49 protein-coding genes and 3 tRNA genes (2 of these 52 cut by a window edge) are annotated in these 57069 nt (G+C 62.4%); 14 read left to right on the forward strand and 38 right to left on the reverse strand.

Annotated elements, in window-relative coordinates; translation table 11 throughout:
* Positions 1-325, reverse strand: partial view of a cysteine desulfurase family protein gene (locus B5G03_RS10750; protein WP_087181704.1) — the 5' end (the start) only. The gene continues 845 nt to the left of window position 1, outside the view; the window shows 325 of its 1170 coding nt (coding positions 1-325); it begins with the start codon at positions 323-325; the stop codon falls past the left edge of the window.
* 313 nt (positions 326-638) lie between these two features.
* Between B5G03_RS10750 and B5G03_RS10755 the strand changes: the two genes are divergently transcribed.
* A complete protein-coding gene (locus B5G03_RS10755; protein ID WP_087181705.1) occupies positions 639-2300 on the forward strand; it encodes a formate--tetrahydrofolate ligase in 1662 nt (553 codons plus the stop codon).
* Between the two features lie 495 nt (positions 2301-2795).
* On the opposite strand, the gene B5G03_RS10760 is transcribed toward B5G03_RS10755, so the two are convergent.
* Together B5G03_RS10760 and B5G03_RS10765 are read right to left on the reverse strand one after the other, a co-directional pair.
* The gene (locus tag B5G03_RS10760; RefSeq protein ID WP_087181706.1) at positions 2796-3809 is read right to left on the reverse strand and encodes a GDSL-type esterase/lipase family protein; all 1014 of its coding nucleotides are present in this window, start codon (positions 3807-3809) and stop codon (positions 2796-2798) included.
* A gap of 42 nt (positions 3810-3851) precedes the next feature.
* Entirely contained in the window at positions 3852-4895 is a 1044-nt protein-coding gene (locus tag B5G03_RS10765) for a GDSL-type esterase/lipase family protein (protein ID WP_087181707.1), read from the reverse strand.
* Between the two features lie 399 nt (positions 4896-5294).
* Between B5G03_RS10765 and B5G03_RS10770 the strand changes: the two genes are divergently transcribed.
* From B5G03_RS10770 to B5G03_RS10780, 3 genes are all read left to right on the forward strand, one after another.
* Positions 5295-6143 carry a helix-turn-helix transcriptional regulator gene (locus B5G03_RS10770; RefSeq protein WP_087181708.1) on the forward strand — a complete coding sequence of 283 codons (849 nt, stop codon included), beginning with the start codon at positions 5295-5297 and terminating at the stop codon, positions 6141-6143.
* Positions 6144-6310: 167 nt separating this feature from the next.
* Positions 6311-7330: a UDP-glucose 4-epimerase GalE gene (gene galE / locus B5G03_RS10775; protein WP_087181709.1), complete on the forward strand. Its 1020-nt coding sequence runs from the start codon at positions 6311-6313 to the stop codon at positions 7328-7330.
* A 75-nt stretch (positions 7331-7405) separates the two neighbouring features.
* Positions 7406-8302 carry a nucleotidyltransferase family protein gene (locus tag B5G03_RS10780; RefSeq protein WP_087181752.1) on the forward strand — a complete coding sequence of 299 codons (897 nt, stop codon included), beginning with the start codon at positions 7406-7408 and terminating at the stop codon, positions 8300-8302.
* Between the two features lie 58 nt (positions 8303-8360).
* On the opposite strand, the gene B5G03_RS10785 is transcribed toward B5G03_RS10780, so the two are convergent.
* The 17 genes from B5G03_RS10785 to B5G03_RS10865 all read right to left on the reverse strand — a co-directional run bounded on the left by B5G03_RS10785 (position 8361) and on the right by B5G03_RS10865 (position 26013).
* Positions 8361-9014: a YczE/YyaS/YitT family protein gene (locus tag B5G03_RS10785; protein WP_087181710.1), complete on the reverse strand. Its 654-nt coding sequence runs from the start codon at positions 9012-9014 to the stop codon at positions 8361-8363.
* 108 nt (positions 9015-9122) lie between these two features.
* Entirely contained in the window at positions 9123-11261 is a 2139-nt protein-coding gene (locus B5G03_RS10790; RefSeq protein WP_087181711.1) for a polyribonucleotide nucleotidyltransferase, read from the reverse strand.
* 197 nt (positions 11262-11458) lie between these two features.
* The gene (gene rpsO, locus B5G03_RS10795; RefSeq protein WP_058963852.1) at positions 11459-11716 is read right to left on the reverse strand and encodes a 30S ribosomal protein S15; all 258 of its coding nucleotides are present in this window, start codon (positions 11714-11716) and stop codon (positions 11459-11461) included.
* Between the two features lie 130 nt (positions 11717-11846).
* The gene (locus B5G03_RS10800) at positions 11847-13412 is read right to left on the reverse strand and encodes a glycosyltransferase family 39 protein (RefSeq protein ID WP_087181712.1); all 1566 of its coding nucleotides are present in this window, start codon (positions 13410-13412) and stop codon (positions 11847-11849) included.
* A 15-nt stretch (positions 13413-13427) separates the two neighbouring features.
* The gene (gene ribF / locus B5G03_RS10805) at positions 13428-14342 is read right to left on the reverse strand and encodes a riboflavin biosynthesis protein RibF (RefSeq protein WP_242962412.1); all 915 of its coding nucleotides are present in this window, start codon (positions 14340-14342) and stop codon (positions 13428-13430) included.
* 33 nt (positions 14343-14375) lie between these two features.
* Positions 14376-15251: a tRNA pseudouridine(55) synthase TruB gene (gene truB / locus B5G03_RS10810; protein ID WP_087181714.1), complete on the reverse strand. Its 876-nt coding sequence runs from the start codon at positions 15249-15251 to the stop codon at positions 14376-14378.
* 4 nt (positions 15252-15255) lie between these two features.
* On the reverse strand, positions 15256-16239 hold the full coding sequence (locus B5G03_RS10815) for a DHH family phosphoesterase (protein WP_087181715.1): 984 nt from the start codon (positions 16237-16239) through the stop codon (positions 15256-15258).
* 34 nt (positions 16240-16273) lie between these two features.
* Entirely contained in the window at positions 16274-16633 is a 360-nt protein-coding gene (gene rbfA, locus B5G03_RS10820; RefSeq protein ID WP_087181716.1) for a 30S ribosome-binding factor RbfA, read from the reverse strand.
* Between the two features lie 86 nt (positions 16634-16719).
* Positions 16720-19032 (reverse strand): translation initiation factor IF-2, encoded by a 2313-nt coding sequence (gene infB, locus B5G03_RS10825; RefSeq protein ID WP_087181717.1) that lies wholly within the window; start codon positions 19030-19032, stop codon positions 16720-16722.
* Positions 19029-19352, reverse strand: coding sequence for a L7Ae/L30e/S12e/Gadd45 family ribosomal protein (locus tag B5G03_RS10830; RefSeq protein ID WP_087181718.1), 324 nt, complete (start codon positions 19350-19352; stop codon positions 19029-19031). Before B5G03_RS10830 ends, infB begins: the two co-directional genes overlap by 4 nt.
* A complete protein-coding gene (rnpM, locus tag B5G03_RS10835; RefSeq protein ID WP_058963858.1) occupies positions 19342-19620 on the reverse strand; it encodes an RNase P modulator RnpM in 279 nt (92 codons plus the stop codon). Before rnpM ends, B5G03_RS10830 begins: the two co-directional genes overlap by 11 nt.
* 45 nt (positions 19621-19665) lie before the next feature.
* Positions 19666-20751, reverse strand: a complete 1086-nt coding sequence (nusA, locus tag B5G03_RS10840) for a transcription termination factor NusA (protein ID WP_087181719.1) — start codon at positions 20749-20751, stop codon at positions 19666-19668.
* Between the two features lie 45 nt (positions 20752-20796).
* On the reverse strand, positions 20797-21288 hold the full coding sequence (locus B5G03_RS10845) for a ribosome maturation factor RimP (RefSeq protein WP_087181720.1): 492 nt from the start codon (positions 21286-21288) through the stop codon (positions 20797-20799).
* A gap of 155 nt (positions 21289-21443) precedes the next feature.
* Positions 21444-22592, reverse strand: a complete 1149-nt coding sequence (locus B5G03_RS10850; protein ID WP_087181721.1) for an acyltransferase family protein — start codon at positions 22590-22592, stop codon at positions 21444-21446.
* A 62-nt stretch (positions 22593-22654) separates the two neighbouring features.
* Complete coding sequence (locus tag B5G03_RS10855; RefSeq protein WP_087181722.1) at positions 22655-23893, reverse strand: aminopeptidase; 1239 nt, start codon at positions 23891-23893, stop codon at positions 22655-22657.
* A 119-nt stretch (positions 23894-24012) separates the two neighbouring features.
* Entirely contained in the window at positions 24013-25428 is a 1416-nt protein-coding gene (locus B5G03_RS10860) for a glycine--tRNA ligase (protein WP_087181723.1), read from the reverse strand.
* Positions 25429-25647: 219 nt separating this feature from the next.
* The gene (locus B5G03_RS10865; RefSeq protein ID WP_087181724.1) at positions 25648-26013 is read right to left on the reverse strand and encodes a helix-turn-helix transcriptional regulator; all 366 of its coding nucleotides are present in this window, start codon (positions 26011-26013) and stop codon (positions 25648-25650) included.
* Positions 26014-26177: 164 nt separating this feature from the next.
* Here B5G03_RS10865 and B5G03_RS10870 point away from each other — a divergent pair, with 164 nt between their 5' ends.
* Positions 26178-27056, forward strand: coding sequence for a GGDEF domain-containing protein (locus B5G03_RS10870; protein ID WP_162613390.1), 879 nt, complete (start codon positions 26178-26180; stop codon positions 27054-27056).
* Between the two features lie 527 nt (positions 27057-27583).
* Here the strand turns inward: B5G03_RS10870 and B5G03_RS10875 are convergent.
* The 3 genes from B5G03_RS10875 to B5G03_RS10885 form a co-directional block, all read right to left on the reverse strand.
* Positions 27584-27659, reverse strand: a tRNA-Asn gene (locus B5G03_RS10875).
* A gap of 5 nt (positions 27660-27664) precedes the next feature.
* A tRNA-Lys gene (locus tag B5G03_RS10880) sits at positions 27665-27740 on the reverse strand.
* A 5-nt stretch (positions 27741-27745) separates the two neighbouring features.
* Positions 27746-27820: transfer RNA gene (locus tag B5G03_RS10885), tRNA-Glu, on the reverse strand.
* 1532 nt (positions 27821-29352) lie between these two features.
* Here B5G03_RS10885 and cuyB point away from each other — a divergent pair.
* From cuyB to B5G03_RS10915, 6 genes are all read left to right on the forward strand, one after another.
* Entirely contained in the window at positions 29353-30063 is a 711-nt protein-coding gene (gene cuyB / locus B5G03_RS10890) for a cysteate racemase (protein ID WP_087181726.1), read from the forward strand.
* Positions 30064-30099: 36 nt separating this feature from the next.
* Entirely contained in the window at positions 30100-30720 is a 621-nt protein-coding gene (locus B5G03_RS10895; RefSeq protein WP_242962416.1) for a sugar O-acetyltransferase, read from the forward strand.
* A gap of 132 nt (positions 30721-30852) precedes the next feature.
* Positions 30853-32850 carry a methionine--tRNA ligase gene (gene metG, locus B5G03_RS10900; protein WP_087181727.1) on the forward strand — a complete coding sequence of 666 codons (1998 nt, stop codon included), beginning with the start codon at positions 30853-30855 and terminating at the stop codon, positions 32848-32850.
* 10 nt (positions 32851-32860) lie between these two features.
* Positions 32861-33652, forward strand: coding sequence for a TatD family hydrolase (locus B5G03_RS10905; RefSeq protein WP_087181728.1), 792 nt, complete (start codon positions 32861-32863; stop codon positions 33650-33652).
* 28 nt (positions 33653-33680) lie between these two features.
* Positions 33681-33905: a hypothetical protein gene (locus B5G03_RS10910; protein WP_058963870.1), complete on the forward strand. Its 225-nt coding sequence runs from the start codon at positions 33681-33683 to the stop codon at positions 33903-33905.
* A gap of 212 nt (positions 33906-34117) precedes the next feature.
* Entirely contained in the window at positions 34118-34894 is a 777-nt protein-coding gene (locus B5G03_RS10915) for an HAD-IIA family hydrolase (protein WP_087181729.1), read from the forward strand.
* A gap of 87 nt (positions 34895-34981) precedes the next feature.
* Here B5G03_RS10915 and B5G03_RS10920 read toward each other — a convergent pair whose 3' ends face one another.
* Genes B5G03_RS10920 through proB form a run of 3 tightly spaced genes read right to left on the reverse strand, consistent with a single transcriptional unit; the run spans position 34982 to position 37921 of the window.
* Positions 34982-35857, reverse strand: a complete 876-nt coding sequence (locus tag B5G03_RS10920) for a hypothetical protein (RefSeq protein WP_087181730.1) — start codon at positions 35855-35857, stop codon at positions 34982-34984.
* Between the two features lie 30 nt (positions 35858-35887).
* Positions 35888-37144, reverse strand: coding sequence for a glutamate-5-semialdehyde dehydrogenase (locus B5G03_RS10925; RefSeq protein WP_087181731.1), 1257 nt, complete (start codon positions 37142-37144; stop codon positions 35888-35890).
* Positions 37145-37147: 3 nt separating this feature from the next.
* Positions 37148-37921, reverse strand: coding sequence for a glutamate 5-kinase (gene proB, locus B5G03_RS10930; protein WP_087181732.1), 774 nt, complete (start codon positions 37919-37921; stop codon positions 37148-37150).
* 187 nt (positions 37922-38108) lie between these two features.
* Between proB and B5G03_RS10935 the strand changes: the two genes are divergently transcribed.
* Together B5G03_RS10935 and B5G03_RS10940 are read left to right on the forward strand one after the other, a co-directional pair.
* A complete protein-coding gene (locus B5G03_RS10935) occupies positions 38109-39134 on the forward strand; it encodes a threonine aldolase family protein (RefSeq protein WP_087181733.1) in 1026 nt (341 codons plus the stop codon).
* A 5-nt stretch (positions 39135-39139) separates the two neighbouring features.
* Positions 39140-39430 (forward strand): chorismate mutase, encoded by a 291-nt coding sequence (locus tag B5G03_RS10940; RefSeq protein ID WP_087181734.1) that lies wholly within the window; start codon positions 39140-39142, stop codon positions 39428-39430.
* A gap of 89 nt (positions 39431-39519) precedes the next feature.
* Here the strand turns inward: B5G03_RS10940 and galT are convergent, their stop codons facing one another.
* The 11 genes from galT to B5G03_RS10995 form a co-directional block, all read right to left on the reverse strand.
* On the reverse strand, positions 39520-41016 hold the full coding sequence (gene galT, locus B5G03_RS10945) for a UDP-glucose--hexose-1-phosphate uridylyltransferase (RefSeq protein WP_087181735.1): 1497 nt from the start codon (positions 41014-41016) through the stop codon (positions 39520-39522).
* A gap of 7 nt (positions 41017-41023) precedes the next feature.
* Positions 41024-42337 (reverse strand): galactokinase, encoded by a 1314-nt coding sequence (locus tag B5G03_RS10950; protein WP_087181736.1) that lies wholly within the window; start codon positions 42335-42337, stop codon positions 41024-41026.
* A 30-nt stretch (positions 42338-42367) separates the two neighbouring features.
* Positions 42368-43378 (reverse strand): aldose epimerase family protein, encoded by a 1011-nt coding sequence (locus B5G03_RS10955; RefSeq protein WP_087181737.1) that lies wholly within the window; start codon positions 43376-43378, stop codon positions 42368-42370.
* Positions 43379-43508: 130 nt separating this feature from the next.
* Positions 43509-44582 carry a galactose ABC transporter substrate-binding protein gene (locus B5G03_RS10960; RefSeq protein WP_087181738.1) on the reverse strand — a complete coding sequence of 358 codons (1074 nt, stop codon included), beginning with the start codon at positions 44580-44582 and terminating at the stop codon, positions 43509-43511.
* Positions 44539-45465, reverse strand: coding sequence for a sugar ABC transporter substrate-binding protein (locus tag B5G03_RS10965; RefSeq protein ID WP_087181739.1), 927 nt, complete (start codon positions 45463-45465; stop codon positions 44539-44541). The genes B5G03_RS10960 and B5G03_RS10965 overlap by 44 nt, the downstream gene beginning before the upstream one ends.
* Positions 45462-47276, reverse strand: coding sequence for a sensor histidine kinase (locus tag B5G03_RS10970; RefSeq protein ID WP_087181740.1), 1815 nt, complete (start codon positions 47274-47276; stop codon positions 45462-45464). The genes B5G03_RS10965 and B5G03_RS10970 overlap by 4 nt, the downstream gene beginning before the upstream one ends.
* 24 nt (positions 47277-47300) lie before the next feature.
* Complete coding sequence (locus B5G03_RS10975; protein WP_087181741.1) at positions 47301-48899, reverse strand: response regulator; 1599 nt, start codon at positions 48897-48899, stop codon at positions 47301-47303.
* Positions 48900-49078: 179 nt separating this feature from the next.
* Entirely contained in the window at positions 49079-50137 is a 1059-nt protein-coding gene (locus tag B5G03_RS10980; protein ID WP_087181742.1) for a galactose/methyl galactoside ABC transporter permease MglC, read from the reverse strand.
* Between the two features lie 17 nt (positions 50138-50154).
* Positions 50155-51657 carry a sugar ABC transporter ATP-binding protein gene (locus B5G03_RS10985; protein WP_481808414.1) on the reverse strand — a complete coding sequence of 501 codons (1503 nt, stop codon included), beginning with the start codon at positions 51655-51657 and terminating at the stop codon, positions 50155-50157.
* Between the two features lie 152 nt (positions 51658-51809).
* The gene (locus B5G03_RS10990) at positions 51810-52967 is read right to left on the reverse strand and encodes a galactose ABC transporter substrate-binding protein (RefSeq protein WP_087181744.1); all 1158 of its coding nucleotides are present in this window, start codon (positions 52965-52967) and stop codon (positions 51810-51812) included.
* 320 nt (positions 52968-53287) lie between these two features.
* The gene (locus tag B5G03_RS10995; RefSeq protein ID WP_087181745.1) at positions 53288-56170 is read right to left on the reverse strand and encodes a YhgE/Pip domain-containing protein; all 2883 of its coding nucleotides are present in this window, start codon (positions 56168-56170) and stop codon (positions 53288-53290) included.
* Between the two features lie 214 nt (positions 56171-56384).
* Here B5G03_RS10995 and B5G03_RS11000 point away from each other — a divergent pair, with 214 nt between their 5' ends.
* Complete coding sequence (locus tag B5G03_RS11000) at positions 56385-56963, forward strand: TetR/AcrR family transcriptional regulator (protein WP_087181746.1); 579 nt, start codon at positions 56385-56387, stop codon at positions 56961-56963.
* Positions 56964-57015: 52 nt separating this feature from the next.
* On the opposite strand, the gene B5G03_RS11005 is transcribed toward B5G03_RS11000, so the two are convergent.
* A protein-coding gene (locus B5G03_RS11005; protein WP_140401679.1) for a hypothetical protein crosses the window boundary here: on the reverse strand, positions 57016-57069 show its final stretch. It continues 132 nt past the right edge of the window; only the last 54 of its 186 coding nucleotides appear in the window; its start codon lies beyond the right edge, outside the window — the gene reads right to left on this strand; the stop codon is at positions 57016-57018.

Here is a 57069-nt window from a genome sequence, read left to right on the forward strand (position 1 = left end):
TGGCCACACTGGGATGCTCGTAGCCGCTCACCACCACCCGTTTGCCCCAGCTTTTCCGGGCCAGGGCCGCGCCCAGAATGGCGATGTTGTTGCTCTCGGAGCCGCAGCCGGTGAAAAACACCTCCTCGGGGGACGCGCCCAGGGTCTTTGCCACCCCGGCGCGGGCCTTTTCCAGCAGGCGGCGGCTCTCGCAGCCGGGGCCGTACAGACTGGAGGGGTTGGCCCAGTGCTCGACCATGGCCTTGCGGACGGCGTCCGCCACCGATTCGTCCACAATGGTGGTGGCGGCGTTATCCAGATAATGGAGGGTTTCGTTGTGCAGCATTCCGGTCTCACCTTTTACAAAAAGTATTAAACGCTTTTATTTTTACAAAAATCCGGTAATTTCGTCAAAGAAAAAGCGCATAGGGATACAGAATATAGTATAGCATACCGGCGTGGGGTTTCACAACCAAAACCGCCGGGGAAAGCTGGCGTTGCATAAGAAGTGCGACTTCTTGTGTGATGCTTGTAAGATGGGGCGAATTTTGGTACCCTTATAGAAGAAAGAAAAGGACCACCGGCCCGTCTGCGCCCCGGCGCGGGCAGGCCGATGTTGTTTGATGGGTGTATGCCCGGAACAGGAAAGGATGAGCGCCATGAAATCGGATATTCAGATCGCACAGGAAGCCACCCTGCAGCCCATTGCCGAGGTTGCGAAAAAGCTGGGTCTCACAGAGGATGAGATCAGCCTGTATGGCAAATACAAGGCAAAGCTCGACCACAAGCTGGCAAAGCGGGAGGGCAAACAGGGCAAACTGATTCTTGTAACGGCCATCAGCCCCACCCCGGCCGGCGAGGGCAAGACCACCATCAGCACCGGTCTGGCGGACGGCCTGAACGCTCTGGGCAAGAAGACCATGCTCTGCCTGCGCGAGCCCAGCCTGGGACCCGTATTCGGCATCAAGGGCGGCGCGGCCGGCGGCGGCTACGCTCAGGTGGTGCCCATGGAGGACATCAACCTGCATTTCACCGGCGACCTGCACGCCATCGGCGCGGCCAACAACCTGCTGGCGGCCATGGTGGACAACAGCGTATACCAGGGCAACCCCCACAACATTGATCCCCGTCGCATCGTTTGGAAGCGCTGCGTGGACATGAACGACCGCCAGCTGCGCTTTGTGACCGACGGTCTGGGCGGCAAGGTGAACGGCGTGCCCCGTGAGGACGGTTTCGACATCACCGTGGCCAGCGAGGTCATGGCGATTTTCTGCCTGGCCACCGATCTGAAAGACTTGAAAGAGCGCCTGAGCCGCATTGTTGTGGCCTACAGCTACGACGGCCAGCCGGTGACCGCGGGTCAGATCGGCGCGGCAGGTGCCATGACCGCCCTGCTGAAGGACGCCTTCGACCCCAACCTGGTACAGACCCTGGAGAACAACCCGGCGATCATTCACGGCGGTCCCTTCGCGAACATTGCCCACGGCTGCAACAGCGTGATGGCCACCCGTCTGAGCCTGAGCCTGGCGGATTACGTGGTGACCGAGGCGGGCTTCGGCGCGGATCTGGGCGCCGAGAAGTTCCTGGACATCAAGTGCCGCAAGGCAGGTCTTTCCCCCAACGCGGTGGTGATCGTGGCCACCGTGCGTGCCCTGAAGCATCACGGCGGATGCCCCAAGGATCGGCTGGGTGTGGAGAACCTGGAGTACCTGACCGCCGGTGCGGACAACCTGCGCCGTCATGTGGAGAACATGCGCAATTTCGGTCTGCCGGTTTGTGTGGCGATCAACGCGTTCCCCACCGACACCGCCGCCGAGCACGACTGCGTGAAGAAGATCTGCGCCGAACTGGGCGTGCCCTGCGCGCTGGCTGAGGTATTTGCCAAGGGCGGCCAGGGCGGCACCGAGCTGGCCAAGACCGTACTGGACATCATGCAGGACGACACCGCTGTCAGCTTCACCTATCCGGACGAGATGTCCCTGAAAGAGAAAGTTCTGGCGGTTGCGAAGAAAATCTACCGGGCCAAGGATGTGACCTGGAGCGCGCCTGCTCTGAAGACCCTGGCGGAGATCGAGGCCATGGGCTACGGCAATCTGCCGGTCTGCATTGCCAAGACCCAGTATTCCTTCAGCGACGACGCGAAGCTGCTGGCTGCCCCCTCCGATTTCACCATGACTGTGCGTGACGTGCGGCTTTCCGCCGGTGCGGGATTCGTTGTGGTCATCATGGGCAGCATCATGACCATGCCCGGCCTGCCCAAAAAGCCCGCCGCCGAAAACATCGACGTGGACGAAAACGGCAAAATCACCGGACTTTTTTAACGACCCGACCGTTAACCGGGTGCGGTACGCCTGCCGTTTCGCACCCGGCTTTCCTCAGCGACGTACGCCAGCATCCTTTTTACGGACTCGACCGTTGACGGGATACGGGACGGTTACCGGTACGCACCGGATTTTCCTCAGCGACGTACGCCAGCACCCTTTTGACGGACTCGACCGTTGACGGGATACGGGACGGTTACTGGTACGCACCGGATTTTCCTCAGCGACGTATGCCAGCTGCCTTTTTTAACGAGCCGACCGGCAGCGGGAAACGGGACGTTTTCTGGTAAGTTCACACTGGATTTTTCCTTAGCAGTATACGCCGACTTCCCGATTCAGCAACCCGATCATCAGCCGGGTGCGGAACATCTTTTGTTCCGCACCCGGCTTTTTCGTACTGTGCCCTGTTCCCCTCTTCAATTTTTCCACGATGACAAAAAACAGCCGGTGGGAGAAACTCCCATCGGCTGCTTTTTGTTATCCCTTTTAATTTGCTCAGGTGTTGTCCGCCAGATAGTAGGTGCTGCCCATCACGTAGTCCAGGTCGCTGCTGTAGGCCACGTGCCGCAGCAGATAATCCATCCAGGCCCCGTAGCCCGCCGAGTTCAGATGCAGGCCCTCGGTGGTGTAGCTGGGATTCAGTCCGCCGCTGTCGTCCACCAGCGAGCTGTAGATATCCAGATAATGGCAGCCCTGTTCCAGCGCCATCTGCGCCAGCTGCTGGTTGATCCGCTGGATGCGTTCGTTGTTCAGGTTCGTGTTGGTGTAGTCGGTGGTCACCGGCGTCATCGACTGGATGTAGATCTCCACATCCTGCCCCGCCGCTTCCCGGACCGAGGTGATCATCTGCTCATAGTAGCCGAAATAACCCTTTTCCACCGCCTCGTCCGCACTGGTGGCCAGCGCGTTCGCACCGAACATCAAATACACCGCCTTCGGCTGCTTTTCGGCGATAATGTCCAGCGCCACCTCGGTGGCTACCACCGTTTCCGAGCGGTACCGGTTCATGCTCTTGCGGTTCACAATGTCGCTGGGCACCGCGCCTCGATAGCCCAGCACCGTGGCCACGCCCTTGGCCGGGTTCTCGTAAAGATCCAGACCCTCGGTCACACTGTCGCCCAGGAACACCGTGTTCGGCAGATATTTGGTGCTGTCCACCAGGCCGCATTCCGGCTGCACGATGTCCTCGTAGCCCAGCGTCTTGATGGTGTAGTCCCCGGTCTGCTGCACCGGGCCCATCCGCTCAAAGCCGGTCTCGTTGGTGTCCACCACCGGGTTCTGCATGGGCAGAGGCGCCAGCACGCTGCCGGAAATACCCGGCTGTATCGTCTCGCTGGAGGCAGGTTCCTCCGCGCCCCAGCCGGTCACCGCCTGGATGCCCACCGTGATTACCCCGGAAACGCCCAGGACCATCACCGCCAGCAGGGCCATGCTCAGCACCCGCCGCTGCGCGCGCCGCCGCTGGCGGCTGCGCACCTGATTGCTGAATTCTCGATAGCTGTTTGCCATGTTGTCTCCTGTTCGATTCCCGCCCCGTTCAAAAGGCGGCGGTTATTCGGCAGCCTTGTAATAGGGGCTGCCCTCCAGATAGGGGTTCTCCGGGTTATACACGGTATGAGTGGTCAGATAATCCCGCAGCAGCGGATAGGCATTCTCGTTCAGGTGTACCCCGTCCCTCGCGGCCAGGTCCTCCCGCAGGTCGCCGTTCTCATCCGCCAGCACGTCGTGCAGGTTGATGAAGTAGCAGCCCTTCTCCACTGCCATCTTGGCCAGCTCGTTGTTCACCCGCTGAATGCGCTCCCGGTACAGGCCCGGCTGGCTCACGCCCGGCCGCACCGGCGTGACCGACTGCACGTAAATGGCCACCTCGCTGCCCAGCGCTTCCCGGAATTTGTCCAGCATCTGGCTGTAGTAGGCCAGATACGACTGCTCGGCCGCGTCGTCGTTGCGCACCAGGGCGTTCGTGCCCAGCAGAATATACAGCCGCTTGGGATTGCTGTTGATGATGGTGTCGAAGATCGCTTCCGGCTCCCGGCCCGAACCGTCGCCCGGGTCCGCCACCTCGTTGTTCACCACCTGGCTGGGGCCGATGTTCTTATAGGCGCACACAAAGGCGTGCTCCTTCATATCGGAAGTTCCGAACACGTTCCAGCCCTGGCTCACACTGTCGCCCAGAATCGCGGTGCGGTCGAAGTATTTCATGTCCACCTGGCCGTTTTCCGGCACCGCCAGCAGCCGGAAGTCCGGCGAGTTCACCGTCTGATCCAGCGTTTTCTCCAGCGGCTGCATGGTATCCCACGCAGCGGTCTCGCCCTGCGCTGCCAGGCTGGCGGCAGGCTGGCTCTGGCTCGTGCTTTCGCTCTGAGGCGTACTTTCCGGTGTGCTCTGACTTTGTGCTGTGCTCTGGGCCACGCTTTCGCTCTGGGCTGTGCTCTGGCTCTTGTCCGTGCCGGGCAGCCCGCCCATCAGACGGATCGCACCGTAGGCTGCCGCCATCACGGCGGCCACCACCACCACAAAGATCAGCGCCCTGCGCGCTGCGCGTTTGCGCTTGCGCCGGCGGACCTGTTCTCTGAATTCCCGGTATGTAGGCATCCTTGTTCTTCCCCTTTCCCTGCTCCGGCTCTGCCTTCGGCCGCCGGGGCTTTCTCTATACCTTTAAAACGCGGATGAATGCCAAAACATTTCAGCTCCGCGCCGATTATTTTTCTGCGTATGTGTTTTATTATACCCCACCCGTGTTTAGGGTTCAATAAGACCGGGGGGATTTTCACCGCTTTTCTTGGCCTCCGGCCAGGCGAACGAAAAAGTTTTTCATTTTGTTAATATTTTATCCATCTTCCCCAAAATTTCCAGATTTTTTCATTTTTGGTCTTGACGAACACTTTATCACCCTGCATACTTAAGATAAACGGATGCCTTGTTCCCGTCTGCGGCCAGCCGGCTCGGCGGGGGCTGATCGGGCTTTCCGCGGGAAGGAGCGAGCCCTGGACCATGATCACCCATCACTTCGATATCGAGCCCAAGCAGCCCTGCCAGCTGCCCTCGGCCCAGCTGCTGCACGCCAGCATCTACCACGGCGCGCTTTCGCCCCGCTGCGATGTTCACAGTCACATCTTTACCGAGCTGCTGTATGTCCTTCAGGGCAGCGGCTGGATCGAAGCGGACGGCCAGCAGGTGGAATTGCAGACCGGCGATGTGCTGGTGCTGAATCCCCAGTGCCCGCACCACGGCATCCAGCCCGGGCGCGAACCCTTTTCCACCCTGAGCCTGAACCTGTGCTGCTCCTGCTGCGTGGGCGGTCAGGGTTCTGGCTGGCTGCGGCTGACCGGCCGTCAGGCGGCTCTCCTGGAGCCTTATCTGCGCCTGTTCCTTCAGGAGCTGCAGAACCGCCGGGATTACTTCGAGCCCGCCTGCCATCAGCTCACCACCCTGCTGATGCTGCAGCTCAACCGCATCTGCCCCCTCACCCAGAACAACACCTCCTCCAGCCGCAAAAGCGCCATGGAGTGTGCCCGGGTGCGCCAGTACATCGACGAGCATTACGCCGAGTCCATCACCCTGGACCAGCTGGCCCACTACGCCGGGCTGAACAAATACTATCTGGTGCATGTGTTTAATCGGGAAATGGGCTGCAGCCCCATCAGCTATCTGATCGAGCGGCGCATCAGCGAGAGCAAGCGCCTGCTGGCCGCCACCCGCACTCCGGTGCAGCAGATCAGCCGCCAGCTGGGCTTTTCCAGCCCCAGCTATTTTAGCCAGAGCTTCCGGCGGGCCACCGGGGTCTCCCCCGCGGAATTCCGCCGTCAGGCCATGGCCATGGGCACCCAAGCGACAGAATGATGCAATGATTCTTCATTGACGAACAACAATTTTTATCGTACACTTAAAACTAGTCAGCAAAGGTCTTTGCCCCCCGCGTGTTCCATGCGCTGGCAAAGGCCTTTTTGTTTCGCGCCCGCCGGGTGCGGAGCGATTGAATCTATGAGAATAGAATGGGAGTGTTTTCAATGGCAATTTTGGTATGCGGCGGCGCCGGCTACATCGGCAGCCATACCTGCGTGGAGCTTCTGGCCGCCGGCTACGATATCGTTGTGGCCGATAACTTCTACAATTCCTGCCCCAAGGCTGTGGAGCGCATCAAGCAGATCTCCGGCAAGGATTTCCGCTTTGTGGAAGTGGACCTGACCGACGTCGACGCGGTGGAGACCCTGTTCGCCCAGAATCCGGACATCGACTCCGTGATCCAGTTTGCCGCCTACAAGGCCGTGGGCGAGAGCGTTTCCAAGCCCATCGAATACTACACCAACAACCTGGAGACCACCCTGGTGGTGCTGGACGCCATGCGCCGCCACGGAGTGCACAACATCGTGTTCTCCTCCTCCGCCACCGTTTACGGCGACCCCGCCACTGTGCCCATCACCGAGGACTTCCCTGTGGGCGCCACCACCAACCCCTACGGCACCAGCAAGGTGTTCAACGAGCGCATGCTCACCGACTGCTGCACCGCTGACCCCGAGCTGAACGTGGCCCTGCTGCGCTACTTCAACCCCATCGGCGCTCACAAGAGCGGCCTGATCGGCGAGGACCCCAACGGCATCCCCAACAACCTGGTGCCTTACATCGCCAAGGTGGCCGTGGGCAAGCTGGAGAAGGTGCATGTGTTCGGCAACGACTACCCCACTCCGGACGGCACCGGCGTGCGTGACTACATCCACGTGGTGGACCTGGCCCGCGGTCATGTGGCCGCCATCAAGAAGCTGGAGCAGAAGCCCGGCCTGTTCATCTGCAACCTGGGCACCGGCCACGGCTACAGCGTGCTGGATGTGATCCATGCTTATGAGAAGGCCTGCGGCAAGGCCCTGCCCTATGTGATCGATCCCCGCCGCCCCGGCGACATTGCCGAGTGTTGGGCTGACCCCTCCAAGGCCAAGAACGAGCTGGGCTGGGTGGCCGAGTACGGCATCGAGGACATGTGCGCCGACAGCTGGAAGTGGCAGAGCATGAATCCCAACGGCTACAAAGATTGATATTTAGCCAATTTTCTACAAAAAGTATATTAAAAGGAGTTGTTTTCCTTGGCGAAGAAACCGATTCTGGTGGTCATGGCGGCCGGTATGGGCAGCCGGTACGGCGGTCTGAAGCAGATCGACCCGGTAGGCCGCTGCGGCGAAGCCATTCTGGACTACTCGGTGTTTGACGCGAAGCGGGCCGGGTTCGAGACCGTGGTCTTCATCATCAAGCACGAGATCGAGGAGGCCTTCAAGTCCACCATCGGCGCCCGTCTTGCCCCGCACATGGAGGTGCGCTACGCCTACCAGCAGCTGGAGAAGCTGCCCGCCGGCTATTCCGTTCCCGAGGGCCGTACCAAGCCCTGGGGCACCAGCCACGCCATTCTGAGCGCGGAGGATGTGATCGACGCGCCCTTTGCGGTGATCAACGCCGACGACTATTACGGTCCCGAGGCGTTCCAGGTGATCTACGACTACCTTTCCACCCATGAGGACGGCGGCGTGTACGAGTACAGTATGGTCGGCTACCTGCTGAAAAATACCGTGACCGAAAACGGCTACGTCTCCCGCGGTGTCTGCGTGACCAATGCGGAAGGCTATCTGGACAGTGTGACCGAGCGCACCCGCATCGAGACCTGCCCGGAGGGCATTCACTTCTCCGAGGACGGCGGCGAGAGCTGGACTCCCATTTCCGGCGAAAGCGTGGTCTCCATGAACCTGTGGGGCTTCGGGCCCAGCTTCGTGAAGGAGATCAGCGCCCGCTTCCCCGCCTTCCTGGACAAGGCGCTGGCTGAGAATCCGCTGAAGGCGGAGTTCTATCTGCCCAGCGTGGTGAGCGCCCTGATCGAAGAGGGCAAGGCCCGGGTCAAGGTGCTGCACAGCACCGACCGCTGGCACGGCGTGACCTACCAGGAAGACAAGCCCCTGGTTGTGGCCGCCATCGGCGAAAAGACCGACGCGGGGCTGTATCCCAGCCCGCTGTGGGGTTGAATTTTTCCCGAATAGCAAAAAACCGGAGAGCACACAGCTCTCCGGTTTTTTTGTTGTCTCAGCTCTCCAGAAAGCGCCGGGAAAAGCGCTGCATGGGCCGGTTCACCTGCTTTGCCACCATTCCCACCAGAATGGCGGCGGCTACGGTGCCCTCACGCACCCCCTCCAGCCGGTGCAGGAACAGCAGCGACAGCACGCTGGCGATGAGCACCAGCGTCACATCGAAGCCGACCTTGGTTTTGGGGAAGGGCGTGCCGAAGGCCCGGCATACCGCCAGCACCATGCCCTCGCCCGCCAGGGTGACCACGTTTGCGGTGACCTCAAAGCTCACCCCGACGCCCACCAGCAGAATCCCCACAGCGCACACCAGCCAGCGGGCGGCGTAGCCCTGCACCGAGATGCCCTGAATGGCCCAGACCGCTGCATCGGTGAGGGTGCCGAAAACCAGGGCCACCGGCAGCTGAATCAGCTGGATGGGGTCATAATTGCGGCGCAGCAGCAGAATCTGCAAAAGAATCAACGTCACATGCATGGCGATGGTGGCGGTGCCCACGGTGAGCGGCGTAAACAGACTGAGCACATAGGGCAGGCTGGAGATGGGCGAGGTGCCCAGCCCTCCCTTGATGGAAAAGGCCACCCCGAAGGCCATAATCACCAGCCCCACGCAAAGCAGCAGATACCGCTCCAGCAGGTGTTTTTGTGCCGTCTTCATAAAACTCTCTCCTCCCCCGTTTTCTTGGTTTCACAGTGGAAAAGCCCGCCCCGGCAGCTAGCCGGGACGGGCTTTTGTTTTGTTTCAGGTTTTGCCGGAGGCTAAGACTTAGCCCTTGGCCTTTTTGGCCTCGATGGCAGCCAGAGCGTCCTTGCGGCTCAGGTTGATGCGGCCCTGCTGGTCGATCTCGGTGACCATGACGATCAGCTCGTCGCCCACGGCCACAACGTCTTCCACGCGCTCTACACGCTTGGAGTCCAGCTTGGAGATGTGCACCAGGCCTTCCTTGCCGGGAGCGATCTCAACAAACGCGCCGAAGTTCATCAGACGAGTCACGCGGCCCTTGTAGATGGCGCCCACCTCGGGGTCCTCCACGATGGTCTTGATGGTGTGGATGGCGCGGTTGGCGTCGTCGATGTCGATGGCGGAGACGAACACATGGCCGTCCTCCTCCACGTCGATCTTGCAGTTGCAGTTGGCGCAGATGTCCTGGATGACCTTACCGCCCTTGCCGATCACGTCCTTGATCTTGTCCACGGGGATCACCATGCTCAGCATCTTGGGAGCGTACTTGCTCAGCTGGGCACGAGGCTCGGGGATGACGGGCAGCATGATCTCGTCCAGAATGAACAGACGGCCCTTGCGGCACTTCTCGAAGGCTTCCTCGATGATCTCGTAGGTCAGGCCGTCGATCTTGATGTCCATCTGGATGGCGGTGATGCCCTTGTGGGTACCGCCCACCTTGAAGTCCATATCGCCGTGGAAGTCCTCAACGCCCTGGATGTCCAGCATGGTCATCCAGCGCTCGCCCTCGGTAATCAGACCGCAGGAGATACCGGCAACGGGGGCCTTGATGGGCACACCGGCGTCCATCAGGGCCAGAGTGCTGCCGCAGATGGAAGCCTGGCTGGTGGAACCGTTGGAGGACAGGACCTCGCTCACCAGACGCAGGGTGTAGGGGAACTCCTCCATGCTGGGCAGCACGGGAACCAGAGCACGCTCCGCCAGAGCGCCGTGGCCGATCTCGCGGCGGCCGGGGCTGCGGGGTGCGCGAGCCTCGCCCACAGAGTAGGGCGGGAAGTTGTAGTGGTGCATGTAGCGCTTGTACTGCTCGGTGCCCAGGTCGTCCATCAGCTGGCTGTCCTTGGTGGAACCCAGAGTGGCGATGGTCAGAACCTGAGTCTGGCCGCGGGTGAACATACCGCTGCCGTGCACGCGGGGCAGCAGGCCGACTTCGGCGGCCAGAGGACGGATCTCGTTGATGCCACGGCCGTCCACGCGCTTGCCCTCATCCAGCAGCCAGCGGCGCACCACGAACTTCTGCATCTTGTACATCAGCTCTTCGATGATGCCGTCGCCCCACTGCTCGGCGTACTTGGCTTCCAGCTTCTCGCGGATGGGCAGCAGGCGAGCGTCGCGGATGTTCTTGTCGTCGGTGTCCATGGCGGCCTTGAAGTCGTCCAGGAACTCGGCCTTTACTTCCTCGAACAGGTCGTGGTCCAGATCCATGTCCTGGAATTCCTTCTTGGGCTTGCCGATCTGGGCAACGATGCCATTGATGAACTCGATGATCTTCTTGATCTCCACGTGAGCTTCCTTGATGGCGTTCAGCATGGTGACCTCGTCAACCTCGTTGGCGCCGGCCTCGATCATGACGATCTTCTTCTCGGTGGCGGCAACGGTCAGCTGCAGGTCGCTGACCTCACGCTGCTCCAGGGTGGGGTTGACCACCAGCTTGCCGTCCACCAGACCCATGAACACGCCGCCGATGGGGCCCGCCCAGGGAATGTCGGAGATGGACAGCGCGATGGAAGTACCGATCATGCCGGTGATCTCAGGGCTGCAGTCCTGATCCACGCTCATCACGGTCATGGTGACGCACACGTCGTTGCGCATGGTCTTGGGGAACAGAGGACGGATGGGACGGTCCACCACGCGGCTGGTCAGGATGGCCTTCTCACCGGGACGGCCCTCACGGCGCATAAAGCTGCCGGGGATGCGGCCCACAGCGTACAGCTTCTCCTCAAAGTCCACGCTCAGGGGGAAGAAGTCGATGCCGTCGCGGGGCTTCTCGCTCATGGTCACGTTGCACAGCACAACGGTCTCGCCGTAGCGCACCAGGCAGCTGCCGTTGGACAGACCGCACATCTTGCCGGTCTCAACGATCAGCGGACGGCCGGCCAGTTCCATCTCGAAGGTTTTGAAATTGGTGAATTCCTCATGCTTGGATGCAAATTCCAAAGCCATAGTGTTACCTCCTAATTGATGATATCGTTTTGAATATTCCATCAGAAAGGCCCTGTGGCTTTAGCAATAAATCCAGCGTTCTGCCCATCGTCAAAGCGCTCGATTTACCGCTAATGCACACACGGCATTTCTGTTTTGGCAAAAAAATACAGGGAAAGGCAGGCGGTTTGAAAACCGCCTGCCTTTTGGATGCGTGATTACTTACGCAGGCCCAGCTTGGTGATCAGGGCACGATAACGCTCGATGTCCTTCTTCTTCAGGTAGGCCAGCAGGTTACGGCGGCGGCCAACCATCTTCAGCAGGCCACGACGGCTGTGATGGTCGTGGGTGTTGTTCTTCAGGTGCTCATTCAGGTGATTGATGCGAGCGGTCAGCAGAGCAACCTGCACCTCGGGAGAACCGGTATCGGTCTCGTGAACGCGAGCGGACTCAATGATGGTCTTCTTAGCTTCCATTGTAAATACCTCGTTTTCTATATATTTGCCAATGACCAGGTGTGGGGCAATCGAGGCGCTCTGTTCCAGAGCATACACCCCATACTGGGCCATGGTAGCCTATTAACTATAACACAGACGGCGGCAAAAATCAAGCGCCGTTTTTCCTTGCGACAATTCTCTTTTTTACACGCGCCGCCAGCAGGCCGCAGCCTGCCTGCAGCGTTACGGCTCCCAGGGCCGCCACCGGCAGCAGCATGGGATAAAAGCTCACCGCGTACTGGCTTTTGCCCTCGGAAAGGGTGAGGTAAAACACCCCGCCGAAGAACACCAGCGCGGGCAGAATCGACGCAGGCGAGGGGCGCAGCATCAAGCGCACCGCGCCCACCAGCCCCAGCAGATAGACCGCCGTTTGCAAACAGCCCAAAAAGGGGTTCAGCCCTTCATTCCAGCTTTGGGCAAACAGCTGCTCCTGGTAGTCCTGCGCATGCACTGGCTCGGTGTTGCGCCGCAGGTACAGCCAGCTGCCGAAGCCCGGGTCCAGCCACTGGCTCACGGTCTTCTGCCGCAGGAAGGTCTTGGCCCGGGAGGGGTTGTTCACCCAGTACCGCAGCTGCTCCTTCAATTCCTGGGTCTGCTCCTGCTTCATGCGCTCGTAGTCAAAGCCCGCGTTTTCGTAGGCCTTTTCGCTGCGCTTGTCGGCGGTGTGCCAGCCCGGCGCGAACTCGTACTGCTCGGGGCGGCTGTCCAGCCCCATGACCAGCCACACCACCGTGGCGGTGCCGGGCTGCACCGGCACTCCGCTGCGCAGGCTGTACCAGTACTGAAAGCCCTTGCCGGGCAGGAAGGCGAACACCACTGCCGCCGCCACGGCCAGCAGCTGCCGCCAGCGGCCGGTGCGGATGCTGTCCAGCACCGCCACGATGGCGATGGCCGTCAGCATGATGAGCGCCGTGCTCTTGATGGTCATGGCCGCCGCCAGCAGGCCCGCCGAGATAAGGCCAAACCGGGCCTTTCTCGTGTCCAGCCAGCGCAGCGCCGTCCACACGGCGGCAAAGCCCAGCGCGGTGGACAGCAAATTGCCGTACAAAAAGAACACATAGCGGGCCACCGGCACGCTGCAGGCCAGCAGCACACTGGCCACCATCTGGGCCTTTGGCCCGAACAGATGGAAGGCGATGCGGCAGACCGAGACCGCCAGCAGCATCAGCGCCAGAAAGTTGATCCACCGCAGCCAGATGAGAGCCGCGTCCCAGCTGCCGGCCAGCCGCAGCACCGCTTCCTCCAGGGCCACCAGGCCGCTCTGGAAGGGATAGCGGTACATGTAGCCGCCCTGCTGAAAAGCGGACCAGTCCCCCTGCACGGCTCCCTGTGCCGCCTGTAAGCAGAACAGCGAGTCTGCAAAGGGCTCTGCCTTGGTACACCACAGCCAGAACAGCGCCTGCCCCGCGGTGAGGCAGACCCCCGCCGCCGTGACCGCCCGCATCACGCGCTCACCGCGGGCCAGCCAGCCCAGAACGGCCGCGGCCGCCGCAATGGCCGCCACGCCCCACAGCCGGTCGGTGAGGGCGATCTCATAAAAGCCCACCAGCTCGTCCTCCCCCATGAAGGAGATGTAGGACAGGCCCCACTTGGTCAGGCCCAGCAGTGCCACCGCGCACAAAAACATGGCCGCGCCGCAGCACAGCCGGCAGAACAGGTCCCGATATTTTTCCACTGCGCTCTCCCCTTTTTACTCGTCCATGGGATGCTCGGCGAAGTAGGCCTTCGCCTTTGCCGCCGCGCCGTTCACGCAGGCGGTGAGCTCTTCCAGGGTGTCGAACTTGCGGCTGGGGGCGATGTACTCATAGAATTCCAGCTCCGGCTCCTCGCCGTACAGCTGGCCGGAAAAATCCGGGATAAAGGTCTCGCAGGTGGCCCCCTCGCCGGTGGTGTTCACGGTGGGCCGGGTGCCGAAGCCAGTGGCTCCCACATACCATTCCCCGTTCACCTTCACCCGGGTGATGTAGATGCCGTATTTCGGCTGAGCAAAGCCCTCCGGGTAGATCTGGTTGATGGTGGGGAAGCCCAGGGTGCGGCCCAGGCCCTTGCCGTGGCGCACCGCAAAGTCGATGCGGTAGGGCCGCCCCAGCATGGCGTTCACCGCCGGGATGTCGCCCTCCGCCAGCGCCGCCCGAATACGGGTGGAGCTGACCAGCGCGCCCTGGTACTGGGTCATGGGCACCACCTGAACTCGGATGCCCAGCGGCGCGCACAGCTCGCGCAGCATGTCCACATTGCCTGCGGCCTTTTTGCCGAAGGTGAAGTTGTCGCCGCAGAACACCGCCCGGGCCTTGAAGCCCCGGTGCAGAATCTGGTCCACAAATTCCTCCGGGCTCAGGCCGCACACGTCCTCAAAGGGAGGCTCCATGTAGTGCTCCACGCCCAGGCTCTCCATGACCCGGTGCTTTTCCCGCTCGCTTTGCAGGCGGCCGCCCTTCATGGTGCTGTTCAGCGGCAGCTGGAAGGTGAACACCGCCGCAGAACGGCCGTTTTCTGCCGCGTCGTCAGCGGCAGCCTGAATCACCGCCTGATGACCCAGGTGAACGCCGTCAAAAAAGCCGAGGGCGACGCTGCACCCCCGGCTGACGGTCAGGTCCGCTTCCAACGCCTGTAATGTTGTATAAACCTTCAGGGCGGTTCACGTCCTTTCCACAAATAATTTTTCAGTTTTTAAGATGGAATCCTCCACCCGGCCCAGGCCCAGAAAGCCCTCGGGCCCCTGCAAACGGTAGACGCCGTTTTCCGCCTTGATCCGGTAACAGGGCGCGCCGTTCAGCAGGCGGGCGGTGTTGCCGGGCGAGACGGTGAGGCTGGGCAGATGGGCAAAGACGGTTTCCACCGGGAGCAGCAGATCCTCCAGCCGGTTCTCGTCCTTCGCCGCCTGGATCTGGTCCAGGGTGTGGCTGTGCTCCAGGCCGAACACACCGGCCTGGGTACGCCGCAGCCCCGCCAGAGTGGCGGGCACGCCCAGCGCCTCGCCCAGGTCCTCCACCAGGGTGCGCACATAGGTGCCCTTGCTGCAATCCACCTCCAGCACGAAGTCCTGTTCGCCCTCCTGGCCGGTCACCTCCAGCCGGTGGATGGTCACCGGGCGTGCCTTGCGCTCCACGGTCACGCCCTGACGGGCCAGCTTGTAGAGCGGCGAGCCGTTCACCTTCACCGCCGAGTACATGGGCGGGGTCTGCATGATGTCCCCGGTAAAGCGGGGCAGAACCGCCTTCAGCTGTTCTTCGGTGATGGCCGTCTGCTCACTGCGCAGCACGGTGCCGGTCACGTCGCCGGTGTCGGTGGCAAGGCCGAAGCGGACCAGGGCCCGATAGGCCTTGGTGTGGTCCGGCTGCATGTCCACCGCTTTGGACGCGCCCCCGGCAAACACCGGCAGCACGCCGGTGGCCATGGGGTCCAGCGTGCCGGAATGGCCCAGCTTGCGGGTGCCTAAAATGCCCCGCAGCTTTGCGATCACGTCGAAGCTGGTCCAGCCGGTGGGCTTGTCCACGATTAAAATGCCATTCATGGGGTTACTCCTGTTCCTGGGCGGCCGCATCCGCCCGTTTCAGCTCCCGCTCCACCTCGGCCAGAATGGCGGCCTTGGCGTTGTCCAGATTGCCCTCCAGCTCGCAGCCCGCGGCACGGGAATGGCCGCCGCCGCCCAGCCGCTTGGCAATGGCGCAGGCGTCCACCTCGGCGGTGGTGCGCACGCTGATCTTGTAGCTGCCCTGGGGCAGCTGCCGCAGGGTGATGCCCACCTGCACGCCCTCGATCTTGCGGGGCAGGCTGGTCAGGTCCTCCAGCTCGTTGGCGGCCACGCCGCTGGCAGCAATCTGCTCGCGGGTGAGCGACATCAACGCGCAGCGATCCTCGAAGTGATATTCCAGGTTCTCCAGCGCGGTGCGCTCGATGGCCATGCGGGCCTTGGATTTGCTTTCAAACAGAATCATGTTCAGCTCCGCCACGTCCACGCCGGCTTCCATCAGTTTGGCAGCCAGCAGGTGGCTCTTGGCGGTGGTGTTGGAAAACAAAAAGCAGCCGGTGTCGGTGGACAGGCCGGTGTACAGGCACCGGGCGATGCGGGGGGTGATCTCCACGTTCATGGCGCAGATGATGTCGTACATGATCTCACAGGTGGCGGCCGCCTCGGCGTCCAGCAGCAAAGCGTCCGCATAGCCGCTGTTGGAACCGTGGTGGTCGATGCACAGATCGATGCGGTCCAGATACTCCTGCAGCGCGTCGCCGAACAGCTGGATGCTGGCCACGTCCACGGCCACCACATAGCCCGGCTCAAACTGCCCCTGGAACAGCTCGATCTCCATATAGGAATAGCGGCTGGGGATGGGATCTGCACACAGCACCGCCGCTTCCTTGCCCAACCGCTTGAGGGCGTGCATCAGGGCAGCGGCGCTGCCGATGGTGTCGCCGTCCGGGTTTTTGTGGCACAGGATCAGCACGTTCTCCGCCCGAAGCAGGCGGCCGATGACGGCCAGCAGGTCTAAGATCTCACTCATGACGTTCTCCTCTTCTTGCGATATCCGGGCGGGATTACTCCTCCCGGTTCTTGTTCAGCCCCGCCAGCAGCTCGTTGATGTGAGCGGCATAGGCGGCGCCGTCATCCTGGGCGAACACAAGGCGGGGCGCCTTACGGATGTGCATGCGGCGGGAAAGCTCGGTGCGCACGTGGCCGCTGGCCTTGTTCAGGGCCTTGACCACCTCGGCAGTGCCCTCGGGCTTGCCCATCACGCTCACGTAGACCTTCGCCACGTCCAGATCGGGGGTCACGTCCAGCCGGGTGACGGTGAGCAAACCGCCCTCCAGCCGGGGGTCCTTCATCTGGCTGATGATCCCGATCACTTCCCGCTTCATATCCTGGGCCAGGCGGCCCTGATTTTTCGGGTTTGCCATAGCTCTTTCTCCTTGTTCTTATGGGCGGCTGCCGCCCGAAGCTCTTTGACTTCGGGCGGCGGCCGGTTGGTTATTGGGGCGTTCGATCAGTCCCGGTACTCTTCCAGGATGTAGGCCTCGAAGATGTCGCCTTCCTTGATGTCGGCAAACTTCTCCAGAGTAACGCCGCACTCGTAGCCCTGGGCCACTTCCTTCACGTCGTCCTTGAAGCGGCGCAGGCTGGCGATCTCGTCCTCGGTGATGACGATGCCGTCACGCACCACGCGGATCTTGCTGGAACGGGTGATCTTACCCTCCTGCACGTAGCTGCCGGCCACCAGGCCAACGCTGCTGATCTTGTAGACCTGACGAACCTCCAGGCGGCCCTGCTCCACTTCACGGATCTTGGGAGCCAGCATGCCCTTCATGGCGTCGGTCACGTCGTTGATGGCGTCGTAGATCACGCGGTACATGCGCATCTCCACTTCGCACTGAGCGGCCTCTTCCTTGGCCACGGGGTCGGGGCGCACGTTGAAGCCGATGATGATGGCGCCGCCGGCGTTGGCCAGCATGACGTCGGACTTGTTGATGGCGCCAACGCCCGCGTGGATGACCTTGACCCGGACCTCGTCGTTGGAGATCTTCTCCAGGCTCTGCTTCACGGCCTCGGCGCTGCCCTGTACGTCGGCCTTGACGATGATGTCCAGCTGCTTGCGCTCGCCCTCGGCGATCTGGCTGAACAGGTTATCCAGGGTGACCTTCTGGTAGCTGCTGAACTGGCGCTCCTTCTCCTCGGCGGCGCGCTTGTCGGCCAGCTCGCGGGCCAGCTTCTCGTCGGCCACGGCGTCGAACAGGTCGCCCGCGCTGGGAACCTCGGTCAGACCGGTGATCTCCACGGGAGTGGAGGGACCGGCTTCCTCGATGAACTGGCCCTTGTCGTTCTTCATGGTACGCACACGGCCCACGGCGGTGCCGGCGATCACGCAGTCGCCCTTATGCAGGGTGCCCTTCTGCACCAGGATGGTGGCAACGGGGCCCTGGCCCTTGTCCAGACGGGCCTCGATGACGGCGCCCTTGGCGCGGCGGTCGGGGTTGGCCTTCAGCTCCTTGACCTCGGCCACCAGGTTGATGTTCTCCAGCAGGTCGGAGATACCGGCGCCGGTCAGAGCGGACACGGGTACGCAGATCACGTCGCCGCCCCACTGCTCGGGAACCAGCTCGTACTGGGTGAGCTGCTCCATCACGCGGTCGGGGTTGGCGGTGGGCTTATCCATCTTGTTGATGGCCACGATGATGGAAACACCGGCGGCCTTGGCATGGTTGATGGACTCAACGGTCTGGGGCATGATGCCGTCGTCGGCGGCAACCACCAGAACCGCAATGTCGGTCAGGTTGGCGCCGCGGGCACGCATGCTGGTGAAGGCCTCGTGGCCGGGGGTGTCCAGGAAGGTGATGACCTTGCCGTCGGCGGTGACCTGATAGGCGCCGATGTGCTGGGTGATGCCGCCGGCCTCGCCCGCGGTCACATGGCTCTTGCGGATGGCGTCCAGGATGCTGGTCTTGCCGTGGTCAACGTGACCCATAACCACAACAACGGGGGGACGCTCCTGCAGGCTCTCGGCGGGATCTTCGTCCTGCTCGAACAGGCGCTCCTCGATGCTCACATGCACCTCTTTTTCCACCTTGGCGCCAAACTCGTCGGCGATCAGGCTGGCGGTATCGAAGTCGATGACCTCGCTCACGCTGGCCATAACGCCCAGGCCCATCAGCTTCTTGATCACGTTGGCGGCGGTCTGCTTCAGGCGGGTAGCCAGCTCGCCCACGGTGATCTCCTCGGGGATCTGCACCTTCAGCTGGGCCTTGCGGGCCTTCTCCAGCTGGATGCGCTGCAGGCGCTCGGCCTCGGTCTCGCGGCGCTTGGGGAAGTTCTGGCCCTTCTTGTTCCGGTTGTTGGTGAACTTCTGCTTGTTGCCGGCGGGCTGGGGCTTGCGGCGGTTCTCCACGTTCTTGGTGGAAGCCAGCTCGTCGAACTTCTCGTTGAAGCGGTCCAGGTTCACGTCCACGGTGCGGGTGTCCACAACCTTGGTCACGACCTCGCGCTTCACCGGCTCGGGCTTCGCCTCAGCCTTCTTCTTCTCGGTCTTCTTCTTGTTGTTCATCTCGACCACGGTGCCGTCGGCCTTCTTCAGCACCTCGCCAGCCTTGGGCTGGGGCTTCGGCGCGCTGTCCAGGTAGGCGTCCAGGCTGGACTCGGAGTTGGCCTGGGTGAAATGCTCGAACACCAGGTTCACTTCCTCCTCGGTCAGGTTGGCGCCGGTCTTCTTGACCTCGCCGCCCTTCTGGGCCAGCAGGTCCACGATCTGCTTGGCGGGCACGTTCAGGTCCTTCGCCACATCGCTCACTTTATATTTAATGGTCATTCGTTTTCCTCCTTTTCATCCGCCAGGTATTGGCTGCACAGATTGGCCAGGTTTTCGTCCAGCACGCTGTACACGCCCACTTTCTTGTAGCTTATGCCGCACAGCTCCAGCTGGGTCAGGGGCATCCGGCGGCACTCGGTGATGTCCTCGCAGGTGCGGGCCATCCGCTTCGCGGTGCCGTCGCTCACGTCGGCGGCCAGCAGCACCAGCCAGGCCTTGCCGCTCATCACGCTCTCGCGCACGGCGTCGAAGCCCATGACCAGCTTGCCGGCCTTGCGGCACAGGGAAACAGCCGACAACAGTTTTTGTTTATTCTCCACGCTCGGCTCCTTCTATTTCGCGCTCGATGCTTTCGTATACCTCGGGCGGAATTTGAGTATCCAGCGCGCGTTCCAGGCGCTTGGCCTTGCGGGCCTTGGCCAGGCATTGGGCGCTGGGGCAAAGGTAAGCGCCCCGGCCGGGCTTTTTGCCCACAAGATCCAGTGAGATCTCCCCTTCCGGGCTGCGCACGACGCGCACCAGCTCCTTTTTCGGTTTGGACTCGTTGCAGCCAAGGCAATGGCGCAGCGGGATCTTACGTTGTTGCATCGCGGTGGGACGCTCCTTTCTGTTGATGGTTTTCGGGCGAAGGGCTTACTCCTCGCTGGAAACAGCGGGCTGCTCCTCTTCCTCGCCGTAGTAGCCGCTCTCGGGGCGGATATCGATATTGTAGCCGGTCAGGCGGGCGCACAGACGGGCATTCTGGCCCTTGTTGCCGATGGCCAGGCTCAGCTGATGGTCGGGCACGGTGACGCGGCAGGCCTTCTTGTCGCCTTCCAGGATCTCCACCTTGACCACCTTGGCGGGGCTCAAAGCAGCGCTGATGAACTCGCTCACGTCCTCGCTCCAGCGCACCACGTCGATCTTCTCGCCGTGCAGCTCCTCCACGATCTTGCCCACGCGGGCGCCGTGTGCGCCGATGCAGGCGCCCACGGGGTCGATGTTCTCGTCCTTGCTCCAGACGGCCATCTTGGTGCGCACGCCGGCCTCACGGCTGATGGCGCGGATCTCCACGGTGCCGTCAAAGATCTCGGGAACTTCCATCTCGAACATGCGCTTGACCAGCTGCTCACTGGTGCGGCTGATGATAACGCGGGGACCGCGCTCGGTGACCACAACGTCCTTCACATAGACCTGCACGTGCTGGCCCTCGAAGAATTCCTCGCCGGGCACCTGCTCGGAGCGGGGCAGAATGGCCTCGCCCTTGCCCATGTCCAGAGCCACCAGGCCGCGGTCGGGGTCCACGCGGGTGACGCGGGCGGTGACGATCTCGTGGGCCTTGCCCTGCATGTCGTTGAACAGCTGGTTGCGCTCGGCCTCACGGATGCCCTGACGGATCACGTGCTTGGCGGTCTGAGCGGCGATGCGGCCGAAGTCCTTGGTCTTCAGGGGGGTCACCACGCGCTGGCCCATCTTGTAGGTCTTGCGGATGGCCTGAGCCTCCTCCAGGGTGAGCTGGGTGTGGGGGTTCTCCACCTCTTCCACGATGTCGCGCACCAGGGACACATTGAACTTGCCGTTTACGGTGTCGATCTCCACCAGCACGTTCTCGTCCTCCACCTCGTAATCCTTCTTCACAGCGATCACGATGGCAGCCTTGATCTTCTCGATCAGATACTCAGCGGTCAGGCCACGCTCTTTTTCCAGCATGGTCAGCGCTTCAAAAAATTCTGCGTTCATTTTTTTCGATCTCCTCCAATTTGTCTGGCTTCATCTATAAAAAGATTAGAACAGGTCCTCGTCGTCGCAGAGCTTCACGAAGCTGGCGGCGGCCAGCTCGAAGGCGGCCGGGCCGTTTTCGGTCTCCACGGTCACAGTCTGGCCATCAATGCCCTGCAGCAGGCCCGCGATCTCCCGGTTGCCGCTCTCGTCCGGCCGGATGAGGCGGGCAGCGATCTTCTGGCCTTGGTAACGGGCAAAATGCTCGGGCCGGGTGAGACGGCGGCCCAGGCCGGGGGAACCAACCTCCAGGAAGTAGGCCTGGTCGATGGGGTCGGCCGCGTCGATCACCGGGTCGATGGCCCGGCTGGCCGCCTCGCAGGTGTTCATGTCCAGCGGGCCCTCACCGGCGGGATCGATCAGCACCCGCAGGTACCAGTCCGGCCCTTCCTTTTCAAAGCGCACATCCCACAGAATCAGACCCATGCCCTCGATCACCGGGCGCACCAGGGCTTCCACCTGCTGCACCGTGTTCTGGCCGCCTTTTGCTTTTGCCATCTGCAAACCTCCTAACGTATATTTTGCCCAAACAAGCAAGAAGAGCGGGCCTTGCGGCCCACTCTCCATTCAAACGTTATTCTTACGGTATCCACTATACCATATTCCGCCGCCCTTTGCAAGCCCCGCCGGAAAAGTTTCCCAGCCGGACCCGCTTACAAGGCCGCCGCACCGGCGGTTTTACGGCTGCGCGCGCCCTTCAGCCGGGCCCGCAGCCAGCGGGCGGCAGGCTTTTCCAGACCGTAGGTAGCCAGCACCGCGGCCCCCAGGCCCACCGCCCAGACCAAAGCCAGGTAGGTGTGCATCCAGCCGGTATCCCCCAGCTGGTTGGGCGGGGTGTCGCCCTGCCAGGGCGGGATACGCAGATCGTACTTGACGCGCACCGCCAGCCACTGGTGCCAGATGTAAAAGTTGTAGCTCAGCCCGCCGAGAAAGGCCCAGAGCTTCGCGCCGGGCAGCTGCGGCCCCAAACACAGTCCCAACAGGCAGACCGCGAAGCAGAGCGTCAGCGGCAGCCGCCAGACCAGCTGGCCGTGGGGACCGTCCTGCCAATAGGCGATGCGGCGCAGCACCCACAAAGCGCCCCCAAGGCCCGCCAGCGCCGCCAGGGCGAAGAAAACCTCCCGGCGCTTTGTCTGCTTCGGAGCCAGCAGGGCCACCGCCTGCGCGGCGGCAAAGCCCAGCCCGATCACCCCGAAAAAGGCGGGCAGCTGGTTGAAGCGCATGCTGTAGTCCACCCCCTGCAAGGGCAGCACCCGGCAGCGGGCGTACAGCTCCTGGGCCGCACACAGCCCTGCCAGTACCGGCAGCGGCCAGGCGTAAAAGGCCCGGGCCAGCAGCGGAAAGAGCAGGTAGAACAGCACCAGCACCCCCACGGTCCACAGCGCGCCGTTGGTGCGGCAGTACACGTAGCCCTGGGGCACCAGGGTGGGAATGAGCAGCAGATGACTGCCCAGGTCCAGCCAGAAATCCCGGTCGGGCCGGTGAGCGGCCATCCAGACCAGAGCGCTGACCAGCACCGCAAAATAATAGGAGGGCAGGATGCGCACCGCCCGCCGCTGCAAAAAGCCCCGGCAGCCTGGGAACGCCTTGCCCTGCGCCCAGGCGTGGGCATAGGGCAGGTAGAGGCAGAAGGCGGACAGCAGGATCATGCCGTCCACCCAGGCGCCGCCGCTGCGCATGAGAAAATCCAGGCCGGGCGCGCTCACCCAGCTTTGCTGCCAGAAGTGGAACGCGCCCACCATGCCCACCGCCAGCACCCGGAACAGGTCCGCTCCGGCGGGGCGCAGATATCGGTCGTTCATGATGATCTCTTTCCGCGGGCGGTGGGTTTTCCACAGGCTCCGCTGGGTGATGTGGAAAAGCGTCAGCCGATGGCCCACTCGCCGTTTTCAAAGATGGTCACGGTCTCGCCGGTCTTGGTCAGGCCGGTGATGGTCATGTCCTCCGCGCCCACCATCACGTCCTCGTGGATGGCGGAATCGTTCACGCCGCAGGCCAGCAGCTCCTCGGTGGTCATGGCCGCGCCGCCCTTCACGGTGGTGGGATAGCCCGCACCGAAGGCGATGTGGCAGGCGGCGTTCTCATCGAACAGGGTGTTGTAGAACAAAAGGCCGCTGCGGTTGATGGGGCTGGAGGCGGGCACCAGAGCGATCTCGCCGATGCGGCGGGCGCCCTCGTCGCTGTCCAGCAGCTGGCCCAGCAGCTCGGCGTTCTTCTCGGCGGAGTAATCCACCACCACGCCGTCCTTGAAGGTGACCGAGAAACCCTCGATCAGCTGGCCGTTGTACACATAGGGCTTGGTGCCCTTGACCACGCCGTTCACCCGCTCCCGGTGGGGTGCGGTGAACACCTCTTCGGTGGGCACGTTGGCGATGAAGACCGCGCCATTCTCGGCCTTGCTGCAAGCGCCCTCCCAGGTGTGGCCCTCGGCCAGGCCCACGGTCAGGTCGGTGCCGTTGGAGCTGGTCATGTGGATGCTTTCCAGCTGCAGCTCATTGAGCTTGTCGCGGCAGGCGCTGGTCTTGGCCACGTGCTCCTTCCAGGCGCTCACCGGGTCGCCGCCGGTGACCCGGCACACGTCGAAGATGGCGCCCCACAGCTTCTCCTGGGCCTCGTCCTCGGCAAGGCCCGGGAACACGGAAGCGGCCCATGCGGGAGTGGGGATGGCCACCACGCACCACTGCACCCGGTCCTTCATGGTGTATTCCCGCCAGGACTTCATGGCCTCCTGCTTGGCCAGGCTCACCCGGTTGATCTTGGCGGTGTCCAGACCCTTGAAGATCTCCGGGTCAGAAGCATGGATGGCCAGCAGGCAGCAGCCGCCCTCGCTCTCGGCGTAGTCCAGATAGCTGCGCAGCTCGTAGGGCTTGGTCTCGCTCAGGGCTTCCTCCTCGCCCAGCTCCATGCGGATGCGGGCGGCCTTTTCGTCCTCCCAGCGGATGACCACGTCCCGGGCGCCGGCCTTGTAGGCGGCCTCCATGCAGGCGCGGCCGAAGTAAGCGCCCTCCACCGGGCAGCGGATGATAAGGGTCTGGCCCTTCTGCACGTTCACGCCCACCTGCACAGTGAAGGCGGCATATTTGTTCAGCAGTTCCTGATTCATTGGTTTCATTCCTCGCTTTTCCTGAAATTTTTGCAGTCCTTTATGGCTCTGCATTTCACGATTGCCTTTATTATAACGAAAAAGGCGGGGCTTTAAAAGCCCCGCCCGGTCTGAACAACTCAGAACTGGATCTTCTTTTCGATGTAGTCCTTGACCTCGCTGATGGGCAGGCGTACCTGCTCCATGGTGTCGCGGTCACGGATGGTCACGCAGCCGTCGCCTTCCTCGGTGTCGCTGCCGAAGGTGGCGAAGTCCACGGTGATGCACAGCGGGGTGCCGATCTCGTCCTGGCGGCGGTAGCGCTTGCCGATGGAGCCGGTCTCGTCGTAGTCCACCATGAAGTACTTGCTCAGCTCCTGCCAGATGGGCATGGCCTGCTCGCCCAGCTTCTTGGAGAGGGGCAGCACGGCGGCCTTGTAGGGAGCCAGGGCGGGATGCAGGCGCAGGACCACGCGCTTGTCCTCCTTGCCCTTGTCGTCGGTGAGCACTTCCTCGTCGTAAGCCTCGCACAGGAAGGCCAGGGCCACACGGTCGGCGCCCAGAGAGGGCTCGATCACGTAGGGGATGTAGTGCTCGTTGGTGTCAGGATCGAAGTATTCCAGGCTCTTGCCGCTGGCCTCCTGATGGCGGCCCAGGTCGTAGTTGGTGCGGTCGGCAATGCCCCACAGCTCGCCCCAGTCGGTGAACGGGAAGGCGTACTCGATGTCGGTGGTGGCGCGGGAGTAGAAGGCCAGCTCGGCGGGCTCGTGGTCACGCAGGCGCAGGTTCTCCTCCTTGATGCCCAGGCTCAGCAGCCAGTTCTTGCAGAAGTCCTTCCAGTAGGCGAACCACTCCAGATCGGTGTCCGGCTTGCAGAAGAACTCGCACTCCATCTGCTCGAACTCGCGGGTACGGAAGGTGAAGTTGCCGGGGGTGATCTCGTTGCGGAAGGCCTTGCCTACCTGGCAAACGCCGAAGGGCAGCTTGCGGCGGGTGGTGCGCTGGATGTTGGCAAAGTTCACGAAGATGCCCTGGGCGGTCTCGGGACGCAGGTAGCAGGTGCTGGAGGAGTCCTCGGTGACGCCGATGGCGGTCTTGAACATCAGGTTGAACTTACGAATGGGGGTGAAGTCGTGCTTGCCGCAGACGGGGCAGACCACGTCCTCATGCTCGGTGATGAAGGCGTCCATCTCCTCGAAGCTCATGGCGTCCACGTTCACCTCGGGGTGTACGTCGCCGATCAGCTTGTCGGCCCGGTGGCGGGCTTTGCAGCTCTTGCAGTCCAGCAGGGGGTCGGAGAAGCCAGCCACGTGGCCGGTGGTCACCCAGGTCTGGGGGTTCATGATGATGGCGGCGTCCAGGCCCACGTTCAGGCGGTTCTCCTGCACGAACTTTTTCAGCCATGCCTTCTTCACGTTGTTCTTGAACTCAACGCCCAGGGGGCCGTAGTCCCAGCTGTTGGCCAGGCCGCCGTAGATCTCGCTGCCCGGGTACACGAAGCCCCGGTTTTTGCACAGGGCCACAATGGTCTCGAAATTCTTTTCGCTGTTTTTCATCTTCATACTCCTTACCGCGACGCTGGCTGCGCCGCCGCTTGTTTTTCCCCCGCGGACCGGGGGTTTTTGCCCATAACATATCTAATATTAAAGCGGCGGGGCCGCTTCGTCAAGACGCAAAGGGCCCCGGCCGAGGAATTTTGCGAAAAAAAGGGCGGAATCGTCTTTCCCACAAAGACAATTCCGCCTTTCTGCCGGGGGAGCGTTTTTCCGCAGCGGTCAATCCTCCTGCTCGGACCGGCCTTCCTGCACCTTGAGCGCGCCGTCCAGCGCGCCCTCCACCACCGGCAGGAACTCCTCGCTGCACAGAGTGAGCTTCTGGCTGACCCTGCGGCGCTGCTCGCTGGGCTGCCCCTCCTCCTGCTCGAAGAAATACCGGTCCGCCGGCAGCTTGCAGATGCGCACCAGCTCATAAAAGATGGGCAGGCTGGGCAGGCTGCCGCTGTTTTCGATGTTGGCCAGGTAACGGGGATCGATGCCCAGCTGATCGGCCAGGGCGCGCCGGGTCAGCCGCAGGGCGAGCCGTGCGGCCTTGATGTCTGCTCCCAGGGTCTTCAGATTGTTGCATTCTCGGGTCTTTCGCATAACACATCACCTTTACCCATTATTTTATTCTGCGCGGCTTTTCCGATAAATGATGTGTAACGCATTTAGCTTACACTAAATAATTCATATTTTCTCTTGCTTTGGGGAATTCCATGCCGTATAATAGGAAAAAAGCTCTTTCTTTTCATCGGGAGACGAACTGCATGAATGTGAACCATGTTTTGAACGAATTCAGCGATACCCTTCTGTTTGAATACGACTGTGACTCCGCCCGTTTGGAATTCACGCCCGCGGCCCCTGCGGTGCTGGGCCTGCCGGACCTGCTGCCCCTGCGCAGCGACGCGGGCGGCCGGACCCTGCCGGAGGCGGCGGACAAGCTGCGCCGTCTGCTGCGGGCAGCCCGGCCCGGCGGCCCGGTGGTCAAGGCAGAGGTGACCTTTCTGGGTCAGGATGGGCAAATCTGGGTGTATTTATGCCGCTGCAAGGCGCTGAAGGGTTCCGGCAGGACCGGCGGGCAGATCGTGGGCAAGCTCACCGACATCACCGAGCGGTTCGACCGGGAGCAGGACCTGCTGCGCCGGGCCAACATGGATCTGCTCACCGGCGTCTACAACCGCAGCGCCGAGGAGCTGATCGCCCGGAAGCTGAAGCAGAACGGCGGCGGGGTGCTGTTCATGATCGATCTGGACGATTTCAAGCAGATCAACGACACGCTGGGCCACTCGGTGGGCGACCAGGTGCTGGTGGCGGTGAGCGACGTGCTCAAGCATCTGTTCCGGGCGGGCGATATTGTGGCCCGGGTGGGCGGCGACGAGTTCGTGGTGTTTCTGGAAAGTCCGCTGGACCCGGACCTGATGGCACGGCGGGCGCAGATGATCCTGACCCATCTGGAACGGATTCCCCTGCCCCAGCTGAACGGCCCGGTCAAGGCCAGCATCGGGGTAGCGCTTTCACCGCCGGTGCGGCCGGAGTACGCCGCGCTGCACCAGGCAGCCGACGAGGCCATGTACCAGAGCAAGCGCGCCAGCAAAAACGGCTTCCGGCTTTACATTTCTTCCGAAGCCCAGGAACGGGAGACATAACGAAACGAAAAAACAAAAGGCGTACCGGTCGTTCATTGACTGGTACGCCTTTTGTTCGATTGATTTATTTTTGGTTGCCCGGCTCCGGCAAAGGGAACAGCCGCCCCGCGCCGTTTGTTTGTGCGTTCGGTTTTGCTTTGCCGCACCCCGCCAGCTCTTGCGGCTATTAACGCACAGGCTCGTTGCCGCTTTGCAAAAGAAAAAGCGCACCGGTTACCCGATGCGCTTTTTTCTGGCTCCCTCTGCCCGGCTCGAACCAACGACCATTCCGAGCCCGGAAATTGTCGCGCTGCACCACGGGCCACAGGCCCGTGGCACATCTCTCTGTTTCCGGGCCCGCCTCCGCCTCGCTGCATCGCCCACCGGGCGCGCTCGGCTCCGGCGCAGTTAACAGCCGCCCCGCGCCGTTTGTTTGTGCGTTCGGTTTTGCTTTGCTGCACCCCGCCAGCTCTTGCGGCTATTAACGCACAGGGTCGTTGGGCGCTTTGCAAAAGAAAAAGCGCACCGGTTACCCGATGCGCTTTTTTTGGCTCCCCCTGTTGGGCTCGAACCAACGACCCTGCGGTTAACAGCCGCATGCTCTACCGACTGAGCTAAGGAGGAACAAATGGTGCACTTCCAGGGACTCGAACCCTGGGCCCGCTGATTAAGAGTCAGCTGCTCTACCAACTGAGCTAGAAGTGCATATGTGGTGACCCGTGGGAGAATCGAACTCCCGTTTGCGGCGTGAGAGGCCGCCGTCTTGACCGCTTGACCAACGGGCCACATCTGACAGCTTCATCATTATACCGCCCGTTTCACGGTTTGTCAACACATTTTCAAAACTTTTTTGAAGTTTTTTGATTTTCTTTTTCCGGGCTTTTGGACCGCCTCTCCCCTTTATTTATAATACATTATATGGCTGCCGCCCTCCTCCGCTGTGCCGGGCAAAACAAAAGCGGCGCCCGATTGCTCCAGCGCCGCCATACACTCCAACATTTTTATTATAGCACCAAACCTCGGATTCTTTCAATGCAACAATTATACAAATAATACATCATAAGTATATCCACTTTGTCAATATACACCGGGGTTTTTGTATGGTATATTATAGACACACCAAGGAACACAAACCAAGGTCGAGAAACTCTAGGCAACCTGCTAAGGATAGCAGGAAGAGCCGCAACGAGGAAAGAAAGGAGAGCAGGACCATCATGGTAATTGAAGAACCCGGCCAGATCTGGCAGGATGGGACCTGCCGCTGAATCCCGAAATCACTTTTTCACAGCAAGATGATTTCTTGAATGCCAAAGGCCAAGCTGGAACGCAGGATTCTAAAATGGATCAGAGGAACAATTGGTCCGGTATTTCTCAGATCGATGGATCGGAAAAAACCGCAGATCGAACGTGAATGATTCAAAAAGAACCTTCAGTCACAGCAAAAAACCAAAAGGCGACCACCAAAAAGGTTTTGGATTTTCGGAACAAGATTCAAATAGCGAGTAGATCCCATCCCTGCCCAACAAGCAGTTTTTTATAAAAAAACCGAAAGTGGATTTGATCCCGATGGATCGTACCAAAAACGGTTAAAGCATCGTTTGATGTGAGGAAATTGGTATTCAGCCTGGTATGGAGCAAGAGCGATGCGAGTGTTCTGAATCACTTCGCACCAAGGAAATAAAAGTTGAGTTTAGGTCTTGTCTGCAACCTCTTTTAAGCCATGGAAGCCGAACAACAGTAACGGAACCACAAGACGCATTCGACCGAATCCATCCAAGTAAACGGCTTTGATCACCAGCAAACCAGAGCAGTAAACGGTAGAAATCCTTTTTTGATATGTTTCTTTTCATCCGAATCAAACCAGAAGAGGCTTTGAGTCCAATGTACTAAGCAATGTTTCGCGTACCATTTCAAGGCGCTTTGAAATCTGAGTTCATCAAATCGTACGAAATGAGGATAACGCCAATGTGCTGAATGTTTGCCCGTAGACCACCACCAGGGATGCAGGCAATGTGAAGCGACAAAGCCTGCCGGTATATGGCAAAGGAACGTGAATCGATATGTATGACGAGAAAGTCGTATTGATGAAGCGTTTTAAATCCATCTAAATCGAGGGCAGACCAATGTACTGAATGACTTTCCGCGGGGTGCCGTGTCCGGCATCTCGCGGTTTTTTTGTCTTGTTTTGCCAAGCGTTTCCCCCGCTGCACCCTGCGGCTTGTAATTGTATTAAGGACGCAAAGGTGCTATAATAAGAAAATTGCAGGCGCCGGTTTTTCCGTGCGCCAATCTGAGCAAAGGGGCGTGGAACCAGGCCATGCAGAAGGAACATCCCGTTTTGGGTATTTTAGGTGGGCTCGGCCCCATGAGCACGGTGTATTTTTACCAGATGCTCACCGAGCACACCCCCGCCCAGTGCGACCAGGATCATCTGGACATCGTGATCTCCAGCCGGGCCTCTACTCCGGACCGCACCGCCTATATCCTGGGCGAGAGCGAGGACGATCCCTTCGCCCAGATGGAGCGGGACGCGGAGATGCTGGTGAAGTATGGGGCCACCATTCTGGCCATTCCCTGCAACACCGCCCATTATTTCTACGACCGGCTGGCCCGCAGCCTGCCGGTGCCCATTCTGAACATGGTGCGTTTGACCGTGCAGCACGCCAAGGCACAGGGCTGCACCCGGCTGGGCATCCTGGCCACCAGCGGCACCGTGGGCAGCTGCACCTACCAGCGGATGTGCCGGGCGGAGGGCATTGATTTTGCCATTCCTTCCCTGCCCCGCCAGACCCAGCTGATGAACATCATCTACGACCAGATCAAAAAGGGCCAGCGGGCCGACATGAAGCTTTTCATGGAAATTGCCGACGAACTGCGTGCCGCGGGCTGCGAAAACGCGGTGCTGGGCTGCACCGAGCTTTCGCTCATCAAGCGGGACGAAGGGCTGGACGGCTTTTTCATCGACAGCACCGAGGTGCTGGCTGAGGAGACCCTGCTGGCCTGCGGCAAGACCCCTATCGGCTTTTAACGCCGCCCATCCCCTTTTGGGAAAGGAGCCCCTTTTATGGCACAACTGAACCCCTGCATGCACAACGGCCAGCTTTACAACAACAACGACCCGGAGCTGTTCCGGGCGCAGATGGAATGCCGGGCCCTGATCCACCAGTACAACCAGATGGACCCCCGGGACACCGAGCAACAGCAGGCCGTATTCTCCCGCATCTTTGCCGAGGCGGGTGAGCACTGCTACTTTGAGCCCCCCTTCAACGCCAACTGGGGCTGCTTCACCCATCTGGGCAAGTATGTGTACGCCAACTTCAACCTGACGCTGGTGGACGATACCCACATCTACCTGGGCGACCATGTGATGATCGGCCCCAACGTGACCATCTGCACCGCCACCCATCCCATCCACCCGGGGCTGCGCCGCCAGGCCGCCCAGTACAACAAGCCGGTACACATCGGCAACAACGTGTGGATCGGCGCGGGCAGCACCATTCTGCCGGGCGTGACCATCGGGGAAAACTCGGTGATCGGTGCGGGCAGCCTGGTGAACCAGGACATCCCTGCCAATGTGGTGGCCTACGGCACCCCCTGCCGGGTGGTCCGCCCCATCCAGCCGGAGGACCTGGAAACCTACGACCACGGCAAAGCCATTGATTTTTCCCAGTGGGAAAAAGAATAAAGGCAACACCGCCCCCGCCGTTCGGCGTGAAGGATGCGGGTTTGCCGAAAGACAAGACCGCCCCCAGGCGGAATTGCCCGTAAATTCCGGGACCGTTCCATTCGCGGCCCCGTTATGAAAGGATAGAAGAAAATGAGCCAGAACAACACCTACTACATTACCACCCCCATCTACTACCCCAGCGACAAGCTGCACATCGGCCACAGCTACACCACCGTGGCCTGCGATGCGCTGGCCCGCTTCAAGCGGATGCAGGGCAAGGACGTCATGTTCCTCACCGGCACCGACGAGCACGGCCAGAAGATCCAGGACAAGGCCGCTGCCAAGGGCGTGACCCCCAAGCAGTACGTGGACGAGATCGTGGAGGGCAAAGGCGGCGTGAAGGACCTGTGGAAGCTGCTGGACATCAGCTACGACCGGTTCATCCGCACCACCGACGACTACCACATCGAGAGCTGCCAGAAGATCTTCCAGAAGCTGTATGACCAGGGCGACATCTACAAGAGCGTCTACAAGGGCCACTACTGCAAGCCCTGCGAGAGCTTCTGGACCGACAGCCAGCTGGTGGACGGCAAGTGCCCCGACTGCGGCCGCGAGGTATACGACGCGGAGGAGGAGGCTTACTTCTTCAAGACCAGCAAGTACGCCGACCGCCTGCTGAAGCTGTATGAGGAGAACCCCCAGTTCATCCAGCCCGAGAGCCGCAAGAACGAGATGATCTCCTTCATCAACCAGGGCCTGCAGGACACCTGCGTTTCCCGCACCACCGTGCCCTGGGGCATCCCCGTTCCCTTTGACACCAAGCACACCATGTACGTGTGGGTGGACGCGCTGAGCAACTACATCAGCGCTCTGGGCTACGGCAACGAGAAGTACTCCGACTACGACAAGTTCTGGCCCGCCACCATCCACATGGTGGGCAAGGAGATCCTGCGCTTCCACACCATTCTGTGGCCCGCCATGCTGATGGCGCTGGACCTGCCCCTGCCCGGCCGCGTGTTCGGCCACGGCTGGCTGCTGCTGGACGGCGGCAAGATGAGCAAATCCAAGGGCAACGTGGTGGACCCTGTTGTTCTGTGCGAGCGCTACGGCGTGGACGCCATCCGCTACTTCCTGCTGCGTGAGATCCCCTTCGGCAACGACGGCATCTTCTCCAACGAGGCGCTGATCAGCCGCATCAACTCCGACCTGGCCAACGACCTGGGCAACCTGCTCAGCCGCACCGTGGCCATGATCGAAAAATACTTTGGCGGCACCCTGCCCGCCCAGCGCCAGGCCGGCGACTTTGACCAGGACCTGATGGACACCGTGAACGCCATGCCCGCCAAGGTCACCGCCTGCATGGACGACCTGCTGATTCCCCAGGCCACTCAGGAGATCTTCAAGGCCATCCAGCGCGCCAACAAGTACATCGACGAGACCGCTCCCTGGGCTCTGGCCAAGGACGAGGCCAACAAGGACCGTCTGGCCATGGTGCTGTACAACCTGTGTGAGTCCCTGCGCATGAGCGCCATCCTGCTGACTCCCTTCCTGCCCAACACCACCGGCAAGATGGCCGAGCAGCTGGGCCTTGCCGAGAGCGAACTGACCTTCGATTCCCTCACCTTCGGCGCCCGCACCGAGTACACCGTGCACAAGGGCGAGGCTCTGTTCCCCCGCATCGACGCTGCCAAGGAGCTGGCTGAGCTGGCTGCCGAGCAGGAGGCCAAGCGCAAGGCCGCGGAAGAGGAAGCCGCCAAGGCTGCCGCTGCCGCCGCTCCCGCTGTGGACGAGGCTGCCGAGCCCATCGAGCATCTGCCCGAGATCACCTTTGACGACTTCTGCAAGGTGGAGCTGCGTGTGGCCAAGGTGCTCACCTGTGAGAACCTGAAGGAGAGCAAGAAGCTGCTGAAGATGACCCTGTTCGACGGCGAGCGGGAGCGGACCATCCTCTCCGGCATTGCCAAGTGGTACAAGCCCGAGGATATGATCGGCCGCAACGTGGGCGTTGTGGTGAACCTGGCTCCCCGGCCCATGATGAAGGGTAAGTATGTGAGCGAGGGCATGGTCATGGCGGCCGACATGCCGGATGGCGGCGCATCCGTGGTCTTCTTCCCGGACGACGTGAAGCCCGGCAGCGCCATCCACTGAGGAGAAACGCATGTACTCCATTTTTGACACCCACGCACACTACACCAGCCATCAGTTTGACGACGACCGCCACACCCTGCTGGGCGAGCTGCCCGGCCGGGGGGTGGTGGGCGTGGTGGACTGCGGCACCGACTACGATTCCAGCCGCGCCTGCCTGGCTCTGGCCGAGCAGTACCCGTACCTGTATGCGGCGCTGGGCATCCACCCGGAAAGCATCATCGAGGAGGACGCCTCCACCAACACCCGCTTCGGCGGCGACTGGGCGGCGGAGCTTGCGGCTATCCGGCCCCTCTTCGACCATCCCAAGGCGGTAGCCGTGGGCGAGTGCGGGCTGGACTACCACTGGCCCATTCCCAAGGAAGCCCAGCTGGCCCTGTTCGAGGCGCATCTGAAGCTGGCGCTGGAGCTGGACAAGCCCATCATCGTGCATGACCGGCAGGCCCACGCGGACGTATACGCTCTTTTGAAGCAGTATAGACCTAAGGGCGTGGTCCACTGCTTTTCCGGCAGCGCCGAGGATGCGGTGATGCTGGCCCAGCAGGGCATGTACATCGGCTTCGGCGGCGCGCTCACCTTCAAGGGAGCCAAGCGGGCGGTGAAGGCCGCGGCCGCGCTGCCCTTAGAGCGCATTTTGCTGGAGACCGACTGCCCCTACATGGCGCCGGAGCCCTGCCGGGGCAAGCGCTGTGATTCCGGGCTGATCGCTCACACCGGCGAATTTCTGGCCGAAGTCCGGGGCGTTGCGCCGGACGTGATCTTCACCGCAACCACCGAAAACGCCAAGCGTCTGTTCGGCGTATAACAACATGATTTCAGGAGGAACCATAATTATGAAAGCTCGTATTCCCAAGCATCGTGAATTTTTGATCTCCTTCCCCGAGGATATGGATCAGGCCCGCCAGGACGAAGCCTGGGGCAAGCTGAACCAGATTCTGGAGGACTACAAGAAGGAGGGAAAGAGCGTTTACACTCCCACCTTCATTGAGGACTGCCAGGACAAGGTGGACGCTCTGAAGGCCGAGTACGGCTTCGATTACACCATCGAGCTGCGCTGATCGTTCGCGTTTGCGCCCCGGCTTTTGCCGGGGCGTTTTTGTGCCGCCCGGGTCTGTCCGTGTACATTTCCCGCATAAATTGAAACAATTTATGATTTTGCACTGGCGCTCGGGGGCATTCCAGAGTACAATAGATACGAATCATGTTATTTCGCCCGCCGGCCTTCCTCCGCCCCCACACCGGCCGGGCAAGCATATAGGAGGCATGTGATTTGGAACAGCTGCGCAGCAAAAAAGGCTTCATCTGTGATATGGACGGTGTGATCTACCACGGCAACCGGCTTCTGCCCGGCGTAAAGGAGTTCGTGGACTGGCTCTACCGGGAAGACAAGAACTTTTTGTTTCTGACCAATTCCAGCGGACTTTCGCCCAAGGAACACCAGCAGAAGCTGGCCCGGATGGGCCTGGATGTGGACCAGAGCCATTTTTACACCAGCGCCCTGGCCACCGCCAGCTTCATCCAGAGCCAGTCGCCAAACGGCACCGCCTATGTGATCGGCGACCACGGCCTGATGAACGCCCTCTATGACGCGGGCATCACCATCAACACCGTGGACCCGGAATTCGTGATCGTGGGCGAGACCGAAAACTTTGGCTACGAGCACATCGTGAGGGCCATCAACTTCGTGAACCGGGGCGCCAAGCTGGTGGGCACCAACAGCGATCTGGTGGACCCCGCCGAGAAGGGTGTGATCCCCTCCTGCGGCAGCCTGATGGCCCCCATCCAGGCCGCCACCGGCAAGACACCCTATTTTGTGGGCAAGCCCAACCCCCTGATGATGCGCACCGGCCTGCGGCTGCTGGGCGTGCACTCGGGCGACACGGCCATCATCGGCGACCGGATGGACACCGACATGATCGCGGGCATCGAGTCCGGCATGGACACCGCGCTGGTGCTTTCCGGCGTGACCAGCCGGGAGGACATCGAAAAGTTCCCCTTCCGGCCCCGGCTGGTGCTCTCCGGCGTGGGCGACATCCCGCCCCTGTGATCGTTATAACCGCATACAAAAACCCCGCATGGAAGCTCCATGCGGGGTTTTCTGTTGTTTCAGCGGGGCTCAGCCCTCTTCGGTGGTCTAGCCGTTTTCATCGGTGGCGGCGGAGTCCGCGGCGGAATCCGCATCCTGGGTGGAGGCGCTCTCCAGCAGGGCGCTGTCCGCCGTATCGGCAATGGCGCTGGTGGGGTCGAACTCCGGCACCACTGCGTCTTCCGCAGGCTGGGAAGTGGCCGTGCTGCTGGCCGCGGGCTTCATCTCGCTGGTCTCCAGCGCGGTGAGGTACCAGGTGCGGCCGTTCTTCTCAAAGATATAATCCATATACTTGGTGGGCTCGCTGGGGGTGGACATGCTGTAGTCGCCGCTCAGCGCGGGGGTGGGCACATAGCCCACGGTGACCCGCAGCTTGCCGTCCTGCTTTTTCAGCTGCTCCACCTTGGGAGTGTACAGGCCCATCTGGCTGGTGACCGGAATCAGGTAGCCCTGCTGCTCCTCCAGGTAGATGTAGCTCATATCCACGCCGTCAAAGCTGCCGTGCTCGATCTTGAAGTCCGGGCCGTAGAGGGCGGCGACTGCCGCATCCACGTCCACTGCGGGCATGATGAGGGCGTCGGTGTCCGGGTCACGCTCGTAGTTGTCCAGCCCGGTGCTGCTCTGCTGGGCGTTGTACAGCGCCGACCAGATCGCACTTTCCTTCACCAGACGGGCGGTGGAATCGTCCATCTGGTCCAGGCTGGCGAAGGGCAGCGGATCGAACATCACAAGGGTCTGCAGCCGGGCTTCGTATTCCAGCTTTTTGTCGGTATCGTCGAACAGGGCGGCAACGCCGCTCACCGCCGCAGCCAGCACGTTGAACGCGCCGATCAGAATCAGCAGGCAGAGCACCGCTCCCAGCAGCTGCCGGAACCGGCGGCGTTTGTTGCGCTCGTGTTCTTCTTTGGTAATGGAATTTGCCATAATCGCTCTCCTTCCTTTGGGTGCGGGCGGTCAGCGGATCTGCCCGTTTCCCCGGATGATGTACTTGTAGCTCACCAGCTCGGCCAGGCCCATGGGGCCGCGGGCGTGCAGCTTCTGGGTGGAGATTCCCATCTCGCAGCCCAGGCCGAACTCGCCGCCGTCGGTGAAGCGGGTGGATGCGTTCACATACACGGCCGCGCTGTCCACCCCTGCGGTGAAGGCTGCGGCGGCGGATTCGTCGCCGGTCACGATGGACTCGCTGTGGCCGGTGGAATGGGCCTCGATGTGGCGGATGGCCGCCTGCATATCCTCCACCACTGCCACCGCCAGGGTGTAGGCCAAAAACTCGGTGTCGAAGTCCGCTTCGCCCGCCGGGGTACCGGCAATGAGCTGTGCGGCGGTTTTGTCCAGCCGAAGCTCCACCGGCTCCAGGCCCTTTGCCTGCCGCTCGTCCACCAGCCGCTGGCGCAGCCGGGGCAGAAACGCGGGGGCAATGTCCTTATGCACCAGGCAGACCTCGGCGGCGTTGCACACCGAGGGGCGGCTGGTCTTGGCGTTCTCCACGATGTCCAGGGCCATGTCCAGGTTGGCGGCCTTGTCCACATAGATGTGGCAGATGCCGGTGCCGGTCTGGATGCAGGGCACGGTGGCGTTTTCCACACAGGCCCGGATCAGGCCCGCGCCGCCCCGGGGAATCAGCAGGTCCACAAGGCCCGAGGCCTTCATCAGCTCGGTGGCGCTGGCGCGGCTGGTGTCCTGCACCAGGCTCACCAGCTCGGCGGGCAGACCAACGGACCGCAGGCCCGCCCGCAGCGCCTCCACAATGGCGTTGTTGGACCGGAAGGCTTCTTTGCCGCCCCGCAGCACGCAGGCGCTGCCGCTCTTGATGGCAAGGGCCGCCGCGTCGCTGGTCACGTTGGGCCGGCTTTCATAGATAATAGCGATCACGCCCATGGGCACGGTGATCTTTTGCAGCACCAGACCATTGGGGCGCTTCTCCTCGCTGAGGGTCCGGCCCACCGGGTCCGGCAGGGCGGCCGCCTCCCGGATGCCCCGGGCCATGCCTGCCACCCGCTCTTCGCTCAGGCGCAGCCGGTCCAGCATCACGTCCGGCACGGTGCCCCGGGCGTTTTCCAGGTCGGTCTCGTTGGCCTTTAAAATGGCGGCGCACTGGTCCTCCAGCGCGGCGGCCATGGCCAGCAGGGCCTGATTCTTCTGCTCGGCCGAAGCCAGCATCAACGCGTTTTTCGCCCCGCGCGCGGCGCGGACGATCTCCAGCGTGGTCATTGTTTATGCCTCCTTCCGGGCAAGGAACCGGGTGCCCACCGGGGCGCCCTCAAAGATGTCATACAGCACCGCCGGGGCCGCACCGTTGGCGATGACCATTTCCACCCCGGCTTCGGTGGCGATGTGGGCCGCCCGCAGCTTGGTGGCCATGCCGCCGGTGCCCAGGCTGGAGCCCTTGCCGCCGCCCAGTGCGTCGATCTCGGGGGTGATCTCCTCCACCACGCTCAGCAGCTTGGCATTCGGGTCCTTGTGGGGGTCGGCGGTGAACAGGCCGTCGATGTCGCTGAGCAGCACCAGCAGGTCCGCCTTCACGCTGCGGGCCAGGATGGCCGCCAGGGTGTCGTTGTCGCCCAGGGCGATCTCGGTGGTGGACACGGTGTCGTTCTCGTTCACGATGGGCAGCGCGCCCAGCTCCAGCAGACGGCTCAGGGTGTTTTTCAGGTTCACGCTGCGCTCGGGGTGCTCCACATCCTCGCCGGTGATGAGGATCTGGCCCACGGTGTGGTTGTATTCGGTGAACAGCTTGTCGTAGGTATACATCAGCTCGCACTGGCCCACCGAGGCCGCGGCCTGCTTGGTGGGCATATCCGCCGGACGGCCGGGCAGGCTCAGCTTGCCCACGCCCATGCCGATGGCTCCGCTGGACACCAGGATGATCTCGTGCCCGGCGTTTTTCAGATCGCTGAGCACCTTGCACATCTCCTCGATGTGGCGGATGTTCAGCCGGCCGGTGGAATGGGCCAGCGTGGAGGTACCCACCTTGACTACTGCTTTCATTGTGTTTCTCCTTTGTGCAGCGCACGGCGCTGCCGTAACATACTTATACAAAATAGAGTATACCATAAAGCCGCCCCAAAAACAAACGACAGGCGGTGGACATTCTGTGAAAAAATGGTATCATAAAAGATAGTTTATTGAATTCCAGCGGCAGTGCAATACTGCCATAAAAGTGAGGTTTGCAAAGATGTATCGTTTTACCAATGATTACAGCGAGGGCGCTCACCCCCGTATTCTGGACGCCATGGTCCGCACCAACCTGGAAGGCAACTTCGGCTATTCCACCGACCCCCACTCCAAGCACGCCCATGAGCTGATCCGCGCCGCCATCGGCCGCCCGGACGCGGACGTGCACATTCTGGTGGGCGGCACCCAGACCAACGCCACCTGCCTGTGCGCCTTCCTGCGGCCCCATGAGGCGGCCATCGCCGCAACCACCGGCCACATCTGCGTGCACGAGACCGGCGCCATCGAGGCCACCGGCCACAAGTGCATCGCCATTCCCGCCGCACCGGGCGGCAAGCTGACTCCGGACGCAGTGCGCGCCGCAGTGGCCGCGCATCCGGATGAGCACATGGTCAAGCCCAAGCTGGTTTATGTGAGCAACACCACCGAGACCGGCGGCGTGTACACCACCGCTGAGCTGGAAGCGCTGCGGGCCGTGTGCGACGAGCTGGACCTGTATCTCTATCTGGACGGCGCCCGTCTTTCCAGCGCGCTGGCCGCGGGCGGCGCTTCCCTCACCGATCTGGGCCGTCTGTGCGACGCCTTCTACATCGGCGGCACCAAGAACGGCGCGCTGTTCGGCGAGGCGGTGTGCATCCTGAACCCGGCCCTCAAGCCGGACTTCCGCTACATCATCAAGCAGCACGGCGGCATGCTGGCCAAGGGCTGGCTGCTGGGCATCCAGTTTGAGGAGCTGTTCTGCGACGGGCTGTATTTTGAGGTGGGCCAGCACGCCAACGGCCTTGCCATGAAGCTGAAGGAGGGCATTGCCGCCCTGGGTTATCCCTTCGGGTCGGACAGCCCCTCCAACCAGCAGTTCCCCATCCTGCCCAACCGGGTGCTGGACCAGCTGAAGAACGACTTCCACTGGGAGGTCACCTCCAAGCCGGACGCGGACCACACCGAGATCCGTCTGGTGACCAGCTGGGCCACCAAGCCGGAGGCGGTGGAGGCCTTTCTCACCGCTCTGGCAAACGCAAAGGAGTAACCGCCATGGAACAGCTGGATCTGAACGAGCTGCGCGGCCGCATCGATGAGGTGGACAGCCAGCTCACCGCGCTGTTTTTGCAGCGGATGGAGATTGTGGAGCAGGTGGCCCGCTATAAGCTGGAGCGGGGCATGCAGGTGCTGCAGCCGGACCGGGAACAGGCAGTGATCGACCGGGCCGCCGCCCGTGCTCCCGAGGCCATGCAGGGCTACACCGGGGATTTCTTCCGGGCGGTGATGGCGGTCTCCCGCGCCATGCAGCAGGAGATCATCGACCGCAGCAAGGCGGACAAATAAATTTTTAAACAACAAAAAGCGCCGGACCCCATTGCACAAACGGGGTCCGGCGTTTTTTGTTTTCGATTGCGTCAAAGGCGCACAGCTAGTCAGCCCAGGCTGGCCACGAACCGCAGGAAGGCCGCGCGGCCCGCTTCGTCCCGCTTGAAGACGCCTGCGTGCTCCAGCACCTTGGAGAAGACCAGACCGGTCTCCTTCTGCACCACCGGCCAGGCCTCACCCTTGGCGAAGGCGCCATGGCGGCGGCGGATGTCCTCGGCCCACTCGGCGTGCTTTGCGGTGCGCTCGTCGGCGGTCAGGTCCGCGCCGGTCTCCAGCATCTCAGCCACCAGGGCCAGCTCCTCCTTCAGGCGGGCGGGCAGCACCGCCCGGCCCATCACCTCGATCAGGCCGATGTTCTCCTTCTTGATGTGATGGAGCTCGGTGTGGGGATGGAACACGCCCAGGGGGCACTCGTCGGTGGTAATGTTGTTGCGCAGCACCAGATCCATCTCGTAGTCCGCGCCGCGGCGGCGGGCGATGGGGGTGATGGTGTTGTGGGGCACGCCGTCGGTCTCGGCGAAGACAAAGGCCGACTCATCGGTGTAGCCGCGCCAGGCCGCCAGAATCTTCTCGGCCAGCTGGGCGATGCGGTCCTTATCCGGGCCGGTGAGACGCAGCACCGACATGGGCCACTTCACGATGCCGGTCTTCACGTCCTCAAAGCCGGGGAAGGTGACCTCCTGCTCCACGGGTGCGGCCTCCATGGGGAACAGGCAGCGCCCGCCCTGGAAGTGCTCGTGGGACAGAATGGAGCCGCCCACGATGGGCAGGTCCGCGTTGGAGCCCACAAAGTAGTGGGGGAACCGGGTCACGATATCCAGCAGCTTATCAAAGCAGCTGCGGTCGATCTTCATGGGCACATGGGCCGCGTTCAGCACGATGCAGTGCTCGTTGTAGTACACATAGGGGGAGTATTGCAGCATCCACTTTTCGCCGCAGACGGTCATGGGGATCATCCGGTGGTTGCCCCGGGCGGGGTGATCCATCCGGCCCGCATAGCCCTCGTTCTCGGCGCAGAGCTGGCACTTTGGGTAGCCGCTCTGGGGCAGGGTCTTGGCCAGCGCGATGGCCTTGGGGTCCTTTTCCGGCTTGGACAGGTTGATGGTGATGTCCAGCGCGCCGTATTCGGTGTCGGTGGTCCAGTGCAGGTCCTTGGCGATCCGGTCGGTGCGGATGTAGTTGGTGTCCTGCGAGAACTGATAGTACCAGTCGGTGGCCGCGGCCGGGCTTGCCGCATACTTTTCCTCAAAGCTGCGGATCACCTGGCTCGGGCGGGGGGTGAGCACCGCCATCAGGGCGGTGTCCAGAATATCCCGCTGGGTGATGGACTCGCCGTCGATCACGCCGCGGCTGGCCGCGTCGTCCAGCAGAACGCCCAGAATCTCCGCCAGGGGCACACCCTTGACCGGCTCGGCCTCCTCCAGAGTGTCCAGCCGCAGGGTGGCCAGCAGCCCGTTGTTCGCCCAAATCGCTTCACAAGGTTCGATCAGTTGTTTTTCCAGCCCATACTCCACCAGGCTGGCAATGGCCTGTTCCACCGTCATCCTTCAATCACTCCTTCTCGCTGCTCATAACCATGCAGCCGCCCTCCGGCCGCACCGATACCGGGTGGCATGCGCCCGCGCCCAGCACCGCTTCCATCGTGTTCACAAAGCTTTCCAGCTTTTCCTGGGGCACAAAGGCCTGAATGGTGCCCGCAAAGCCGCCGCCGTGCACACGCACCGCGCCGCGGCCCCCCAGGGCCTTCTCGGCCAGCGCCAGGGACAGGGTCACCGCCTGCTGGGCTGGCTCGGCCACCGACCAGATGTTCTGCAGCAGCTCCGCCGAGGACCGGCCGGACTCGCGGATCAGGGCCAGGAAGCCCTCCATATCGCCCTCGTCCAGAGCCTTTGCCTGGGCCTGGGCGCGGCGGTTTTCATCAAAGAAATGCATGGCGCGCAGCACCGCACGGTCGCCTGCCTTTTCCCGCACCGCGGGAATGGCGGCGTAGAACTCGGCCTCGTCCACCTGACGCAGCACCTGCTTGCCGAAGAAGGCGGCCACCGCACCCATCTCGCGGGTGATGGCGGCGTAATCGTCAGTCAGGTCCGCATGGCAGGAGCGGGTGTCGATGATGCACAGCTGGTAGCCGGAGCGGGCCAGGTCGTAGTCCACCTTGCGGATCACCGGCTGGCTGGGGTCGTTAAAGTCGATGGCCACCACGCCGCCGATGGAGCTGGCTGCCTGGTCCATCAGGCCGCAGGGCTTGCCGAAGTACTCCCGTTCGGCGTACTGGCCGATCTGGGCCAGCTTCACCGCGTCCAGCTTGCCTTCGCAGCAGAACCGGTTGAAGATGTTGCCCAAGAGGATCTCATAGGCCGCCGAGCTGGACAGGCCGGAGCCGCCGGGCACGGTGCTGGTCACATAGGCGCAGAAGCCTTTGGGGGCAAAGCCCTCCTTGGTCACGCCGTGGGCCACGCCGCGAATCAGGGCGGCGGAGGTGTTGGTCTCGTCCGCATGGATGGCCAGGTCGTTCAGGTCGATGGTCAGAGCGGGATAGCCCTCGCTGACCACCTTCACGAAATTGTCGCCGGTGGGCACCGCGCAGGCCAGGATGTCCATGTTCACGCTGCCGCACAGCACGCAGCCGTGCTGGTGGTCGGTGTGGTTGCCGCCGATCTCGGTGCGGCCCGGGCCGCTGAACACCGCGGCGCCGGTGCAGTCCACGCCGGGGAAGGCCTGCTCAAAGCCCTCGATCACATGGCACACCTTGGCGCGGGCCGCTTCCAGCTCCTCGCTTGTGTCGTGGAATACATACAACCGGCGCAGGCGCTCGTCGTATTCGCCCCCGCGCACTGCCTGCAAAAAGTTTTCCATGTTCTGCATTGTATCTTCCTCCTGTGGTGTTCAACGCGCTCAGGCCTGGCAGCCGAAGCGGTATTGGATCTGATGTTCCCAGCGCTTGCCCTTGGGCAGTTCCACCGAGGGGAACTGGTGGTGATTGGGCGCGTCCGGGATGAACTGGGCTTCCAGTGCGGCCGCGCCGCGGCGTACCGGCTCCAGGAAGTTGCCGGTGTACAGATGGATGCCCGGGGTGGTGGCGCTTACCTCCAGGCTCAGGCCGTTTGCGGGGCATTCCAGGCGGCACACCGGCCGCAGCCCTGTGCCCGGGGCCAGGAAGGTATGGTCAAAGCCGCTGCCAGCCGCCAGCTGGGGATGGTCCTGATCCCAGCGGCTTTCCAGCGTGGCAGGCTGGGTGAAATCGAAGGGGGTACCCTCCACCGGGATCAGCTCACCGGTGGGCACGCCGTCCGGACGGATGGCGGCGAACCGGTCCGCCGGGGTGGTGAACAAGTGGCCGCCCACGCTGCCCTCCCCTGCCAGGTTCCAGTAGCCGTGATGGGTCAGGGACAGGATGGTGTCGTCCTCGGCCAGCGCGTCCAGACGCAGGGTCAGTGCGCCGTCCTCCTCAAACAGATAGGTGGCACTCACCTCCACCGCGCCGGGGTAGCCCTCTTCCCCGGCCTCGGACCGGCGGAAAAAACGCACGCCCCGGTTTCTGGGCAGCATCTGCACATTCCAGACCTTGCGGTCGAAGCCTTCCACGCCGCCGTGCAGGTGGTTGCCGTTCTGGTTCTGGGGCAGCTGGTACTCCACCCCGTTCAGGGTGAAGCGGCCGCCGTCGATGCGGCCCGCGCAGCGGCCCACCACGCAGCCTAAGTAGCAGGTGCCCGCCTCGTACTCCTCCAGGGTCTCGTAACCGGCGCACACCTGCACCGGACCGGAGGCGGTGGGGACCCACAGAGCCCGCAGCGTGGCCCCGTAGCTCAGAACTTCCGCCACAATGCCGCTGTCGTGCTCCAGGCGGATGCAGTGCACTTCCTCGCCGCTCCGGGTGAGGCCGAAGGGTCTTGTCGAGATTTTCATGCAACAAAAGTCCTTTCTTTGCAATATTTTCACGAACCCGTTTTCTTGCTTAAATTATAACGAATTCTTTTTGCGATTCCTATATCCTTTTGAAAACAAGATACAAAATTCCATACTTTGGGCGAATCGTTCAAACCTTGCCGCTGCCCGCCTCCAGCTCCCGCAGGGTCACCCGCTGATAGGGCAGCCAGATGTATTTGCCGTCGGTCAGGTTCAGGCTGTCCGCCGGGTCCTCGCCGTTTTCCAGCGTCAGGGCCAGATCCAGCATGCTCTCGGCGATGCCCGCCGCATCGTTGCGCACCGTGCCGCATAGAGTGCCTTCCCGCACCGCTTCCAGCGCCGGGGCGGTGGCGTCCACCCCCACCACCACCGGCATCTCGGCTTCGGTCAGGCCCAGGTCCTGGCAGGCGTCGATGGCGCCCAGGGCCATGTCGTCGTTGTTGGAGATCACCACCTCGATGGCGCTGCCAAACTGCTCCAGCCAGCTGCTCATCCGGGCGGCGGCCTGGCTGCGGTCCCAATTGGCGGTGTCGCCCGCCAGCTTTTCCACCGTCACACCCGCGCCGGTGAGGGTCTGCACCGCGTACTCGGTGCGCAGCATGGCGTCCTGGTGACCGGGCTCGCCCTCCAGCATCACGTATTGCATCACCCCGTCGCCGTTTTTGTCCACCGGCGGGTCGGCGTTGAGCCAGCGGTCCAGTAGGATCTGCCCCTGCAGTACGCCGGATTCCTCCGCCTTGGCTCCCACGTAATACACCTTTTCCCAGCGGTGCAGGTCCTCGGCCACCGGCTCCCGGTTGAAGAAGATCACCGGAATGTCCGCCTCCTTGGCCTTGTCGATCAGCTGGGCGGTGCTGGTGCGGTCCACGATGTTCACACACAGCACGTCGTAGTCCAGCGCGATGAGCCGGTCGATCTGCTCGGTCTGGGTAAGCTGGGAGCCCCGGCCGTCCACCACGTTCAGATTGATCTTCATGCCGTCCGTGCTTTCCCGGGCCTGGGCCAGCTTTTCCAGCTCCTTCACCAGTGTGCTGATGAAGGTGTCGGACTGCAGATACACCGCCACGCCCACCCGCAGGGTGCGTGGCTCCGCCGCCCGGCCGCTGCCGCAGGCCGCCAGCAGCGCCGCCGCCAGCAGCAGGCTCAGCGCTTTCAGCCCTTTACGAAAAGACCGGGTAGAGCAGCTTTTGATGATCCTTGTCATAGGTTTCTCCTTCCTTCACCAGGGTCACGGGGAGGGTCTGGCTTTCCGCCTGCTCGCCCCGGGCGGCTGCCGCTGCCTGGCTCACTGCCAGATAGCCCGCCGCGTAATCGCTCCAGGCGATTGCCGCCGCAATGCCGCCGGTCTCCAGCGAGGCCACCACCGATGCGGACACCCCTGCCCCGTACACCAGCGGCGCAGCTTCGCACTGGGCCGCCAGCGCGGCGGCCTGCTCCAGACTCACCGGTTCAAAGCAGAGCACCGCGGCTGCGCCCTCCAGCGCCTCGACGGTGAGTTCACTGCACACCTCGGGGGCAAAGCCCGCCGTCTTGAGTGTCTGTTTCGCGCTTTCCAGCCGCCGGAACGGGCCCGCGCAGCCGGGGAAGGCATCCGCCAGCAGTACCCGGCCGGAAGCCGGGCAGCTCCCGGCCACCTGCTGGGCCAGCATCCGGCCCACCGCCTCGTCGTCGATGCCCACAAAGGCCTGCGCGCCCGCCACCTGGGATTCCAGCGTGACCACCGGCAGGCCCTGCCAGTCGTCCAGCAGCTGTTCCAGTGCGGTGCAGTCCGCCGGGATGACCACCGCCGCGTCCACGTCCATTTCCGCCTGGCGGCGCAGCAGCTCCACCTGGCTGATTCCGTCGTCCTCGGCCTCCAGAGTCAGAAAGCGCAGCTCGGCGCCCAGGTCCTCGGCGGCCTGCTCCATGCCCTGCCGGGCGGTGGAAAAGACCTCGCTGTCACCCTGGCGCAGCAGGATGGAAATTTCCACCCGTTTGGGGCCGGGCGGGGTGAGCAGCGACTCGGGGATCATCAGGCTCACCACCATGGCGGCGGCCAGCAGGCCCAGCACCACCATCTGCCAGGCCTGGTATCCTTTCTGCTTCATCGCCCTGCCTCCTTCCCTGTGCCCTCTTCCGGCTGGGTAAGCACCGGAAGATGGATGCGGGCGGTGGTGCCCTCGTCCGGCTCACTGTGGAATTCCAGCCCGTACTGGGGCCCATAGGCCAGCTGGATGCGCCGGTGCACGTTGCGCACTCCGATGCCCGAGCCCTTGGCGGGCAGGGGGCGGCTCTCGTCCAGCAGGCTGGCCGCCACCTCCGGCGGCATGCCCAGGCCGTTGTCGGTCACGTCAATGTAAATATCCTCCCCTTCCCGCCAGAGGCGCACGGTGATGCGGCCGTCGTCGTCCTCGGCAGCCATGCCGTGGTAGATGGCGTTTTCCAGAAGGGGCTGGATGATGAGCTTCAGACAGTAAAGGCCGGCGGTGTCGGTCTCCCGAATGATCTCAAAGGTGAATTTGTTCTTGTAGCGAATGCGCTGGATGGTCATGTAGTAGCCCGCGTGGTCCAGCTCGCTCTCCAGCGGGATCACCCGCTTGCCCCGGCTCAGCGAGATGCGGAACAGCCGCCCCAACGCCGTGACCATGCGGATGGAATCCTCGTATCGGCCGCTCTCGGTGAGCCAGATCACCGAGTCCAGCGTATTGTAGAGGAAGTGCGGGTTGATCTGGGACTGCAGCACCTCCAGCTCGCTGCGGCGCTTGTCCTCCTCCTGCTGGATCACGTCGTCCATCAGGTGACGCATGGTGGACACCATGGACCGGATGGAGTGCTCCAGCCTGCGTACCTCGTAGCAGCCCTCCTCGGGCACCTGGGGCATCTCGCCGCCCCGGCCGGTCTGGCGCACCGCCTGCTCCAGGCGGCGGATGGGCTCGGCGATGTGGGCGGAAAGCCGTCCGTTCACGAACACCAGCAAAAAGATGGAGAAGAGCAGCACCGAGGCCACGAACAGCACGAACTGGGCGGTGGTCACCGCCAGCCCCTGCACCGGGGTCACGCCCACCAGCTTCCAGCCGGTGTAGCCCACGGTCTTCACCGTCACCTGCCGCCGCTGGCCCTGGAAGTTCTCCCAGTGGGTGCCGTCGCTGAGGGAGGCGGCCTCCCGGTTGTTCTCCTGATCGAGGCCCGCGTAGATCAGCTGCTGGCGGGGATGATAGATCAGTTCCCCGTTTGCGTCCACGATGTAGAGGTAGCCGTCCATGCCGATGCTGGCGTTGCGGCAGATCTGCTCCACCCCGGAAAAGCTCATGTCCACCAGCAGTACGCCGCTCTCGCTGGCGCCGCCCCGGGTCAATTCCACCTGACGGCTCAGCGAGATCACCCAATGGTAGCTGCCGTCCGCGGTCTGGAACAGGTCCTGCACGTGGGGCGTGGAAAAGTGGATGTTCTCGATCTGGCCCAGCGCAGTGGAAAACCAGCCCTGCCCCGCCGGGTCTGCCCCGGTCTTCAGCTCGGAAAGCGGGGCCGCCGTGACCAGCCGGCCCTTGGAGTCGAATACCGCGATGGAGACCAGGGAATCCCGGTTTTCCTCATACAGCAGCGACAGGCTCTGGGTGGGAAGACCCTCGGCCAGGTCGGCGTTTTTCAAAAGGCGGTAGTACACCGTGTCCGACACCCGCATGATCCGGCGCAGGTGGTTGTCCAGCGAGAGGTTCACCTGGGCCAGCACCTGCTGGCTGGCCTGGGCCTGCATCTTCTGGTTCACCGACGAATACCGCAGGGTGATGGAAAGACCGATGAACAGTGCACCCGCCACCGCCACTGCCGTGAAGGTAAGCGAGATCACCCGCTGGATACTCATTCGTTCGTAGGAGCGGGAGAACCGGCCCCGCAGCTCCCGAAGCGCCCGCAGCAGCATAGGCTGCCCCCCTTTTCGTTTGGATTACTGCCCCTGCTGGCTCTCGGCCCGGTACTTGGAGGGGCTGGTGCCGAAGTACCGCTTGAACACGTAGCTGAAATAGTTCGGGTCCAGATAGCCGGTCTGTTCGGCGATCAGATAGGTCTTTTCCTCGCTGGCGCGCAGCCGCTCGGCGGCGGCCTCCATGCGCACCTTGGTCACATAGGCGGTAAAGCTCATGCCGGTCTCCCGCTTGAACATGGTGGAGAAATAGGCCGGGGAAAGATGCAGATGGTCGCAGAGCATTTCCACCGAGAGATCGCTGTTGGAAAAGTTCTCGACGATGAATTCCCGGGCCTTGTCCACTGTGCGGGCGGCGGCGTAGCTGCGCTGGCGGCGCAGCAGCTCCTGCAGGTGCAAACAGCGCTCCTCCACCCAGCTGCCCAGCTGCTCCGGGCCGCTGAAATCCGAGATGCGCACCGCGCCGGTGAAGCCCGGGCCGAACACCTCCTCCTGGGGGATCTCCGCCTCCCGGGCCAGCCGCATCAGGCAGGCCACCAGCTCCAGAAAAAAGCACTGCATCTGGCTCATAGAGCTGTCGCTCTTGGCCTGGCTCAGCCAGCCCTGGGTGAACCGGCGCACCTTTTCCGGGGTGCCCAGCTTCACCGCGTTCACCAGCTGGCGCTCGGCCGCCGCGTCGAAGGGCAGCGCCGCCGCGCCCCGGGGCTCCAGGTCCCCGATGTATAACGTGCGCCCCGGCCCCAGAATGGACCGGTAGTCCAGCGCGCTTTTGGCTCCCTGAATGGACCCGGCCAGCTGGCCCGGGGTCTCCACCGCCAGGCCCGCGCCCACGGTGAGCCGCAGCCCCAGCAGGGTCTCGGCCAAGGCCCGCACCCGCTCCAGCTCCCGCAGCAGGTCATACACCGCGGCCTCGCCCTCAAAGGCGGCGATCACCGCCAGGTCATCGTCGTACAAACACCAGTGCAGCTGGCAGCCGGGCAGCTCGGTGTTCTCGGCAAAGAAATTTTGCAGCGAGAGCAGGATCAATTCGTCCGGGTCGTCGCCCAGGTTGCTGCCGTGTACCCGCGCCGCCACCCAGCTTTTGCCGGAAAGCTCGATCTCATAGCGGGCGGCCCGCTCCATGATCTGGCCGGACTTGAGCTGGCCGCTCAGCAGCCGGGTGTAGAACTGGCCGCGCAGCACCGGCAGGTTCTCCTCGTAGCTGCGGCGCAGCTTTTCCATGTCCTGACGGCGCACCCGCTCCTCGTCCATATCCCGTTTCAGCCGCACCAGCACGTCGCTCAGCTCCGCCGAGGTGATGGGCTTGAGCAGGTATTCAAACACATTCATGCCGATGGCCTGCCGGGCATAGTCGAACTCGTCGAAGCCGGAAAAGATCACCAGCCGCACCGCGGGCAGCTGCTGTTTCAGGCGGCGGCAGAGGGTGAGTCCGTCCATAAAGGGCATTTTGATGTCGGTGAGCACCACGTCCGGCCGCAGCTGCTCGGCCAGCTCCAATGCGTCCTGACCGTTGGCGGCCTCCCCGGCCAGCACAAAGCCCAGGGCAGCCCAGTCGATGCGGCGGCGGATGCCCGCCCGCAGCTCTTCCTCGTCATCCGCCAAAAGGATGCGGTATCCGTCCATTTTCTTTCCTCCAAAGGTCGTTTCTCTTTCTTAGAACAGTATATCATATTTGGCAGGATTTGGGCCGGCTTTAAGCCGCAATTCCGCCGCAAACGGAAAAGGGGCGGCCGCCCGTTTTACCGGACAGCCGCCCCTTTCCTGCCGGGTCGGAGCGGCCCGGCGGTGTGTGCACAAAAGGATTATTTCTTGACCAGATATTTCCGCATATCCAGTGCGCAGGCGAACAGGATGATGCCGCCCTTGATGGCGTACTGCAGGTTCTGGTCCATGCCCACCAGCGGCAGAGCCACGAAGATCAGGCGCAGCATGATAACACCGATCACGATGCCGCTGATCTTACCGATGCCGCCTACGAAGGACACGCCGCCGATAACGCAGGCCGCGATGGCGTCCAGCTCGTAGTTCACGCCGGTGTTGGCGGTGTTGGAAGCGATACGGGCGGACTCAACAAAACCAGCCCAGCCGTACATGGCGCCCGCCAGGGCGAACACGGCGATGGTGGTGGCGAATACGTTTACGCCGGAAACGCGGGCAGCCTCTTCGTTGGCGCCCAGAGCGAACATGTTCTTACCGAAGGTGGTCTTGTTCCAGATGAACCACATGAGGATGGTGAGCAGAACCGCGTAGATCACGTAGTTGGGGATCTGGATGCTGCCGAAGCTCAGCAGCGGGGGGTTGCCCACAACGAAGTTGCGGTACTCGGCGGACAGACCGGAAATGGCCATGCCCTTGTTGTTGCCCTGCTGGACGTAGAGCAGCAGGATGGTGTAGAGGATCAGCTGGGTAGCCAGGGTAACGATGAAGGGATGCAGCTTGAACTTGGCCACGAAGAAGCCGTTGAAGGCGCCGATGGCTGCACCGATGGCCACAACGATCAAGATGACCAGGGGGATGGGCAGGGTGCCGATGTTGGGCCACATCTTATTGGCCGCGTCGGTGGCCTGCAGCAGGGAGGCCGCCACACAGGCGGTGATACCCACCGCACGGCCGGCGGACAGGTCGGTACCGGTGAGCACGATGCATCCGGCGATGCCCAGCGCAACGGGCAGATAAGCCGCCGTCAGAGACAGCAGGTTGATCAGCGAGTTGGGAGCCAGGAAGGAAGGCTGGGTCACGGCCACGTATGCGGCCACCAGCAGCATGATGATGATGAGGGCGTTGTTCAAAAGCGCGTTGCCCACCTGCTTGGGGGTGATGGACTTTGTTTTCAGCGCAAGTTCCTTGGTGGAATTACTCATGGGTCGGTTCCTCCTCTTTACACATACTTGGCGGCCAGGGTCAGGATCTCTTCCTGAGTGGTGGTGCGGGCGTCCACCTCACCGGCTACCTGCCCGCCGGACATGACCAGAATCCGGTCGCACACGCCCAGAAGCTCGGGCATTTCCGACGAGACCATAATAACGCCCTTGCCCTCGTTGGCCAGGTCGATGATCAGCTGGTAGATCTCGTATTTCGCGCCCACGTCGATGCCGCGGGTGGGCTCGTCCAGCAGCAGAATCTCAGGCTTGGTGAGCAGCCACCGGCCCAGAATGACCTTTTGCTGGTTGCCGCCGGACAGCGAGCGAATCTGCGTGTGCTGGCTGGGGGTCTTGATGTGCATCGCCTGGATGGCCCAGTCGGTGTTTTCCTTCATCTTCTTGTCGTTTAAGTAGAAGCCGCCCATCAGATAATCCTTCAGGCTGGAGATCACGGTGTTTTCCTTGATGTCCCGAATGCCGAAGATGCCGGTGGCCCGCCGCTCCTCGGTGAGCAGCGCGAAGCCGTTTTTGATGGCCTCCTTGGGATTGCGGTTGCGGATGGGCTTGCCGTGCAGGGTGATGGTGCCGCCCTCACGGGTCATGGCGCCGAACAGGTTTTCCAGCACCTCGGTGCGGCCGGAGCCGTCCAGACCGGCGATGCCCAGAATCTCGCCCTTGCGCAGCTGGAAGGTGGCGTCCTTCAGGCGGGTGTATTTGCCCGCGATGTGCTGCACGTCCAGGATCACGTCCGCGGGCTTGTTGGTCTTCTCGGGGAAGCGGTTGGTCAGCTCGCGGCCCACCATCAGGCGGATGATCTCGTCCATGGTCAGCTCCTTGGCGGGGCGGGTCGCCACCCACTGACCATCCCGCATGATGGTCACGTCGTCGCTGATGCGCAGGATCTCCTCCATCTTATGGGAGATGTAGATGATGCCGCAGCCCTTGTCCCGCAGCATGTTGATGATGCGGAACAGATGCTCCACTTCCGTTTCGGTCAGCGAAGAGGTGGGCTCGTCGAACACGATGATCTTGGAGTTGTAGGAAACCGCCTTGGCGATCTCCACCATCTGCCGCTGGGAAACCGGCAGGGTGGACATGATGGCCTTGGGGTTGACCGTGACCTCCAGGGTATCGAAGATCTTTTTGGTCTCCTTGGCCATGATGCTCTCGCTCACCATGATGCCGCCCACCTTGGGGTAGCGGCCCAGCCACAGGTTATCCTGCACGCTGCGGGTCAGAGCCTGGTTCAGTTCCTGATGCACCATGGCCACGCCGTTTTCCAGCGCGTCCTTGGAGCTCTTGAAGTCCACTTCCTTGCCATCCAGCTTGATGGTGCCCGCGTCCCGGTGATAGATGCCGAACAGGCATTTCATCAGGGTGGATTTGCCCGCGCCGTTCTCGCCCATCAGGGCATGTACGGTGCCGGGGCGGACGGTCAGGTCCACGTTGTCCAGCGCCTTTACGCCGGGGAATTCCTTGCAGATGCCGCGCATCTCCAGCAGGGCCGGCTTGTCCATAATTTTCCTCCTCTCGCGGTCGCAAACCACCGTTTCGGCCACAGCCCGCCTTCCGGGCCGCGCCCGAAGCGGTGGTTTTGTCAGGGCGAAGCGGGGCTGCCAGTGGGCAGCCCCGCCTTGCCGATTACATTCCAGGCACAAAGATCGGGGAGAAATTATTCCTCGGAGGTGCCGTCGTACATCTGGTAGGGAACGCGGATCTTATCCACGTCGGAGTCAACCACGAACTGGTCGGTGTTGGCCATCAGGTCAGCGCCGTCCTGCACGTTCTTGACCAGGGTGTTGATGGTGGTAGCCATGCCCACGGCGTCCTGCTTGATGGAACCGGTCATGTTGCCGGCCTTGATCAGAGCCTTGGCGGAGTCGGTGGCGTCCACGCCGAACACGGGGATGATGGTGGTGCCTTCGCCGTTGTTGTAGCCAACGTTCTGCAGAGCGGAGATGGCGCCCTCGGCCATGCCGTCGTTGTTGCAGATGATCAGCTCAACCATATTCTTGTTGCCTTCGTTGTAGGAGCCCAGCAGGGAAACCATGTAGTCGTTGGCAGCCTGGGCGCTCCACTTGCCGGCGGTGTCAACCAGGTACTTGGTGGTCGCGCTGGAATCGTAGTAGGCCAGCTCGGGCTTGCCGCCCTCGGTCAGCAGCTTGTTGGCGTCTTCCACAGCGTACTGGGTGCGGGCCTCGGCCTCCGCGTTACCCTCCTGGCCCTTGAACAGAACGTAGGAGATGGTGCCGTCGCCGTTCAGGTCAACTGCGTCGTAGTTGGCCAGCAGGTACTCACCGATCATCTCGCCCTGCATGTGGCCGGCGTCGGGAGCGTTGGTGCCAACGAAGGCGCACTTCTCATAGCTGTTGATCACTTCGTTGTCGGCAACCTCGCGGTTGAAGAAGATCACGGGGATGTCCGCAGCGCGGGCAGATTCCACGATGTCCTTCGCGGGGTCGGAGGTGGAGGTCTCCACGATGTTTACGATCAGCAGGTCGGAACCGGCGGTGATGGCGGTCTTGACCTGGTCGGTCTGAGTGGGCTGGCTGCCGGCGGCATCCCAGTTCTTGGGCTCGATGCCCATGGCCTTCAGCTGCTCATCCATGGCGGCGCGCACGCTGGAGATGTAGATATCGGAGAAGTCATAGTAGAATACGTCCACCTGCAGGTCGCTGGTGGCGGTAGCAGTGCCGCCCTCAGTGGAGGCAGCGGTGGAGGTGCTGCCGGAAGTTGCGGTGGAAGCGGTGGAAGCGGGAGCGCCGCCACAGCCGGCCAGCATGCCAATGGCCATTACGGAAGCCAGCAGCAGCGCGAGTTTCTTTTTCATTTTCGTTTTCCTCCTGTGATTGGATTCGGTTCTTGTGCCGTTCGTTTTCGCATCCCCAGGATGCTTTCTCTGTGGTAAATTTTACCGCCTTTGGGGCGCAAAAACGATAGAAAATTCTTCTGTCTTATAGCAAAAAAATTCGCTTCTCCCGCAAAAATCTTTTCCATTTTTTAATATTTTTATCAATTTTGACAATACTCTTCCCTGATTTTTTGCATTTCGTGCAAAAAAAAGCCCGCTTCGTGCGTTTTGCACGAAGCGGGGCTCAAACCGGAATAAAACCGGCCAAGGGGAGTAAGGGAAGTTTTTTAATACTTGGGTCAGGCCAGGTGATGCTCCTCCAGCCAGACCATCAGGGTGGGCTTATCCGCCTTGATGCGCTTTGCGCGCACCGCGAACACCAGGATGGTCAGCAGGGTGAAGACCACCAGCCATACCGCCAGGTAGGCAAGGCAGCCGGTCACGTCCTCGCCGGCGCAGATGGCACGGCGGAAGGCGGTAACGGTGTAGGTGAAGGGCACCCAGTCATGCAGGTACTTCACGAAGGAGCCGGAGAGCTCCAGCGGGTAGGTGCCCACCGAACCGGCCAGCTGGATCACCATGAAGACCAGCATCAAAAAGCTGCCCACCTTGCCCAGCAGATTGGTGAAGAAGTACATCACCGACATGAAGGTCAGCGAAGCCACGCAGGCCACCAGCAGAGTCTGGCCCATGCGGCCCGGCTCGAAGCCGTTGATGGCGTGCAGCGCGCCCACCATCACCAGCGCCTGGAGCAGCGCAATTGGATACAGCACCGAGGCCTTGCTCAGCCACCAGGCGGTGCCGCTCTTGAGCTTGCCCGCGTACTCGGTGAGGGGATACATCAGGCTGAAGGCGATGCAGCCCACCCACAGGGCCACCGACATCATGTAAGGGGCCATGGCGTGCCCGTTGTTGGGCACCTGGGTCAGCTGAGTCTCCTCAGAGACCACCGGGGCGGCGAACATATCCACCACCGCGTCGCTGGTGTTGGTGGAGCGGATCTCGTCCGCGCCGTCCGCCAGGCTGGTCTGGAGGGTATTCGCGCCGTCGGTCAGCTGGTCGATGCCGTCGGCCAGCTCGCCGCTGCCGTCCGCCAGCTGCTGGGCGCCGCTCTGAATCTGGCCCGCGCCGTCGGTGAGGGCGGCCGCGCCCTGATTCAAAGCCGGGCTGTTCTGGGTGAGGGTATCCGCGCCGGTCACCAGCTGGGTGGTGCCGTCTTTCAGGTCCTTGGTGCCCTGCTGCAGACGGCCCACGCCGTCGGTGAGGGCGGGCAGCTGGCCGTTCAGACTGCTCATGCCGTCCTTCAGGCTGCCGCTGCCGGTGACCAGAGCATCCAGGCCGCTGTTCAGCTGGGCCGCGCCCTGGCGCAGCACCGCGGTTCCCTGCTGCTGCAGAGCCGCGCCGCCGCTGGCCGCCTGGGCGATACCGCCGGTGAGCAGGGGCGCCTGCTGGGCCAGCTGGCTGGTGCCGCCCTGCAGCTGGGCAAGGCCGTTCACCAGAGAATCGCACCCGGCCGAGAGCTGCTGGGCCCCCGCGTTCAGAGCGGGCAGGCCGGTGGTCTCATCCGCCAGGGCCGCGCTGCCCGCAGCCGCCTGGTCCACACCGGCGGTGTAGGCGGACAGGCCGGTTTGCAGCTGAGCCGCGCCCTGCTGCAGCTGGCCGAGGGCCGCGCTCAGGTCGCCGGAGCCGGAACCGCCGACCGCATTGGCCAGCGCACCGGCCGCGCCGCTGAGGGCATCGGCCGCCTGCTGGCGGGCTGCGTTGGCGGCGTTTGCGTCGTTGTAATCCTGCTGTGCCACATTGGCCAGCTCATTGGCCGCCGCGATCAGAGCATTCACTGCATCCAGATCGCCGCTTTGGGCGGCAGCGGTATTGTCCGCGATGGTCTGGGCCAGAGCCGCCGGGTCCTGCGGGGCCACTGCGCCCGCTCCGGCCGCCTGGGCCGCCTGCTCCAGCTGCCCGGCCAGAGCGGTCAGGCTGCCGGACACATCCGAGCCGCCCGCCGCGGCTGCCAGAGCATCCAGTCCGTTTTTCAGCTGGGCCGCGCCCTGATTCAGTTCCTCGGACTTGCCGCTCAGGGTCTGCAGTCCCTGATTCAAACCCGCCACGCCCTGGCTGGCCTTGTCCGCGCCTGCGGCCAGGCCCTGTGCGCCCTGCTGCAGGGCTCTCGCGCCCTCCAGCGCCTGGGCTGCGCCGGAATCCAGCGCCGAGGCGGAATCCGGCAGGGCTTCGGTCTGGCTTTGCAGCTGGGCAAGACCCTCGTTCAGGGTTTTCAGATTGTCATCCACCTGGGCCGCGCCGCCCGCCAGGGTGTCACTGCCGGTCTTGGCCTGGGCCGTGCCCTGGGCCAGCTGGGATGCGCCGTCGTTCAGCGCGCTCACGCCCTGGGCCAGCGCCGGGGCCGAAGCGCCCAGCTGGTCCACGCCGTCCTTCAGCTGCTTTGCACCGTCGTCCAGCTTCTTCGCGCCGTCGGCCAGCTGCTGCACGCCCTGGGTGTACTGGGCAAGGCCCTCGGTCAGGGTCTCGCTGCCGCTGCGGAAGGTAAGGGTGCTGTCCGCCAGAAGCTGCAAATTCTCCCGGATGGTGTTATTGCCGTCCGCCAGCTTGTCTGCGCCGTCCCGGATCTCGCCCGCGCCGTCCGCCGCCTCCTGCATGCCGTCGCCCACCTCGGTGAGCTGGTCAAACATGGTCTCGGCGTAGGTCTTGGTCACCTCTTCCCGCACGCTGGCCTGAATCTCCTTCATGGCCGTCTCGCTCAGCTTGGAGGCGATGTAGTTGGTGCCGGGGTTGGTCTCGTAGTTCAGCTCCATCTGCTTGGGCTGATCGTCGGTGAGGGTGGCCGCGTTGGCCGAGAAGTCCTGCGGAATGGTGATTACCATATAGTAATCCCCTGCCGCCAGCCCTTTGGCCGCGTCCTCCTCGCTTACCTGGTGGAAGTCCAGGGAGGCGTCCTCCAGCAGGCTGTCCACCAGTTCGGCGCCCACATCCAGGGTCTTGCCCTCGTATTCCACCGGCTGGTCCTGATTCACCAGTGCCACCGGCAGGTGTTCCACGCTGCCGTAGGGGTCCCACATGGAGCCCAGAAACAGGGTGGTGTAGATGGTGGGAATGGCGACGATGGCCACCACTACCACCAGCATCAGCTTGTTGCTCAGCAGCTTTTTCCATTCATTTTTCAGCATAGAACGAAAAAATCGCTTCCTTTCCTCGATCTCTCAGAAAATCAATACCATGTTGTTTATTCATCGCAGTATTGCTTTTTCCTGCAATGAGAATTATACTAAGATAAAAAGGACAACACAACCGACAGTTTGCGTCGCAGTATCCATTAATAGACATTGCGTCGTGTTGTGTTGAACAGTCACAAATCTTTTACAAATGAAAGGAAGCGCACCCATGGAAAAAAAGCCGGACCGGCGCATCCGCCGCACAAAAGCCCAGCTGCGCCACGGTCTTGCCCAGCTGATGGCCCAGAAGAGCGTGAACGAGGTGACGGTGAAGGAGCTGGTGGACCTGGTGGACATCAACCGCTCCACCTTCTATCTGCACTATACCGATATTTACAATATGCTGGAAAGCGTGGAGAACGAGCTGTTCGAGGAGATCCTGCACACCATCCGCACCCATCCGGTGAGCCCCTTCAACGAAAACAGCTTCCCCTTCATTGAGGACATCTTCGCCATCCTGTTCGAAAACCGGGAGATCTGCGCCGCCCTGCTGGGCCCCCACGGGGACATCGCCTTTCTGCACCGCATTGAGGAGATGCTCTCCCACTACAGCCTGGCCGCGCTGCGCCAGGCCTTCCCTGAGCGGATGGACGATTTGAAATACACCTACGCCTACTGCGTGGCCGGGGGCGTGGGCCTGATTAAAGACTGGCTGAGCCGGGGCTGCGAGGAAAGCCCCCAGCACATGGCCCAGCTCACCTTCCGGCTGGTGACCAACACCGTGAGCGATTTTTACCCCCACGCCTGATTAAAAAAATCAAACCGCCCGCCCCGGAATCCCTCGGGGCGGGCGGTTTTATTTACACGGTTTCCTTTTGCTCGGGCCGGGGTGCGGCGGGTTTCATGCCCCAGAA

The sequence above is a fragment of the Gemmiger sp. An50 genome (assembly GCF_002161595.1).
Lineage (GTDB): Bacteria > Bacillota > Clostridia > Oscillospirales > Ruminococcaceae > Allofournierella.

Excerpts from the sequence above, each read along its gene's own strand:
- metG (WP_087181727.1), top strand. The coding sequence starts at position 30,853 with ATGAGCCAGAACAACACCTACTACATTACCACCCCCATCTACTACCCC.
- B5G03_RS10940 (WP_087181734.1), top strand. The coding sequence starts at position 39,140 with ATGGAACAGCTGGATCTGAACGAGCTGCGCGGCCGCATCGATGAGGTG.
- B5G03_RS10905 (WP_087181728.1), top strand. The coding sequence starts at position 32,861 with ATGTACTCCATTTTTGACACCCACGCACACTACACCAGCCATCAGTTT.
- B5G03_RS10770 (WP_087181708.1), top strand. The coding sequence starts at position 5,295 with ATGATCACCCATCACTTCGATATCGAGCCCAAGCAGCCCTGCCAGCTG.
- B5G03_RS10970 (WP_087181740.1), bottom strand. The coding sequence starts at position 47,276 with ATGCTGCTGCGGGCGCTTCGGGAGCTGCGGGGCCGGTTCTCCCGCTCC.
- B5G03_RS10780 (WP_087181752.1), top strand. The coding sequence starts at position 7,406 with ATGGCGGCCGGTATGGGCAGCCGGTACGGCGGTCTGAAGCAGATCGAC.
- B5G03_RS10965 (WP_087181739.1), bottom strand. The coding sequence starts at position 45,465 with ATGAAGCAGAAAGGATACCAGGCCTGGCAGATGGTGGTGCTGGGCCTG.
- B5G03_RS10895 (WP_242962416.1), top strand. The coding sequence starts at position 30,100 with ATGGCACAACTGAACCCCTGCATGCACAACGGCCAGCTTTACAACAAC.
- B5G03_RS10995 (WP_087181745.1), bottom strand. The coding sequence starts at position 56,170 with ATGCTGAAAAATGAATGGAAAAAGCTGCTGAGCAACAAGCTGATGCTG.
- infB (WP_087181717.1), bottom strand. The coding sequence starts at position 19,032 with ATGACCATTAAATATAAAGTGAGCGATGTGGCGAAGGACCTGAACGTG.
- B5G03_RS11000 (WP_087181746.1), top strand. The coding sequence starts at position 56,385 with ATGGAAAAAAAGCCGGACCGGCGCATCCGCCGCACAAAAGCCCAGCTG.
- B5G03_RS10790 (WP_087181711.1), bottom strand. The coding sequence starts at position 11,261 with ATGGCTTTGGAATTTGCATCCAAGCATGAGGAATTCACCAATTTCAAA.
- rpsO (WP_058963852.1), bottom strand. The coding sequence starts at position 11,716 with ATGGAAGCTAAGAAGACCATCATTGAGTCCGCTCGCGTTCACGAGACC.
- B5G03_RS10755 (WP_087181705.1), top strand. The coding sequence starts at position 639 with ATGAAATCGGATATTCAGATCGCACAGGAAGCCACCCTGCAGCCCATT.
- galE (WP_087181709.1), top strand. The coding sequence starts at position 6,311 with ATGGCAATTTTGGTATGCGGCGGCGCCGGCTACATCGGCAGCCATACC.
- rnpM (WP_058963858.1), bottom strand. The coding sequence starts at position 19,620 with ATGCAACAACGTAAGATCCCGCTGCGCCATTGCCTTGGCTGCAACGAG.
- B5G03_RS10855 (WP_087181722.1), bottom strand. The coding sequence starts at position 23,893 with ATGAATCAGGAACTGCTGAACAAATATGCCGCCTTCACTGTGCAGGTG.
- B5G03_RS10935 (WP_087181733.1), top strand. The coding sequence starts at position 38,109 with ATGTATCGTTTTACCAATGATTACAGCGAGGGCGCTCACCCCCGTATT.
- B5G03_RS10870 (WP_162613390.1), top strand. The coding sequence starts at position 26,178 with ATGAATGTGAACCATGTTTTGAACGAATTCAGCGATACCCTTCTGTTT.
- galT (WP_087181735.1), bottom strand. The coding sequence starts at position 41,016 with ATGACGGTGGAACAGGCCATTGCCAGCCTGGTGGAGTATGGGCTGGAA.
- cuyB (WP_087181726.1), top strand. The coding sequence starts at position 29,353 with ATGCAGAAGGAACATCCCGTTTTGGGTATTTTAGGTGGGCTCGGCCCC.
- nusA (WP_087181719.1), bottom strand. The coding sequence starts at position 20,751 with ATGAACGCAGAATTTTTTGAAGCGCTGACCATGCTGGAAAAAGAGCGT.
- B5G03_RS10950 (WP_087181736.1), bottom strand. The coding sequence starts at position 42,337 with ATGCAGAACATGGAAAACTTTTTGCAGGCAGTGCGCGGGGGCGAATAC.
- B5G03_RS10920 (WP_087181730.1), bottom strand. The coding sequence starts at position 35,857 with ATGGCAAATTCCATTACCAAAGAAGAACACGAGCGCAACAAACGCCGC.
- B5G03_RS10815 (WP_087181715.1), bottom strand. The coding sequence starts at position 16,239 with ATGAGTGAGATCTTAGACCTGCTGGCCGTCATCGGCCGCCTGCTTCGG.
- B5G03_RS10990 (WP_087181744.1), bottom strand. The coding sequence starts at position 52,967 with ATGAAAAAGAAACTCGCGCTGCTGCTGGCTTCCGTAATGGCCATTGGC.
- B5G03_RS10980 (WP_087181742.1), bottom strand. The coding sequence starts at position 50,137 with ATGAGTAATTCCACCAAGGAACTTGCGCTGAAAACAAAGTCCATCACC.
- B5G03_RS10975 (WP_087181741.1), bottom strand. The coding sequence starts at position 48,899 with ATGGACGGATACCGCATCCTTTTGGCGGATGACGAGGAAGAGCTGCGG.
- B5G03_RS10860 (WP_087181723.1), bottom strand. The coding sequence starts at position 25,428 with ATGAAAAACAGCGAAAAGAATTTCGAGACCATTGTGGCCCTGTGCAAA.
- B5G03_RS10785 (WP_087181710.1), bottom strand. The coding sequence starts at position 9,014 with ATGAAGACGGCACAAAAACACCTGCTGGAGCGGTATCTGCTGCTTTGC.
- B5G03_RS10765 (WP_087181707.1), bottom strand. The coding sequence starts at position 4,895 with ATGCCTACATACCGGGAATTCAGAGAACAGGTCCGCCGGCGCAAGCGC.
- B5G03_RS10910 (WP_058963870.1), top strand. The coding sequence starts at position 33,681 with ATGAAAGCTCGTATTCCCAAGCATCGTGAATTTTTGATCTCCTTCCCC.
- B5G03_RS10955 (WP_087181737.1), bottom strand. The coding sequence starts at position 43,378 with ATGAAAATCTCGACAAGACCCTTCGGCCTCACCCGGAGCGGCGAGGAA.
- rbfA (WP_087181716.1), bottom strand. The coding sequence starts at position 16,633 with ATGGCAAACCCGAAAAATCAGGGCCGCCTGGCCCAGGATATGAAGCGG.
- B5G03_RS10960 (WP_087181738.1), bottom strand. The coding sequence starts at position 44,582 with ATGACAAGGATCATCAAAAGCTGCTCTACCCGGTCTTTTCGTAAAGGG.
- B5G03_RS10850 (WP_087181721.1), bottom strand. The coding sequence starts at position 22,592 with ATGAACGACCGATATCTGCGCCCCGCCGGAGCGGACCTGTTCCGGGTG.
- truB (WP_087181714.1), bottom strand. The coding sequence starts at position 15,251 with ATGAATGGCATTTTAATCGTGGACAAGCCCACCGGCTGGACCAGCTTC.
- B5G03_RS10760 (WP_087181706.1), bottom strand. The coding sequence starts at position 3,809 with ATGGCAAACAGCTATCGAGAATTCAGCAATCAGGTGCGCAGCCGCCAG.
- B5G03_RS10845 (WP_087181720.1), bottom strand. The coding sequence starts at position 21,288 with ATGGCAAAAGCAAAAGGCGGCCAGAACACGGTGCAGCAGGTGGAAGCC.
- B5G03_RS10865 (WP_087181724.1), bottom strand. The coding sequence starts at position 26,013 with ATGCGAAAGACCCGAGAATGCAACAATCTGAAGACCCTGGGAGCAGAC.
- proB (WP_087181732.1), bottom strand. The coding sequence starts at position 37,921 with ATGAAAGCAGTAGTCAAGGTGGGTACCTCCACGCTGGCCCATTCCACC.
- B5G03_RS10925 (WP_087181731.1), bottom strand. The coding sequence starts at position 37,144 with ATGACCACGCTGGAGATCGTCCGCGCCGCGCGCGGGGCGAAAAACGCG.